Source organism: Streptomyces gossypii (assembly GCF_025165795.1).
GTDB lineage: Bacteria > Actinomycetota > Actinomycetes > Streptomycetales > Streptomycetaceae > Streptomyces > Streptomyces gossypii.
Genome location: NZ_JAJAGO010000021.1, coordinates 1 through 56243, shown reverse-complemented (window position 1 = coordinate 56243; position 56243 = coordinate 1). Strand labels below are relative to the sequence as shown.

Sequence of the window (56243 nt, the reverse complement as noted above, 5' to 3'; positions counted from 1 at the left end):
GCCGCCGCGGCGGACTCGGCGGCGGCGTCACCGGACGTGGCCTCCGGCAGCGGGCCGGGGTTCGGCGACGGGAGGCTCGGCCGCGCCTGAGGCGGAGCGCTCACCGGCGCGCACCGCGCTTGATCGCCCGCGCCCGGCGCGCCACCCGGCGTACCACGGGGTTGCGCGGCAGGAATGCCAGTTGCGAGGGCACGGCACCCGGCAGCGCCAGCGCCGTCAGCCTGCGCCGCTTGAAGTAGCGCCAGGTGTGGTCCGTGAGCTTGCCCGACAGATAGCGCTCGGCGTCCGCCCGCAGCGCCGGATAGATCTGCGCCTGCATGCAGAAGCCCACCGTCCGTACGAGCTCGGTGATCTCCTCGGTGACCCGCCCGGCCTCCGCGGGGCTCCAGGACTCGACGGCCGCCGGGTCCCCGATGTCCGGCAGCAGCGCGTCGATGAGGGTGACCGGAATCCGGTTGCTGTTCTGGTACGGGGTCAGCCGCTCCAGCAGCTGGCCGGTGCCGCTGCGGGCCACGGGCAGGCCGTACAGGGCGGCGGCGGTCATCAGCGCGGTGGAGAAGCAGCCGACGACGAGCGCCGGGCGCAGCTGTCCGTACAGCACCTCCGCGAGGACCGGGGTGTCCAGCACCGTCAGCTCGACACCCAGCTCACCCGCCTCCTTTTCCAGCGCCCGCGAGAAGCGGGCGGGGGCGACAGGGTGCGGCTTGAAAACCACCCGGCGGTGGCCGAGTGCGGCGGCGCCGCGCAGCATCCGTACGTGCAGCTGCTCCTCCTCCTCGCCGGTGAGGATGTTCAGCGCGGAGAGGTACTGGCCCAGCAGCAGCACCGGGCGGGCGCCCACCGTGGCGGTCAGGGCGGGCGGCGCGTCCTTCGCCAGTTCGGCCAGCACGGCGGTGAACGCCTCGGTGGGCACCACCTCCGCCGCCACATTGAACTCGGTGAGCAGCAGCGGGCGCAGCCCCGGCAGCAGGTCCAGGTGCAGCACCCGCCGCACCCGGGTGCCGACCAGCGGGTCGAGTTTGTTGCGGGTCGGGCCGTAGCTCATCAGGCCGTCGGCGTAGACGTCGACGGGGGATTCGGGGAACAGCTGGGTCAGCGCCAGCGCCGGGTTGACCTGGAGGGACTCGACGACCAGCTCCACCGTGTCCTGGTGCGGCTCACCCAGCCCCCACAGCAGCCGCAGATGCCGCTCCCACAGCGGCACGTCGTCCGCGCGTGGAGACCAGCCGGCGGGGTGGAAGGGGCGGATCGCGTCGTTCCAGGACAGCACCCGGTCGAAGCGTCCGCGCAGCCGCTCGAAGCCCGCCATGCGGTCCAGCGGCGTTGTCGTCTCGGGGGTGGCCGCGTTGTTGGTCACCAGCAGCAGACGCCGGTCGGCTGGCTCGAAGGAGCCCGCGTCCAGCGCGGCGGCCAGCGTGGCGGCGCCGTACAGGGTGGAGGCGAGGAAGATCTGTGTACGCATCAGGCAGCGGTCTCCCCGGCTGACGTGGGGCGTCGGCGCAGCCGCCGGAGCTTGGACGCACGCTGTACGTCCATCGAGTCCAGCGCCGCGGTCAGCACGTCGGAGGGCATCCTCCGCAGCGCGCCGGCGCTCATGGCGCGCAGTCTGCGTGCCACTTGCGGTTCGAACCTTCCGCTGTTCAGGTGATGGGAGATGATCGCGCAGTAGGTGCGTACGGCCTTCGGCAGCAGCACGTCGGCCGCCCGGTCCCGCGAGGTCTCCTCGATCACCTGGTCGAACGCCCGGATGAAGTCCAGTTGCCGCACGTCGCCGATCTGGGTCAGCGACGAGGCGACACCGCGCCGGTAGAAGACGCCCAGCAGGCCGACGACCGCGAAGGACTTCGCCTCCCGGTGCAGCCGCCAGATCCACGGCCGGTCCTCCGCTGTGCGCAGTCCGTCGGTGAAGTGCAGCAGCCCCTCGTCCAGCAGCCTGCGGTGGTAGATGCCCGCCCAGGCGTAGGCGTAGTCGACGGAGGTGGTGCGGTCGGGGGGCAGGATCGCGTCGCGCGGGTCGAGGGAGACGCCGCGGCGGCCGTGCGGGACGCGGGCGAGCGTGCGGGCCCGGGAGGTGCACTGCACGTGGTCCGTGCGCACGAAATCGCAGCCCAGCGACTCGATGCTGTCCACCAGTTCACGGTAGTAGCCGGGCGCCAGCCAGTCGTCTCCGTCGAGAAAGGTGAGGAATTCGCCGCCGGCCGCGTCAAGACCCGTGTTGCGGGCCGTCGCGAGTCCGGCGTTCTTCTCGTGCCGCACGAACACGGCTCCGGGGATTTCGCGTTCCGCGCGCTCCAGAATCTCCGGGGTTCCGTCTGTCGAACAGTCGTCGACGAGGATGAATTCGAAATCCGCCCGGGTGTTGAGCCGGAGACTTCTCAGAGTGTCCGGGGCGTACGACTGCACGTTGTAGAACGGCACGATGACGGAGAGCTTGACCACCCGCGTGACATTAGGCCGCCGCCCGGCATTCGTCTTGACCTGCGGTGTACCCAGAGGTGAACGACGGATGGCGGAATGGTGAACCAGCGTCTTTCCAGGGCGGGTTGGCCGTACGTCGATCCGCTGTTAACCGTCTGTTGTAGTGCCGTTGGGCCGAGAAACGAAATGCCTTCCTAGCGTCTGGGACGTGCCCCCTCGTACCTCTCATTCCTCTCCCCCTTCCGCCGTGCGGATCGCCGTACTCGCCGATTCCGACACCCGGTGGAAATGGGGCGCGCTCACCGCGCGCCGCCTCGTACCCGAAGCCCGGATCGACGGCCTGCTGCTGCGCGGACGCGCCACACCGACCCCCCGGCAGCTCGCGGAGGTCGGAGTCGAGGTCGACGCGGTGCGCGAGGTCACGGGAGCGCAGTTCGTCCGCGCGACGGGCGACCGCACCTCGTACGACGTGGTGGTGCTCGCCTGTGTCGGCGGAGCCGTACAGGCGATGCTGCACGGCCTGGCCGCCCACGCCAGGTCCGTACAGGCAGGGCCCGCGCAGGAGGCGGGCGAGGTGGCTGCCGGGGTCTCCCGGCCGGTGTTCGTCACCGGATACGTGGGGATCGTCTACGAGAAGCTGGCCGACGGCCTGCTGCTGCGGCACGGCGCCGACCTGGTCCTCGCCAACTCCCGCCACGACGCGGAGCGGTTCCGCGAGGTCTACCAGGGTGTGGGCACGACGGCCGACAGCGTCATCGAATGCGCCCTGCCCTTCCTCGACGGGTCGGCTGCCGCCGGGGCGAGCACCCACGCGCCACCACCCCGGACCAGCCCTCGTCCGGTCGGGGGGCCGGACGAAGCCCCGCCGGGCACGGTGGGCGCCGCCGCCCCGGCGGAGGCTGTCGCGGACTCGGCGGAGCCGGGCCCCGACGCCGCGTCAGCGGATGGCCCGGTGCCGGGCGCCGACGGGGCCGTCCCGTCCGGCCGGGCGGACGCCGCGCCGCCGGGCCGCGCGGGCGCGCCGGCGTCGGAGCCCCCCGCCGCCCACGCCGGTTCAGGGGCGGGCGGGCGTGCGTTCACCGTCGTGTTCGCCGTGCAGCCCTCCGTGCCGGACAACCGCACCGACCGCGCCTACCTGCTGCGCCGCGCCGTCGAGCACGCCCGCCTGCACCCCGCCCGTGAGGTGCTGATCAAGCTGCGCAGCAGGCCGGGCGAGCACACCACGCACATCGAGGAGGAGCCGTACCAGAAGCTCGCCTCCCGGCTGCCCGGCGGGCTGCCGCCCAACTGCCGCCTCGTCTATGGCCATATGGGTGAGGTCCTGGACCGCAGCGACCTGCTCGTGACGGTCAGCTCCACCGCCGCGCTCGAATCCCTGCACCGCTCCGTGCCGACCGCCGTGCTCACCGACCTCGGAGTGCGCGAGGCGCTCGGGAACCACCACTTCCTCGGCTCCGGCTGCCTCGTCTCCTGGGACGAGCTGGACGCCGGGCTGCTGCCCAGCGCCGACCCGGAGTGGACGGCCCGCCAGGGCGTCTGCCCCGCCGACAGCCCCGCCGGCGCCGACGGCCGCACCGCGTACGAATCCGCGTTCGACGCCGCCCGCGACCGGGTCGCCGAACTCGTCACCCGCGCCGAACGGGACGGCCTGCCGCTGCCGAGCCCGTACTACACGCCCACCACCGCGCCGGGCTATCTGCCGCGCGTACTCGCCCGGTACGGCCTGCAGCGCGACGGCACCCCGCTCCCCGGCACGGCGGAGCTGGACGAGGAGGACTCCGGGGTCCGCAGGGCCGTACGCAACGCCGTCCGCGAGGCCGCGCGCGGCGCGTACCGCCACGGCGTGCAGCGCGTCGCCCCGGTCATCCGCCGGATGGGGGAGCTGTGAGCACCCCCGGGCACGGGCCCGCCCCCACCGCCGCCGTCACCGCAGCCGTCACCGCAGCCGTGACCGCAGCCGCAGAGCAGCAGGCCGAACCGGCCACGAAGGGAATCACGATGGCCAACCCGGAGCACCCGGAGCAGACGGCCCCGTCCGGCACCGTGCCCGCACCCGTCCCCGCCGGAGCGCGGGAGGGCACGGTCGGTGCGCCGCGGCGCGTACTCGCCGTGATCCCGGCGCGCGGCGGCTCCAAGGGCGTGCCCGCGAAGAACCTCGCCGAGGTCGGCGGGGCACCCCTGGTCGCCCGCGCGGTGGCCGCCGCCCTGGCCGCACCGCTCGTCACCCATGTGGCCGTCTCCACCGACGACGCCCGGATCGCCCAGGTGGCTCGCGGCGCGGGCGCCGAGGTCATCGAACGGCCGGACGACATCGCCGGCGACCTGGCCACCAGCGAGGCGGCCGTACTGCACGCGATGGACACGCACGAGGCACGCCACGGGCACTCGATCGACGTGGTGCTGCTGGTGCAGTGCACCAGCCCGTTCCTCGGCGCGGACGACATCGAGGGGGTCACCTCGGCCGTCGTGACGGACGGCGCGGACAGCGCGCTCACCGTCGCCCCCTTCCACGGCTTCGTCTGGCGCGACGGCGAGCCGACGAGCCAGCCGGGCGACGGCATAGGCACCGGTGCGGGCAGCGAGGCCGCGGGCGGCGACGGCGTCAACCACGACAAGTCCTTCCGCCCGCGCCGCCAGGACCGCCCGCAGGACTACCTGGAGACCGGCGCCGCCTACGCGATGGACGCGTCCGGATTCCGCAAGGCCGGGCACCGCTTCTTCGGCCGCACCGAGCTGGTCCGTACGGACCCGGCGCGGGTGCTGGAGATCGACGACCCGCACGACCTCGCCCGCGCCCGCGCCCTCGCACCGCTGTTGGGGCCGGTCCCGGGCTTCGCGCCGGGCCCGCGGCGTCTGGCGCGCCCCGCCCGTCCCTCGCGGGACGAGATCGACGCGGTCGTACTCGACTTCGACGGCACCCAGACCGACGACAGGGTGCTCGTCGACTCCGAAGGACGGGAACTCGTCGCCGTGCACCGCGGCGACGGCCTCGGCATCGCCGCGCTGCGCCGCGACGAGCTGAAGCTCCTGATCCTGTCCTCGGAGAAGAACCCGGTCGTCGCCGCACGGGCCGACAAGCTCAAAGTCCCCGTGCTGCATGGCATCGACCGGAAAGACCTCGCGCTGAAGCAGTGGTGCGAGGAGCAGGGCATCGCGCCGGAGCGCGTGCTCTACGTCGGCAACGACGTGAACGACCTGCCGTGCTTCGGCCTGGTCGGCTGGCCCGTCGCGGTCGCCAACGCGCATGACGTCGTACGTGACGCAGCCCGCGCGGTCACCTCCGCACCTGGTGGTGCGGGAGCGATCCGCGAGATCGCCTCGTGGATTCTCGGCCCCTCCCTCTAGCAGAAAGAACCCCTCTCCTCATGACTTCCAGCCACCGCCTCCGGACCCTGGGCGACAAGACAGCAGGTCCCGGCCAGCCCGTATACGTCACCGGTGAGATCGGCATCAACCACAACGGCGAGCTCGACAACGCCTTCGCGCTGATCGACTCCGCCGTGGAAGCCGGCTGCGACGCCGTCAAGTTCCAGAAGCGCACCCCGGAGATCTGCACCCCGCGCGACCAGTGGGACATCGAGCGCGACACCCCCTGGGGCCGGATGACCTACATCGACTACCGCCACCGCGTGGAGTTCGACGAGGACGACTACCGCAAGATCGACGAGTACTGCCGCGAGCGCGGCATCCACTGGTTCGCCTCCCCGTGGGACACCGAGGCCGTCGCCTTCCTGGAGAAGTTCGACCTCCCCGCCCACAAGGTGGCCTCCGCCTCGCTCACCGACGACGAGCTGCTCCGCGCCATGCGGGGGACCGGCCGTACCGTGATCCTCTCCACCGGCATGTCCACCCCGAAGCAGATCCGCCACGCGGTCGAGGTGCTCGGCAGCGAGAACATCCTGCTCTGCCACGCCACTTCGACCTACCCGGCCAAGGCCGAGGAGCTCAACCTGCGGATGATCCACACCCTGCAGGCCGAGTTCCCGAACGTGCCGATCGGCTACAGCGGCCACGAGACCGGTCTCCAGACCACCCTCGCCGCCGTCGCCCTGGGCGCCGCCTTCGTCGAACGGCACATCACCCTCGACCGCGCCATGTGGGGCTCCGACCAGGCCGCCTCCGTCGAGCCGCAGGGTCTGCAGCGCCTCGTCCGCGACATCCGCACCATCGAGGAGTCGCTCGGCGACGGCGTCAAGAAGGTCTACGACAGCGAGCTGTCGCCCATGAAGAAGCTGCGCCGGGTCAAGGGCGTCGTCGCCGAGGCGGCGGAGGCCGGCGCGGAGTCGGTCTCCGAGCGCGAGCCCGCAGCGGTCTGAGCGGACCGGCAGAGTTGAGCCATCCCAGACCCCCGGAGCCGGACCCGGATTCGGCCACACCGCGCCCTGGTGCGCGCGGTGCGCGCCGTGCCGGGTCCGCCCGGGGGGCCGCCGGTGCGGCCGGTACCGCCGCAGCACCTGCGGCAGGGGCGGGGGCGGCGGCGCGCACCCTCGCCTTCGTCGAGAGCCCCGTACAGCTGCTGAACCTGCTGGAATGGGCGTACGTGGACGCGGCCCGCTCGGGGGCGCCGCGCAGGCCCGTACGGCCCGGCGGCGGCACCGCGCCCGGCTGGCGGAGCGGGCCGCCGTCCGTACCCGAGTGCGAGTCCCCACCCGAACCACCGGTACGGGCCGGGGACATGGCCCAGGGACCGTCCGCCGGTCCCGCCCGGCCGGGGGAGGGGACCTCCGCGCTCACCATCGTCGTGCTGCCCCCGCACGACCCGATGACGCGCGGACAGCTTCGGCGGATGGCCGAACTCGCCCGCGACGACGGGCACACCGTCCAGTGGTCCGAGGCGCGCGGAGGTGCGTCCGCGCCGGTCAAGACCATCGCCGGACTCACCCGCCCGCTGCGCCGCGCCGACCGGATCGTGATCGGCGATCCCTTCTCCCGCTATGTGCAGTTGCTGCTCAACCTCACCCCCGCACCCGATGTCGTCGTCGTCGACGACGGCACCGCCACCATGGAGTTCGTCTCCCAGCTGGCAAGCGGCGAACGCCTCACCCGCTGGCACCGCAAGGGCGCGGGCGGCCCGCGCGCCGCGCTGTTCGCCCCCGTGTCCAAGCGGGCGCGCACCCGCCTCACCCCCGCCGAGGGGCGCCGGGTCGAGATCTTCAGCTCGATGCCCGTGGACGAGGCGGTCGCCGGACTCGGCGTCACCGTCACGGCGAACGACTTCGCCTGGACCCGCTCCCGCTTCGGCCCGCCCCGCCTCACCAAGGGCACCGACCTCGTCGGCACCTCGCTGGTGGAGACCGGCGTCGTCGACACCGAGCGCTACCTCGAAGCGGTGGGCCAACTCGCCCGTACGCACGGCGCGGTCCGCTACTTCGCCCACCGGCGGGAGAGCGCCGAGAAGCTGCACCGCGTCTCCACGGAGGCCGGGCTGGAGGTCGTCCGGCCGGACCTCCCGCTGGAACTCGTCGCCCGGCGCGGCCCCATCGGCCGTACGATCCTCAGCTTCCCCTCCACCGTCGTCCACACCCTGCCGCTGGCGCTGCGCGGCACCGGCGTGCGCGTCGTCGTCTGCGACGTGGACCCGGCCTGGCTCACCGAGGGCGCCTCCCCTCGCGCCCAGGGCTTCCTCTCCGGCGTCACCGGCACCGCCCGCTCCGCCCACCGCCTCTGAGCCGCCCCGGCCCATCGGGTTGATCTTCATCGGTCGACGTTCCGGCCATCCAACCGGTCCGATGGTGGGGAAGGCGTCGACCGATGAAGATCAGCTACTGGAATCCGCCCACGGCGGCCTTGGAGGAGTTCGACGCCCCGTCAGCTGACGGGCTCGGTGCGCTGTCTACGGCGGAGCTTGTCGCAGGCGGCACAGACTGGCCTACCGCCCAGGTCATCACCGCTGCCCGGCCCAGCCTGGAGTTCCCCCAGGGCCTCACCATCGTCACGAGCGGCCCCGCACGTCACGACGGGGCGGGCGTGCGCGTCTTCGCCCTGGGAGCGGACAGACCCTAGCCGGGCTTGCGGGAGAGCCGCTGCCGTACGGCGCGCAGCAGGGTCGTGGCCGGGCCTGGGCGGGTGGGTGGCGGTGGGGGAGAGGGTAGCGGCAGTGTCCAGGCGCGGTCGGCGATCGTCAGGCGCAGCGAGACCCGCCAGGGTCCGGCGCCCCGGTCGGGGAGGGGGAGGCGTGCGGTGAAACGGCCGTCGTCCCGGACCTCCACGGGCCCCTGACGCGCGCCCGCGCTTTCGGCGTCCGGCGACGCGTGCAGGGTCAACGCGCCGGGTGGGAACCAGGCGAGCGTGCAGTGGCCCGTCACGGCGAGCACCGGGCTGCGCTCGCCGGGTGCCCAGCCGGTCTCGTCCACCTGAAGCTGGGACGGCACTTGGTGCTTGCCTTCCCCGACGTCCAGGCTGAGATTGCCGTGCGGTGTGGTGAAGTACGCCGTGACCGCCAGGCCGTGCGCGGGGGTCCGTACGAGCTGGGTGAGCGGCTGTCCGTCCCCGGCCTCCGGCCCGCGCTCGGCGCCGAACCGGACGCGTTTGACGACGCCTTGGGCGCCCACGTCCAGATACAGATCCCACAGCCCGTCCGGCAGCGGCTTCCCCTCGGCTGCCCGCACCGGGTCGAGCGTGACCTCGAAGCCCGCCTCCGCGTCCGCTTCCACCGGCGTGACCGGCGTGACCGGCGTGACTGGCAGCCGGTACTCCGTGGTGCCGCCCCGCTCGCGCAGCACCAGTGCCGTGTCCACACCGTCGGTGCTGAGCCGCCGCAGGGACGCGTGCCCGGTGATGCGGTAGGTACCGTCCACCGCCGTGCAGGAGTCGAGGCGGTGGTGGGCGCGTAACTCGCGGGTGATGTCGTAGAGATGGTCCGGCAGTGCGCGGGCGGGGTCGCGGAAGTAGGGGTAGCGGGCGTAGACCCGGCCGTCCTCGGTCACCGTGGTCAGCCGTTCCGTCGGCCCCGCCTCCGTCGGCTCCGCCAGCTCCGTGGCCGCACCGGCGCCGGCATCCGCGCTCAACGCGCGCCCGTACCGCAGGACTTCGAGCAGTTCATCGGCCATCCCGCGCAGCACCAGGCCGCACTGCAGCCGGTCGAGGGCGGGCATCCGTGCGGCCACACCTTCGCCATACCAGGGGGCGAGCACCTCCCGCAGCGCTTCCACCGCCCGTACCTGGTCGGCCCGTCGGGGCTCCAGCGCCAGTTGGGCGAGGGCGTTGCGCAGGTCGATGGTGAAGTGCCGGAGGAGTAGCAGGTCACGGCCCGGTCCGGGCTCGGTCTCCTCGGCGATCAGCGCGAACATCGCCGCCAGCACGCGCAGTCGGTACTCCGTACCGCGCGCCAGCCGGGTGATGTTGCCCCCGTCGTCCCGGGCAACCCAGTAGAGGCAGTCGTAGTCCGCGACGACGGATATCGCCTCGGCCCGCAAGTAGGCGGTCGCCGTGAAGGGCTGGTCCTCGCCGATGACGAGATCCGTACGGAAGCGGAGCCCGTGCCGCTCGATCAGCTCTCGCCGGAAGAGTTTCATCGGGTTGAGCGACCAGTAGACCCGGGAGTCGAAGACGCTGGTACGGCTCTCGCTCCGCTTGAACATCGAGCGCGGCGCGTGTCGGCCCCCGACACCGACGACCCGGCCCAGCACCACGTCCGAACGGTTGGTGTCGGCGGTCCCGGCCAGCCGCTCCAGGGCCTCGGCGCCGAGATGGTCGTCGGCGTCCAGGAAGAACACGTAGCGGCCGGTGGCCAGTTCCAGCCCGGCGTTGCGCGGCGCCGACGGGCCGCCGGAGTTCTCCTGGTGGACGACGCGCACCAGCCCGGCGTACGCCTCGGCGAACCGGTCGAGTTCGGCGCCGCTGCCGTCGGTGGAACCGTCGTCCACCGCGATGATCTCCATCCGCGCGTGCCCGATGCTCTGACCGACGGCGGAGTCGAGGCAACGGGTCAGATACGGCATCGCGTTGTACGCGCCGACGATGACGCTGACGTCCGGGGGCGGCGGTCCAGGCAAGTGGCGGTGCTCCGATCCGGTGCGGGCAACCGGTGTGCCGGTCGCCCCTCATTTCCGTTCTTCCCGTTATTCCGGACCGACCCTAGCCGCAACGGAAAGTGACCATGCCACCCGCCTGCGGAGTCATGAGGTGAGGGGCGGCGAAGAGCTATACCCAACCTCGGTCCCGCACAACCGCCGAGCAGTGTATTTGCCGGTCCCCTGTGGGGCTGAACTTTCGGTGATCCCTTGTCAGCTGCCGTCCCGCTGCGCCTAGGCTCCGAGACATGAACCAACTCCTGTCGCCGGAGTCGCAGGCCGCGCCCGCCGGCGAACCCCCCCTTCCGGGCGCACTGCCGGAGTCCCTGCGTGCCGAGTTGACCGCGTTCCGGCGGGACCTCCACATGCACCCCGAGCTGGGCAACCAGGAGTTCCGCACGACCGCGGCGATCAAGGAGAGACTGGAGCGGGCGGGGCTGGAGCCGCGGGTGCTGAAACTGGGCACCGGGCTGGTGTGCGACATCGGCGGCCCCGTCGGCGCGGGGGACGCGCTGGCGCTGCGTGCGGACATCGACGCCCTGCCCATCCCCGACACCAAGAACGTCTCCTACCGTTCCACCGTCGCCGACCGTGCACACGCCTGCGGTCACGACATGCACACGGTGATGGTCCTCGGCGCCGGCGTGGTCCTCGCCGATCTGGCCCGCAAGGGGCTGCTGCCGCGCCCCGTGCGGCTGATCTTCCAGCCCGCCGAGGAGGTGCTGCCCGGCGGCTCCCCCGACGTGATCGAGTGCGGGGTGCTGGAGGGGGTCGGCCGGATCCTCGCCGTCCACTGCGACCCACGGGTGGACGCGGGCCGGATCGGCCTGCGGCCGGGGCCGATCACCGCCGCCTGCGACCGGCTCGACGTCGCCCTCACCGGTGCGGGCGGCCACACCGCGCGCCCGCACCTCACCACCGACCTGGTCGGTGCGGCGGCCCAACTGGTCACCGAGGTGCCCGCGCTGCTGTCGCGGCGGGTCGACGCGCGCTCCGGACTCTCGCTGACCTGGGGACGGATCGTCTCCGGTCACGCCTGCAACGTCATCCCGCAGCGGGCCGAGCTGTCGGGCACGCTCCGCTGCCTGGACCTCGCCGCGTGGCGGGCGGCGCCCGATCTGGTGCATGCGGCGATCGACGAGATCGCGGGGCTGCACCGTGCGAAGTCGGAGATCAACTACGTGCGCGGGGTCCCGCCGGTCGTCAACGAGGCCGGCGCCACCCAGCTGCTGCACGACGCGATGGTGGCGCGCCGCAGCCCGTACGCGATCGAGACCACCGAGCAGAGCCTCGGTGGCGAGGACTTCTCCTGGTATCTGGAGCATGTTCCGGGTGCGATGGCCCGCCTCGGCGTCCGCAGGCCGGGCGATCCGACGCTGTGCGACCTGCACCAGGGGGACTTCGACGCGGACGAGAGTGCCATCAAGGTGGGCGTCGAGCTGTTCACGGCGGCGGCCTTGCTCGACGCGGGGCGTTGGTAGCGCGGCGGAGAGTGACGTAACGAGGCCCGGGGCGCTGCCCTGCGGACGTGTGGGTGACACGCCTGGTTAACACCGATCCGGTAACGGCGTCGGTGTGCGCCTTTACCTGGAATCTACGCGCGTTAATCTGAAGCGGAAACCAGCGCCGGAAGAGGCGCTTCCGGGAGTCGAAGGGAACGTCCTCTTGCGTCGGGTATCCAAGCTTGCAGCCGCGGTCAGCGCCACCGCGGCCCTCGCACTTACGGCCACGGCCTGCGGTGAGAGCTCCACCGAGTCGAGCGACAAGAAGGACAAGGGCGTCGGCCTGGCCTTCGATGTCGGCGGGCGTGACGACCACTCCTTCAACGAATCGGCCGCCCGTGGCGCCGACAAGGCGAAGAAGGAGCTGGGCGTCGACGTCAAGATGATGACGGCGGCCAATAACGAGACCGAGCAGGACCGCGAGCAGCGGCTCACCTCGCTTGCCGAGGCGGGTTACAACCCGGTCGTCGGCGTCGGCTTCAGCTACGGCAAGTCGATCACCAAGATCGCCAAGGAGTTCCCCGACACCACGTTCGCGGTCGTCGACTCCGTGGCCAAGGGCAAGAACATCGACAGCATCGTCTTCTCCGAGCACGAGGGCTCCTACCTCGCCGGGGTGGCCGCGGCGCTGAAGACGAAGAGCGACAAGGTCGGCTTCATCGGGGGTGTGAACAACGCGCTCATCCAGAAGTTCGAGGCGGGCTTCGCCCAGGGTGTCAAGGACACCAACCCGAAGATCAAGCTGACCTCGCAGTACCTCTACCCCAACAACGACAAGGGCTTCAACGACCCCGCCGCCGCGAAGGAGAAGGCGAAGGGGATGCTCGACCGGGGTATCGACGTGGTGTACACCGCCGCCGGTCAGTCCGGTGCGGGGTCGATCGAGGCCATCAGCCAGAAGAAGGGCGCCTGGGCGATCGGAGTCGACTCCGACCAGTACAAGCAGCCCGGTCTGGCGAAGTACAAGGACGCGATCCTGACCTCCGTCGTCAAGAACGTGGACGTCGCGGTCTTCGACCTGATCAAGAGCGTGGAGGACGGCAAGCCGCTCACCGGCACCAACGCCTACACGCTCAAGGAGGACGGCGTCTCCCTGTCGACGTCCGGCGGCTTCATCGACGACATCATGGCGGAGATCGAGAAGGCCAAGAAGAAGATCGCCGACGGCCAGGTCAAGGTCAGCGAGACTCCGAAGGGCTAGGGCCTGTCCGTCCAGGACCGGATCGCCGGGCCCGGTGCGGAGGGTGCACGTACTCCCCTCGCACCGGGCCCACCTCACGTCCGAACAAAAGAAACTACGCGCGTAGCGCGACCGTCACCCCTCGTGTGGCGCGATAGCGTCGCCTTCGCCCCAGGTCCCAGGCCACCCCGCTCCTTAGCCCCGAGGAGAGTGCGTCATCAAAGCGTCCAGCAGCAGCCCGCCGGAAGACAGCGCCGCCGGTGCGCCGCCCGGCGCAGCAGGCGGTCTCCCCGCCGTCGAGCTGCACGGCATCACCAAGCGGTTTCCGGGAGTCGTGGCCAACCACGACATCGACATCACCGTGCGACGCGGCAGCGTGCACGCCCTCGTCGGGGAGAACGGGGCCGGGAAGTCGACCCTGATGAAGATCCTCTACGGCATGCAGCAGCCGGACGAGGGCACCATCACCGTGGACGGCGAGCAGGTGACGTTCGGCAGCCCCGCCGCCGCCATCGCCCGCGGCATCGGCATGGTGCACCAGCACTTCATGCTCGCCGACAACCTCACCGTGCAGGAGAACGTCGCCCTGGGTGCCGAGCGGCTGTACGGCATCGGCGGCCGTGCCCGTCAACGGATCATGGAGCTGTCGGACGCGTACGGGCTGGCCATCCGCCCGGACGTGCTCGTCGAGGACCTCGGGGTCGCCGACCGGCAGCGGGTCGAGATCCTCAAAGTCCTCTACCGGGGCGCCCGTACGCTGATCCTGGACGAGCCGACGGCCGTGCTGGTGCCGCAGGAGGTCGACGCGCTCTTCGACAACCTCCGCGAGCTGAAGGCCGAGGGCCTGACCGTCCTGTTCATCTCGCACAAGCTGGGCGAAGTGCTCTCGGTCGCCGACGACATCACCGTCATACGGCGCGGCACCACCGTCGCCTCGGTGCATCCGGCCGACACCACGCCCAAGCAGCTCGCCGAACTCATGGTGGGCAGCGAGCTGCCCTCGCCGGAGACCCGAGAATCGACGGTCACCGACACCGCGATGCTCACCGTCGAGGGCCTGCACCTGTCGGCCACCGACCCGGACGGCGCCGTACGCACGGTGCTGGACGGCATCTCGTTCGTCATCCGCAAGGGTGAGGTGCTCGGCGTGGCCGGGGTGGAGGGCAACGGCCAGGCCGAACTCGTCGAGACCGTCATGGGAATGCGGGACCCGGACGGCGGCTCCGTCACCCTCGACGGCCAGGACATCTCGCACACCCCCACGCGCAGGCGCCGCGAGGACGGCATCGGCTACATCCCGGAGGACCGCCACCGGCACGGGCTGCTGCTGGAGGCCCCGCTGTGGGAGAACCGGATGCTCGGGCACGTCACCGAGGAACCGAACAGCCGCGGCCAAATCCTCGACCTCAAGTCCGCGCGCCGGGACACCGAGCGGATCGTCGCCGACTACGACGTCCGCACTCCCGGCATCGAGGTCACCGCGGCCAGCCTGTCGGGCGGCAACCAGCAGAAGCTGATCGTCGGCCGGGAGATGAGCCACCACCCCAAGCTGCTGATCGCCGCGCACCCCACGCGGGGCGTGGACGTCGGCGCCCAGGCAGAGATCTGGGACCAGATCCGCGAAGCACGCCGGGAAGGGCTCGCGGTGCTGCTGATCTCCGCCGACCTGGACGAGCTGATCGGGCTGTCGGACACCCTGCGGGTCATGTACCGGGGCAGCCTTGTCGCGGACGCGGACCCCGCAACCATCACCCCGGAGGAGTTGGGCTCGGCCATGACCGGCGCCGCCAGCGGCCACCTCGAACACGAGGAAGCGCAGGGCCGGCAGGCCCCCGAGGACGGGGACGGAGGCGGTCCGCGATGAAGAAGATCGACAAGAACAAGCTCATCCTCGCCGTCGCGGCCCCGCTCCTCGCCATCGTCGCCGCGATCGTGATCACCTCGGCGATCATCCTGTCCACCGGCGAGGACCCGATCCGCGCCTACACGGTGATGATCGAGTTCGGCTCGAAGAGCGACAGCCAGGTCTGGATCGTCGACAAGTCGGTCCCGTACTACCTCTCCGCGCTCGCCGTCGCCATCGGCTTCCGGATGAACCTCTTCAACATCGGTGTCGACGGGCAGTACCGCGTCGCGGCGTTCTTCGCCGCAGTCGTCGGCGGCGCGCTGACCCTGCCGGGCTTCCTCCAGATCCCGGTGATCATCATCGTGGCGATGGCCGTCGGCGCCCTGTGGTCCGGCATCGCCGGTGTCCTGAAGGCGACCCGAGGGGTCAGCGAGGTCATCACCACGATCATGCTGAACTTCATCGCGGGCTCGCTGATCGGCTACTTCCTCCAGGAAGGCCGCCTCGCGGAGAAGGACGGCAACCTCTTCCACACGCCGAACATCCCGGACTCCAGCCACTTCTTCACCCTCCCGACCAATCCCGAGCCGATCGGCGGCTTCGTCGTCATCGCGGCACTGGCCGGAGTCGTCTACTGGTTCGTGATCAACCGGACGCGGTTCGGCTTCGACCTGCGTGCCGTCGGCCACTCCGAGTCCGCGGCCGAGGCCAGCGGCGTCAGCGTCAAGCGCATGGTGGTCACCTCCATGCTGCTCTCCGGGGCCGCCGCCGGGCTGGTCGGCATGCCCACCCTGCTGGGCAGCTCGTACAACTACGGCACCGACTTCCCCGTCGGCATCGGCTTCACCGGCATCGCCCTCGCGCTGCTCGGCCGCAACCACCCGCTGGGCATGGCCCTCGCCGCACTGCTGTGGGGCTTCCTCGACCGCACCGGCATCCAGCTCGAATTCGAGGGATACGCCCAGGAGATCGTCGAGGTGATGAAGGGCGTCATCGTGCTGTGCGTCGTCATCGCCTACGAACTCGTACGGCGCTACGGGCTGCGCCTCCAGCAGCGCAAGGTCGGCGAGGAACTCGCCGCCCTGGCCCGTGACAAGGGCAACGGCACGAACGACAAGGCGGGGGTGTCCGCATGAGCACGAACATCTCGGCCAGGATCCAGGGCGCGCTGAGCAGCGGCAGGGATTCCGGAGACAGGGGCGGAAAGCCCGGCGGACGCCGCAGGCTCACCTACCCGATGGTGCTGCTGCTGATCGCGGGCGGGCTGATCTTCCTCTCCCTCCTGCGCGCCATCACCGACGTCAACAACCTCACCAGCTCCGGCCAGTACTCGGCCGCCCTCGGCTGGGCCGTGCCCATCGGGCTCGCCGGACTCGGCGGCCTCTGGGCGGAACGCGCGGGCGTCATCAACATCGGCCTCGAAGGCATGATGATGTTCGGCACCTTCGCGGCGGGCTGGATCGGCTGGCAGTACGGCCCCTGGGCGGCGGTGGCCGCGGGCATCCTCGGCGGCGCCCTCGGCGGCCTCATCCACGCGATCGCCACCGTCACCTTCGGCGTCGACCACATCGTCTCCGGCGTCGCGATCAACATCCTCGCGCTGGGCCTTGTGAGGTTCTTCGCCAAGCTGTGGTTCGGGGCGGAGGGCAGCGAGGCCGCGGCGGCGGGCGGCAACGACAAACAGTCGCCGCCCATCGACGACATGCCGACGTTCACGGTGCCCTGGCTCGGCGACTGGCTGGGCGACGTCGAGAAGCACGACTGGTTCCTCATCTCGGACACCGCGGGCATCCTGCGCGCCGGGGTCGCCAACGTCTCCTGGGTGACGCTGCTGGCGGTGGCGCTGTTCGTCGCCACGTTCTTCGTGCTCTGGCGCTCCGCCTTCGGCCTGCGGCTGCGCTCCTGCGGCGAGAACCCCACCGCGGCCGAGTCGCTGGGCGTCAACGTCTACAAGTACAAGTACGTGGCCGTCCTCACCTCGGGCGCGCTCGCGGGTCTCGGCGGTGCCTTCCTCGCCATCTACGTGCACCACTACCAGGAGAACCAGACCGGCGGGCGCGGCTACATCGGTCTCGCCACGATGATCTTCGGCAACTGGCGGCCGGGCGGTGTGGCCATGGGCGCCGGGGTGTTCGGCTTCATGGACGCCTCCCAGCTGCGCGGCGGCGGACCGACGATCCACGCGCTGCTGCTGGTCGGCGCGCTGCTGCTGGTCGGCTACGGGCTGTGGAAGCTCCGCGCCGGCGCACGGCTCCCGGCCACGGTGGCGCTCGCCACCGCCGTACTGGTCACGATCTGGTACGCGCTGACCGACACGGTGCCGCTGGAGCTCGTCGAGGCCAGCCCGTACCTCACCACCCTGCTGGTGCTGTGTCTCGCGGCCCAGCGACTACGCACGCCGAAAGCGATCGGCAAGCCCTATCGAAGAGGCCAGAACACATGACGGACGAGGGCGGGGTCGACTGGGAGGCACTGCGGGAGCGTGCCCGGGACGAGATGTCCCGGGCGTACGCCCCCTACTCGGGCTTCCCCGTGGGCGCGGCGGCGCTCGTCGACGACGGGCGTACGGTCGGCGGCTGCAACGTGGAGAACGCGGCGTACGGTGTCGCGCTGTGCGCCGAATGCGGCCTGGTCTCCGCCCTCTTCGCCACCGGCGGAGGCACGCTCACCGCGTTCACCTGCTGCGACCGGCACGGCGAGCGGCTGATGCCGTGCGGACGCTGCCGCCAGCTCTTGTGGGAGCACGGCGGGCCGGAGCTGCAGATGGACACGGCACGCGGCGTCCGCCCGCTGTCCGAACTGCTCCCGGACGCGTTCGGCCCGGCGGATCTCCACCGCTGACCTGCGCGCGCCCCGCCCCTCCCCGTACGCAACCCGCCACCCCACCCGGAGGAACCCCTTGGACGTCATCTCCGTCATCCGTGCCAAGCGCGACGGAAAGGCACTCACCGACGAGCAGATCGACTGGGTGATCGACGCCTACACCCACGGTGCGGTCGCCGACGAACAGATGTCCGCCCTTGCGATGGCGATCCTGCTCAACGGGATGACCCGCGCCGAGATCGCCCGCTGGACCGCCGCGATGATCGCCTCCGGCGAGCGGATGGACTTCTCCACGCTCACCCGCCCCACCGCCGACAAGCACTCCACCGGCGGCGTCGGCGACAAGATCACCCTGCCGCTGGCACCGCTGGTCGCCGCCTGCGGCGCCGCCGTACCGCAGCTGTCCGGGCGGGGTCTCGGCCACACCGGCGGCACGCTCGACAAACTGGAGGCGATTCCCGGCTGGCGCGCCACCCTGACCAACTCGGAGCTGCTCGCCACCCTGGAGTCCGCCGGAGCGGTGATCTGCGCGGCGGGTGACGGCCTCGCCCCCGCCGACAAGAAGCTCTACGCGCTCCGCGACGTGACCGGCACCGTCGAGTCGGTGCCGCTGATCGCCAGCTCGATCATGAGCAAGAAGATCGCCGAGGGCACCGGTTCGCTGGTGCTCGACGTCAAGGTCGGCTCCGGCGCCTTCATGAAGACCCTGGACGACGCCCGCGAACTGGCGGCCACCATGGTCGGCCTCGGCAACGACAACGGCGTACGGACCGTCGCGCTGCTCACCGACATGTCGACTCCGCTCGGCCGCACGGCGGGCAACGCGCTGGAGGTGCGCGAGTCGCTGGACGTGCTCGCGGGCGGCGGCCCCGCCGACGTCGTCGAGCTCACCCTCGCCCTGGCCCGGGAGATGCTGACCGCCGCCGGACTCCCCGACGCCGACCCGGCCAAGGCGCTCGCCGACGGCTCCGCGATGGACCACTGGCGCCGCATGATCACCGCCCAGGGCGGCGACCCGGACGCACCGCTGCCGCAGGCGCGCGAACGGCACACCGTGCACGCCGCCGCGTCCGGCACGCTCGCCCGCATGGACGCGTACGACGTCGGTCTCGCGGCCTGGCGGCTCGGCGCGGGCCGCGCGCACAAGGAGGACCCGGTGCAGGCGGGCGCGGGCGTCGAGATGCACGCCAAGCCGGGCGACCCGGTGACCGAGGGCCAGCCGCTGCTGACCCTGCACACGGACACCCCCGAGAAGTTCCCCTACGCCCTGGCCGCCCTCACCGGCGCGTACGCCATCGGCGGCGAAGCGGCACCCCAACGCTGCATCGTCCTGGACCGCATCGCGTAAAGCGGTCACTCAGTATGCGGTTGTGTACACTTCCGCACATGAGTGACAGCTATGCCATGACCGAGGCGCGTGCCCGTTTCGGCACGCTCGTCCGCCGGACTTCGCACTCGCGCGAGCGCATCACCATCACGGATCACGGCCACGCAGCGGCCGTGCTGATAAACCCGCAGGAGCTTGAGGACTTGGAGGACGCGCTGGCGGTGGCGGAGTATCGCGCTCGTGTCGCCGACGGGACGGCCGTGTTCGTACCGCATGACGAAGTGCGTCGTCGGCTCGGGCTGGAGACTGGGTGAACTATCAGATCATCTGGGAGGAGCCTGCCACCAACGCAGCGGCACGCTTTCTCAAGGACGATCCCGAAGGGCTCCGGGAGCTCCTCGCCGCAGTCGATCGATTGGCGGAGGAACCTCGCCCGCCGGACAGCGTCCCCTACGGGTCGCCGAATCTGCGACGTCTGCGTGCGGAGAGGTATCGAGTGGTCTACGAAGTGGCCGACGCAACCGTCACCGTGGCCGTCCTGCATGCGGGCCGCACCGAGTGAACGCGTGGCGCGTGAGCCGGTTCACGCCTGGCCCAGCAGAGCCAGGCCGAGGGGCGTGCGGGCGTACAGCACCTGGTGGCCATGGCGGCGGGCGGTGAGCAGGCCCGCGTCGCGCAGGGTGCGCAGATGGGCCGAGACCGACGACAGCGCCAGTCCGTGACGACGGGCGAGCGCCGTCGTCGACGCCGGTTCGTCCAGCCCGCCGAGGAGCGCGGCGCGGTTGGGGCCCAGCAGCCGGATGAGGGTGTCCGGTGCCCCGGGGGCGGGCTGCTGCCACAGCCCGGCCATGCCGCGTGCCGGATAGACCACCGTCGGCTGCCACGGCGGGGCGAACCCGCTGATCACATCCGGCCATGCGAAGACACTCGGCATCAGCAGCACGCCCCGGCCCCCCACGTCCTGCCGCAGCAGGAAGTCGCCGCGGTTGCGGATGGTGAGGGTGCGGTCCGCCCAACTCAGGCCCGGATGCAGATCGGTGAACATCTCCTCCAGGCCGCCCTGCGCCAACCGCCGGGTGCGGTAGCCGATATCGGCCTCCAGCACGGCCCGCAGCGCCGGCCAGTCGGGCTCGATCAGCGCATGCCAGACCCGCTCGGTCAGATCGGCCAGCTGCTGTACGGCGGCGGCCGGATCGGCCAGCATCGCCCGGCCCGCCGGGGACTCGGCCGCCCCCGGAGTGCAGGCCAGCGAACGCGCCAGCTCCTCGCGGGCGATGGCGGTGCTGGTGGCCCGTACGCGCGCCAGCTCCTCCTCGAACCCCCAGGACGCGTTGAACGGCGCCTCCGGCGGCGGGCCCAGGAAGTCCGGCGTGTAGCCGCCACGCAGCGGCATCAGCAGCTGGATCGGCGCGAGGTCCAGAGCCGCCACGGCCGCACGCATCCGGCGCAGCCACGGCAGGTGGTAGCCGTGCCGCTCGCGGCGGGTCACCGTGCGTACGGCCTCATGGGTCTCGCAGAGCGGCGAGACGGTGAAACGGCAGCGCACCAGATCCTCGGCACCCAGCCGCAGATACACCGGCACCGGCCCCCACCCCCTCGGCAAGCACTCCGCGACGTGCGGCTTCCGCCCTCAGCGCAAGCGTAGGCCGTGCCCAGGCGGCACTAGACACTCGTTCGGGTGAACACCGCCGCTGGACCGGCCAGCGAGACATTGGGCATGATGGAGTCGGTGACGCACCGATAGAGGAGACCGCCATGACCGCACTCTCCGTCGACCACGTGCCGGACAACGGCTACGACTGGGACGACGTCGTCCGTCTCTGGGGAGAGACGGATGCGCCCGAGGGCAGCAAGGTGGAGATCATCGAGGGGATCGTCACCGTGGCGCCACCGCCTGCCAACGCTCACAACATCACAGCCGACGCGGTTCAAGAGCTGCTGTATCAGGCGAAGCCTGCGGACTGTGGCGTTTTTCAGACGCAGGGGGTGACCATCCCCGGGAAGGCCGGTCTGTATATCCCTGACCTCTTGGTGATGCCCCGGGTCGTGCTCGCAGCCTCGCACAACACAGCCCCCGCTGAGGAAGCCCTTCTCGTCGTCGAGATCACCTCGCCGAGCAACGCCAACCACGACCGGATCAGCAAGGCGCACGGCTACGCCCGCGCCGGGGTCCCGCTCTATCTGCTGCTGGATCCGTGGCACACCGGTAAGCCGACCGCCACGCTCTTCGGGGAGCCGGAGGGCGGTACTTACCGGGTGCTCCAGTCGGTGGAGTACGGCGGGGTGCTGACGCTGCCCGAGCCGTTCGAGCTGAAGATCGACACCGGGACTCTCCCCGACGGCCGCTGACCGGAGCGGGTGCCACGGTCGGCGCCCGCCCGTCGGTCAGTTCCCCGCCGCCACCACCCGTGCCGCCGCCCCCGTCGCGCGCTGTGCGCGGACCGCGCGCCGGGTGGCGTACAGCGTCACGCAGCCCGCCAGCGCCAGTGCGGCCAGCGCGAACGCCGCCGTCGCGCCCCAGCCCGCCGCCCGGTAGGCGAGGGCGCCCACCGCGCCACCCAGCGAACTGCCCAGGTAGTACGCCATCTGGTAAAGCGCCGCGGCCTGCGCCCGCCCGGTCGTCGCCGTATGACTCACCGCGCCGGATGCGACCGCGTGCCCGGCGAAGAACCCGGCGGTGATCAGCACCAGTCCGGCGCTCACCATCGCGAGGCTGTCCGCGAGGGACAGCAGCAGCCCGGCGGCCGTCGTGACGATCGCCAGATAGAGCGCACCGCGCCGGCCCAGCCGGGCGTTCAGCCGCCCGGCCTGCGAGGACGAGACCGTGCCCACCAGATAGATCACGAAGATCGATCCGGCCAGCCCCTGGGACAGCCCGAACGTGTCACCGACGAGCCGGTAGCCGATCACCGTGTAGACCGCGCCGAAGACGGTCATGAACAGCAGCCCGATCGCGTACAGCCGCAGCAGCAGCGCGTTGGCGAGATGCAGGCGTACGGTGCGGGCGAGCGCGCGGGGGCCGCCCGCCGACGGCGTGAAGTTGCGTGCCCTGGGAGCCAGCAGGCAGAACGCCACCGCGCACAGCAGCGAGGTCAGGGCCACCGAGCCGAGGGCCGCGCGCCAGCCCCAGCCCTGGGACACCCAGCCGGTGAGGATGCGGCCACTCATGCCCCCGATGCTGTTTCCCGCGACGAACAGGCCGACCGCACCCACCAGCGACCTGGCCCGTACCTCCTCGGACAGATAGGCCATCGCGGATGCCGGGATGCCCGCCAGTGCGGCTCCCTGGAGGACGCGGAGTGTGATGAGCCAGCCCAGCGAGGGCGCGAAGGGGAGCAGCAGCGCCAGGCCGACGGCGACCGACAGCGAGACGGTCATCATCCGGCGGCGCCCGAAGCGCTCGGACAGCGCGCTCAGCGGCAGCACCGCCAGAGCCAGCCCGAGGGTGGCTCCGGAGACCGTCCAGCTGGCCTGATCGGCGGTCGCGCCCAGGTCGTCGGAGAGGGCGGGGAGCAGCGCCTGCGTGGCGTACAGCAGGCCGAAGCCGGCCAGCCCGGCGGCGAAGAGGGCCAGGCTCATCCGGCGGTAGCCGGGGTCTCCCGGACGCAGCTTGCCCGATTCGGGGTCGTGATCGGGATCGGAGTCGACAGGAACGGCGCCCACTCGCACGGTGGACGCCTTGATATCAGCGGATGGCATGCACCGAACGTATGACGGACGGCTTCATGCGTCCAATGCAGGAAACTGCGAGAATCGATCCAGCTGTGCATTAGCCCAGTTGAGGGGCGTCCGTGTCATCTTGCCGTCATGTGAAGTAGTCAGGAGGAGGACAGAACCGTGACATCCGACTGGGGCATCGCCCTCACCCCGCGGCTTGCCCACTTCGTGGCCGTCGCCCGCCACGAGCACGTGACCCGGGCCGCCCACGAACTGGGCGTCCCGCAGTCCACGTTGAGCCGTGCCGTCACCCGGCTCGAGGACGATCTCGGTGTGGCCCTCTTCGCGCGCCACGGCCGTACGGTCTCGCTCACCCCGGCCGGGCGCACGTTCCTCGCCTCGGCGGAACGCGCGCTCGCCGCGGTGGAGCAGGCCGCCGAGTCCGTGCGCTCCGACGCCGACCCGGCCACCGGCAAGGTCGCCTTCGGCTTCCTCCACACGCTCGGCTGGGAGACCGTGCCCGGCCTCATCCGCGCCTTCCGTGCCGAGCATCCACGCGTGCGGTTCGCCCTGGTGCAGACGTACGGCGAGGCGATGCTGGAACGCCTTCGAGCGGGCGAACTGGACCTCTGCCTCACCTCGCCGATGCCCGACGCGCCCGACCTGGTCGCCCGACGTCTGGACGAACAGCGCCTCCGGCTTGTCGTACCGGAAGATCATCCCCTCGCCGCACGCAGACGCATCCGCCTCGCCGAGGCCGCCGAGGAGCCGTTCGTGACCCTGGAGCCGGGCTACGGGATGCGGCGGATCCTGGAGGCGATGTGCGCGGAGGCCGGGTTCCGGCCGCGGATCGCCTTCGAGGGCGAGGAGGCGGAGACCATCCGCGGGCTGGTCGCGGCGGGGCTGGGCGTGGCGCTGCTGCCGCCCCCGGCGTTCGCGCGCCCCGGCGTGCACGAACTCACCGTCACGGCGCCGCGCGCGGTCCGCGAGATCGGTCTGGCCTGGGCGGAGGGCCGCCCGGACACGCCACCGGTGGCGGCCTTCAAACGCTTCCTGCTGAGCCGGCGGGGGCATCTGCTGGACCAGCAGGTGGGGGCGGCATAGGCCGTGGCCGCGGGTGCCCGCAGCTCGCCGCGGCGGTGTCACCGCAGCGGCAAGCGGCTCAGCGGCTCAGTGTGCGGCCGAAGCCGGCGGCCAGGGGCATGCGCAGGCCCAGTGGCGGCGGGGCCGCCATCGCGTCCGCCAGCGGGCGGGCGAAGTCGCGTCCGCCCAGCGTGCCCAGCACGAAGTCAGCCGCCAGCGCGGCGACTTCGTCGCGGTGCTGGCGCAGCCGGTGCCCGTCGGAGTGGACCTCGAAGCGGCAGACCCGCGGGTTGATCTTCTTGGCCCGCTCGGCGAGCCGGAAGGAGAGCTCCGGATCGCTGTACTCGTCATCCGTGCCGTGCACGATCAGCACCTGCCGTCCGGCCAGCTGCCGTACGGGTTCCACCACTGGGCGCACGCCCGCTTCCGCGCCGCCCGCCTCCGCGCGGTCCGAGTCCGCGCCGTCCGCGCCCGCGCCCGGTCGCACGTGCGGCAGCGGCAGCCAGGGGGCGAGGGCCAGGACCGCGGTGACCGCCGGGTGCCCGGCCGCGCGCAGGGCCGCGCGGGCGCCCACGTCGGTGCCGATCAGGCACACGGGCACGTCGCCGTAGCGCCGCAGCACCTCTTCCACCGCCCATCTGGTGTCCGCGACGGGGTGCTCGGCGTCGCCGTTCCAGCCCTGGAAGCGGTAGTGCAGCAGGTGGGTCACCAGCGACTCGTCCTGTCCCGCCCGCGCCAGCTGCCGGGCGAGCCGCAGCGCAGCCATCGCGGCCAGCGGTGAGCGGCGGCGCACGCTGTGCTCCGCACCGCCGGGGAGCAGCAGTACGACCCCCTGGACCGAACGGCTGTCCCCCAGGGGTCTGCCCAACTTGGCTTCCCGGTCCGGAAGTCGATCCGGCAACGCTTGCTGAGCCATGACGACACGATGGCAGAGAGCGTGGCGCGGGGAATCTGCCGTGCGATCACCATTGCGTATCGAAGCGGCGCGCGTGCGCGCTGTGCGCGCGCCGTGGCTGTCTACGCGCGTAGGCGTTACAGTACGAAAATGACGAGCGAGACCCCGAACACCTCCCCGAGCCCGGAGCAGATCCGTCGCGCGCCCAAGGCGCTGCTGCACGACCACCTCGACGGCGGCCTCCGTCCGGGCACGATCATCGAACTCGCCCGGGAGTCCGGGTACGACGGCCTTCCCGACGCCGCCGCGGAGGGCGCCGACCGGCTCGACGCCTGGTTCCGTTCGGCTGCCGACTCCGGCTCGCTGGAGCGCTATCTGGAGACCTTCGCGCACACCTGCGCCGTGATGCAGACACGGGAGGCGCTCATCCGGGTCGCCGCCGAGTGTGCGGAGGATCTGGCGGCCGACGGCGTGGTCTACGCCGAGGTGCGCTTTGCGCCGGAGCAGCACCTGGAGAAGGGCCTCAGCCTGGAGGAGGTCGTCGAGGCGGTCAACGAGGGCTTCCGCGAGGGCGAGCGCCGGGCCCGCGCCGACGGCAACCGCATCCGGGTCGGCTCCCTGCTCACCGCGATGCGGCACGCGGCCCGCGCGCTGGAGATCGCCGAGCTGGCCAACCGTTACCGCGATCTCGGCGTCGTCGGCTTCGACATCGCCGGCGCGGAGGCGGGCTTCCCGCCCACCCGTCACCTGGACGCGTTCGAGTTCCTCAAGCGCGAGAACAACCACTTCACGATCCACGCGGGCGAGGGCTTCGGGCTGCCGTCCATCTGGCAGGCCCTCCAGTGGTGCGGTGCCGACCGCCTCGGCCACGGCGTCCGCATCATCGACGACATCCAGGTCGCCGACGACCACTCGGGCGAGGTCACGCTCGGGCGGCTCGCCTCGTACGTACGGGACAAGCGGATTCCGCTGGAGCTCTGCCCCTCCTCGAACCTGCAGACCGGCGCCGCCGCCTCCTACGCGGAGCACCCGATCGGGCTGCTGCGCAAGCTCCATTTCCGGGCGACGGTGAACACCGACAACCGGCTGATGAGCGGCACCAGCATGAGCAACGAGTTCGAGCATCTGGTGAAGACCTTCCGGTACACCCTGGACGACATGCAGTGGTTCACCGTCAATGCCATGAAATCCGCGTTCATCCCTTTCGATGAACGTCTGGCCATGATCAATGAGGTGATCAAGCCCGGATACGCGGAGCTGAAGGCTGAGTGGCTCTTCCAAGCATCACCTTCGGAACGGCGCTGACCAGCGGTTCTCCCCTGCGCTGAGGTGGGCGCGGCCGGGCGGGCCGCGGCCGGGGCCGGGCGCCGAAAGGCGTTTACGCCCGTTTCAGCCTGCTTGTGACGGGCCGATATCTCTCGCTACGTTCGCCGGGCTGCCCAACCCCCACGACTGAGGACGTAGCACTCATGAAAAAGGGAACGATCAAAACCCTCGGCATCACCGCCCTCGGCGCCGTGTTCGCGGTCGCCGGTTCGGGCGCCGCCTCGGCGGCCGGCCTCACGGACACCGTGCAGGGTGCCTCCGGGAGCGGCGCTCTCGGCCAGCTGGCCGGGGGGCCCGCCAGCCTCCTCCCGGAAGGTGCACCGGCTGCCGGTCAGCAGGGATCAGGCATGTCGGGCAACCTGTCCAGCGACAACGCGACTGCGCTGCTGGGCGGCATGCCGGCCATGGGCCAGCAGACCGGTTCCGGCGGCGGCACGGCCCCCAGCGGCGGGATGAACTTCGGCGGGATGGATCTCGGCGGGATGACCCCCGGTGGTGGCGGGGTGGCTCCGGGCGGCATGCCGATCGGCTGAGTTCTTCGGCAGCGCCTGCTCGGCCGGATTCAGCAGTGCTGCGCAGGCCTTGCCGTCACCGCGGCATCCCCCGGTGGCCGACGCCGCCGCCGGGGGCGTCGGTGCGCCTCTTCACCCTCACCAGGAGGTGCGCTCGTCGCCGTTCGGCAGGAAGATCCACAGGCCCAGGTAGAGCAGGAACTGCGGCCCCGGCAGCAGGCATGAGACGAGGAAGATCACCCGCATCGTTGTCGGCTTGGTGCCGAAGCGGCGCGCCAGCGCAGCGCACACACCGCCGATCATGCGGCCGTCGCGGGGGCGTACGAGTGCAGTGGACATGACGGTGACTCCTTCGCTCGTGATGCTGTGTTCGGATGCCTCCACCGTAGGCTCGCCGCCGCCGCCCGGGCGTCGGGCTACGGTGCGATACCGACCCTGGAAGGTCTCGGGGTCGCACCCTTCTGGCTCTCCTCCCGCAGGCCGACTTGCTGCTGCTCCCCGCTGCCGGCGCCTTTCCGGTCCCCGCCCTTCCGGCCGGTCTTCTGTGCGGCGGCCCTCCCGGCGTTCTTCCCCGGCTCTGCGCCCGCCTTGCCGGTACCCGCCGCGGTCCGGCGCAGACAGCTCCGAAGGGCGGGATAGAGGAGCACATGGGCGAGCGCCACCCCGGCCGCGTTGAGTATCACCGTGTCCACGTTCACGACGTGCCCGGGGACCCCGGTCTGCAGCAGCGCGAGGACGAGCGAGATCAGCGTGCCCGCCAGGGTCATCTGCATGCTGGTACGCAGCAGCCCTCGTTGCAGCCGCCAGGCGATCAGCGGCAGCAGCAGGCCGAGCGGTGCCAGCAGGAGCAGTTCGCCCCCGATGCCCTCCAGGGCTGCACCCGGCCCGGCTTCCAGGTCCGCCCGGATGCTGGCGAACGGGTGCAGGTTGCCGGGCGAGACCCAGGCCACCGAACGGGGGCGCAGCGTCAGGAGTCCGACGACCAGGAGGTGCCCGAGGAGCAGGACGACACCTGCTGTGCGGATACCGGATACGAGGACGGCGCTGTGGCCATGACGCTGCACGAGGTGAAGGACGTCAGGCAAGGGGGCCGTGGTTCCGCCTCCCGGCGTGAGCCCCTGCGGCCTGTCGGGTAAGGGGGATTTGTCAGACAGCGCCCGGACAGGGCCTGGTGCTGCGCCGCGCTAGACCGGGGTTCCGGCGGTCGCTGCGGCTTCCGGGCTGCCCCGCAGTGCCGTCCCGCAGGCGAAACGCTGCAGCGGTTTCGCCTCGGGCCCGGCGGGGCCGCCGATGATCACTGAGCCGTCGTCGCCGGACGCGCCGCTCTCCGTGTAGGAGCAGACCAGCTGGGCCAGTGCGAAGGAAGGCAGGTCGTCCAGCGGTGTGTTCAGCCGGAGCGTGCCCTCGGGGTCGTCGTCCTCGCCCGGTGCGACCTCCAGATCGCGGGGCACCGCGCTCTCGAAACCCGCCGACTCCTCGTCGCCTCCGGGGTGCTCCTGGAGTTCGTCGAGCAGTGCGCGGGCGAACGCCATCCGGTTCTCCGGCAGCTGGACGGTGCGCTCCACCGGGGCGACTCGCGAGCCGCACACCAGGTAGACGCGCACGGTGGCGCCGTCCGGCACCGCCACCGTGTCACTGCCCGGTACGACACAGGCGACGCGGGAGGGCGCGGCCCCGGCGTCCACCGGGACGGGCGTCGAGCGGATACCGCAGCCGGATATCGCGGTGCCGACGGTGATCGCGCCTACGGCCAGCGCCGTGAGGCGCCTGCGGCGCGCACTCATCGTTCTTCCTCCCTGCCCTTCTCGTCTTCGCCCCTGCCGCGCTTCCGGCGGCGGCCCCATCGGCCGACCCCTCCGCCGCGCGCGCCGCCCGAGGCGGTTTTCTGACCGCGTCTGCCGCCGTCGCTGTCCGTGCCTCCGTCCGTGCCTCCGTCCGTGCCTCCGTCCGTGCCTCCGACTGCGCCGCCGTCCGGGCCGTCGTCCGGGTCCCGGTGCAGCCCGGAGTCCTGGTCCCGGTTCGTGCCCGCTGCGGCGAGCCCGCTGGCGTCGCGCGGCAGCCGCAGTGTGAACACCGCTCCGTTGGAGGCATCCGCGCTGTTGTGTGCGGTGATCTCGCCGCCGTGGATGTGCGCGTTCTCCAGGGCGATGGACAGCCCCAGTCCGCTGCCTTCCGAACGCGGTCGGGACGCACTCGCCTTGTAGAAGCGGTCGAAGACGTGCGGCAGCACGTCCTCAGGGATGCCTGGCCCGTGGTCAGCGACCTCGATCAGCAGTGCGTCGGTGCCGTCCGCCGCCCGCTCCGTCCGTACGGAGACCCGGACGGGAGACCCGCCGTGCTTCAGCGCGTTCCCGATCAGGTTCGCCAGGATCACGTCCAGGCGGCGGGGGTCGAGAGTCGCCACGATGCCCCGGTCCGCGTTCAGTTCCACCGCGTCGAGCCAGGCCCGCGCGTCTATGCAGGCCGTCACCTGGTCCGCGACGTCCACCGCGTCGACGACCAGCCGCGCCGTCCCCGCGTCGAAGCGGGTGACCTCCATCAGGTTCTCCACCAGGTCGCCCAGCCGCCGAGTCTCGCTCACCACCAGACCGACCGCGGGAGCGATCATCGGATCGAGGTTCTCCTGCTCCTCCTCCAGCACCTCGGTCACCGCGGAGATCGCGGTGAGCGGCGTGCGCAGTTCGTGCGACATGTCCGCGACGAACCGCCGCGAGGAGGACTCGCGCGCACTCAGCTCCGCGACCCGGCCCTCCAGCGATTCGGCGGTCCGGTTGAACGTACGGGAGAGCTCCGCCAGTTCGTCCGTGCCGGAGACCTTCAGGCGGGTGTCCAGCTTCCCCTCACCCAGTCGCCGGGCGGCGTCCGCGAGCCGCCGCACCGGCCGCAGCACGGTCGTCGCGGCGGCCTGCGCCAGCAGCATGGCGCCGATGAGCGCCAGCCCCGTCGCGATGCTCAGCGACCAGGCAAGAGAGTTGAGGTCGTCCCGCTCGGGGGACAGCGACTTGAGCATGTAGCCGGTGGGCGTGGGCTGCTCGCCGATGAGTTTGCCGCCGCCGACCAGCAGCGGCTCCTCGCCTCGGGTGATCCGCTGCCAGTAGAGGTGGTACGGGTGCTTGTTCCCCTTGCCGATCGCCCGCCGCTTGTCGACAACGTCGCGCAGCGCCTGCGGCACGTCCTCCATCGTGAAGGTGTGCGCGTTCGAGGCGACCGCGCAGCGTCCGCCGTCCCGGCCCTCGCCCAGCAGCACCACCTCATATCTCTGGGTGGTGTTGGCCATCCGCACCGCGGCCTCGCGCAGCTGGTCGCAGTCGAACCTGCGCGGCAGCTGACCGGCGTTGTCCTCCATGGACTTGCGGAAGTCGGCGAGCGCGGCGTTCTGCGTCCTGGTCAGTACGGCGTCGCGGTTGAGCCAGTAGGCGATGCCGGACGCCGACACCGCCGCCGTCAGCGCCACCAGTGCGAAGACGACGACGAGCCGAAGCCGCAGCGTGGGCAGTATGCCCGCCACCCGGTCACGTACCCGGCCGGGCGGGGCCTCGCTCACTGTGTGGTCCCGTTCACTTCTCCGGGTGCGTCACTCACGAGGGCGCGTCCAGCCGGTAGCCGACCCCGCGCACCGTACGGATCAGCGTCGGTGACGACGGCACGTCCTCGACCTTCGCCCGCAGCCGCTGCACACACGCGTCGACAAGCCGTGAGTCGCCGAGATAGTCGTGCTCCCAGACCAGCCGCAGCAACTGCTGCCGGGACAGCGCCTGGCCCGGCCGCCTGCTCAGCTCCAGCAGCAGCCGCAGCTCGGTGGGGGTCAGTTGCAGGTCGTCGCCGTTCTTGGTCACCGTCATCGCGGAACGGTCGATGACCAGCGAACCGAAGGACGCGGAATCGTTTGCCTCCCGCTCGCCGCGCCGCATCACCGCGCGGATGCGGGCGTCCAGCACCCTGCCCTGCACGGGCTTGACGACATAGTCGTCGGCGCCCGACTCCAGACCCACGACCACGTCGATGTCATCGCTGCGCGCGGTCAGCAGGATGATCGGCAACTGGTCGGTGCGCCGGATGCGTCGGCACACCTCGAATCCGTCGATGCCGGGCAGCATCACGTCCAGCACGATCAGGTCCGGACGCTGTTCGCGCAGCAGTTTGAGACCGTCCTCACCGGACGCGGCAGTCACCACGCGATGGCCCTGGCGGGTCAGGCTCATCTCCAGGGCGGTACGGACAGCGTCGTCATCCTCGATCAGCAACAGGAAAGCCACGCGCGCCATTCTGTCTTATGCCCCCCTCCGACTTCGACCGCCAGGGCGAGTCAGCCCTCACGCCGGGGCTGGAAGCGGGCTCCCCGGCCTGTGACAGCCCTGTGACAGATGGGGAACCCGGTGATGAAACTGGCCCGGCAACGTATTCATCAGCAAGCGGACGACGGGCAGGGTCCACGAGGGGGGCGCGAGATGAACACGCTGCACAGCACCACCACCAGCGCAGTTATTCACACGCGTCTGCACACCCCGGCGGTTCCCGCTCCACGGGTACCGTCCTGGGGAGAGCCCGCCGCCCGTGTTGCGGAGAAGTCCGGTGTTGTGGGCGGGCGGGGGTGCGCTCGCGGCACCGGGCGTAAAAGGCCATCGCATATTGCCGCGGTGGAGGGCCTCGCGGGGGAGGCCCAGGGGGGTTCCGGGGGGACGGGCGAGTACAGGGAGGACTCGGGGGAGGTACGCGACGACGCGGCGGAGGCGGAATTCACCGCCTATGTCCGCGACCGTCGCGCCTCCCTGTACGCCACCGCCTACCATCTGACCGGGGACCGCTTCGAGGCGGAGGATCTGCTCCAGAGCGCGCTGTTCTCCACATACCGCGCCTGGCACCGGATCACCGACAAGGCAGCAGTCGGGGGATACCTCCGGCGCACCATGACAAACCTGCACATCAGTGCCTGGCGTCGGCGCAAGCTGAACGAGTACCCGACGGAGGAACTGCCGGAGACGGCCTCCGCCGACCACGACGCCATGCGCGGCACCGAACTGCGCGCGGTCCTGTGGCAGGCACTCGCACGGCTCCCGGAGACGCAGCGCACGATGCTGGTGCTGCGCTACTACGAGGGCCGTACGGACCCGGAGATCGCAGACATACTGGACATCAGCGTCGGCACGGTCAAGAGCAGTATCTGGCGCTCGCTGCGCCGGCTGCGCGACGACGACGTACTCAGCTTCGGCGAGGACCGGCAGGAGTCCTTCGGCGAATTGGTCGCCTGAGCCCAGCGCCCCGCCGGGGAAACCGGCGGGGAGGGGCACAGGTTCGGGGGAGAGAACACGGGGGGAACGGGGAAACGGGGGAGCACGGGGGAAACGGGGAGCGGGGGAGCACGGGGGAGAGAGCAGCGGGTCCGGCCGACCGGGGGGTTCGGCGGGGCCCGCGTTCTCATGTCCTGCTGCGGCTCATGTCCTGCTGTGCAGCCGGGTGATCCGCCCCATCGCCTCGTCCCGCGCGCACGGGTGCGCGCCGAGCGCCCGGTGCCGCGCCACGATCGCGCCTTCCGCGCGCATCAGCCCCCAGCCCCGGCGTACGAGGAACGGCACGGGCTTCCGCCTCTCCCGTACGTCCCGCAGGAGGCGCCGCCGGAACGTCGTGAACGGCCGCCGCCCCCGCAGGCAGATCGTGTCCGCCAGCAGGCCCAGCTCCGCGCAGCGCGCGGCGATGTCCGCCGCGAAGACCCCTTCGGCGACGAACAGCGGCGCCCCGCCGAGCGCCAGTTCCACCTCGCCGGTACGGGCGCTGGTCCCGATGTCGTAGACCGGCACCGATGCCCGCCCGTACGCGCACAGCGTCCGTACGGCGGCAACGGCGGCCTCCGCGTCCCAGGAGCCCGGGGCGTCCCAGTCCGTGGCGCCGCCGGGGAGCACGGGAAGCGTCGGATCGCCGCCCTCCTTGTAGAAGTCGTCCATCCGCAGCACGGGCAGCCCGGAGCGGGCGGCGAGCCGGGACTTGCCGGAGCCGGAGGGCCCCGTGAGGAGGACGACGCGGGCCGGGCCGCCGGGTGCGGTGTCGGCGGCCGGCGGGGCCGTGGTGGCGGTCTGGTCGCTGTGGGGGCGGGCGGCGCTTGGGTTCACGGGACACCATTCTTGCGCATCCGGTCGGCAATGCGCCCGCCCCGGTCAGCGGAGGACTACTGCCCGGAGAGCGGCTTGCCGCCCTCCAGCATGGTCTTGAGGGAGGAGAGGATCATGACCCAGCCGCCGCTGACGCCTTCCAGCATCTTGCTGTCCGCACTGTCGAACCCGTCGTGCGTGAGGGTCAGCTTGACGCCCAGCTCCGGCACCTCGGCCTCCTCGATGTCGAAGGTGACCCGCGACCGCTCCTTGCGCGCCTCCGCGAACTCCTCGTCCGTGAGCCCGAACATCTCCTGGTGCATCGGCTGGAGGGTGTGCCAGGTGTACGACAGCCGCTTGCCGGGCTCGGCCTCCAGCACCCGCTGGCCCAGCTCCTCGAACTCGCCGGCCGGATCGGACTTCCAGCGGACCGGCGTGCCCACCTCCCAGGTCGATTCGGGGCCGGTGTCCCCGAAGTAGATCCTGGTGAACCCGGGGTCGGTCAGGGCCTGGTAGAGCTTCGCGGCCGTGGTCTGGATGTAGGTGACGTAGACGAACTCGGGCTTGCTCATGGTCGTTCCTTCCAGTGAATGCTTCAGGGCGGCGAGCGCGTCCAGCCGTCCTCGCTCGTACTGGCCGATCCAGCGGTCCGCGATCTCATGAAGGGGCACGGGGTTGAGGTAGTGGAGCTTCCGGCGGCCGTGTCGCACGGAACTGACCAGATTGGCCCCCGCAAGCACCGCGAGGTGCTTGCTCACCGCCTGCCTGCTCATCTCCAGGCCCTCGCACAGCTCCCGCAGGCTCTGTCCGTTGCGCGCGTTGAGTCTGTCGAGCAGCCGCCTGCGGCTCGCATCGCCGAGTGCCTTGAACACCGCGTCCATGCTCCACCTCTCCTCTGCCAGATTGGCAACCAAGTGGTTGCCTGTCAAACGCCCCACCCGGACAGGGCCCGGGCCGTGGCCTTTGCTTGCGGTCAACAGCCGCCTCCTGCAAGCTCGTTCACGCCAGGTGACCAGCAATGTACGGGGGTGCCGTTACGGTGCGGATACAGATCGGCGTTCCGGGCGACGCGCTCGCCTCGTCCCAGCTCCACGCACACCTGCGACGCCACCCGGACACCCGCCGGCTGCCCCTGGAGCACCAGCTGCCCGCAGGCGGCACCAGCGAGATGGGAGCGCTCGACACGATCACCGCCGTACTCGACAGCGGGGTGGGCGTCGGCGGTCTGGCGGTGGCCCTCGCCGCCTGGCGCACCCAGCGCCGTGGCACCCGCGCCGAACGCACGCTCCGACTGGAGCGGGACGGCCAGGTGGTGACCCTCACCGGCTACACCCCGGAGGAGGCCGAACGTGTACTGCGCACCCTCGCCGCAGACCCGGCCCCGGCCCCGGCCCCCGAGCCCGACGGGGACGGACCCCGCCCGTGACCCTCCCCGACCCTGCCGCCTCCCGCGCCCTGCTCATCGGCGTCCACGAGTTCGCCCGGCTCGGCGACCTGCCCGCCGTACGGAACAACGCCCCGGCTCTGGAACGGCTGCTGACCACCCCCGCGGTCTCCGGCCTGCCGCCCGGCCACTGCCACGTCGTACAGCAGCCCACCGACCCCGGGGCGCTCGGCGACAACCTCTACGAGGTGGCCGAGGCCGCCACCGACACCCTGATCGTCTACTACTCGGGCCACGGCCTCGTCGGCGACGACGGCACCCTCCACCTCGCACTCCCCGACTCCTGGCCGGGCGGACGCTGGCACCGCTCGCTCCGCTACGACGTGGTCCGCGACGCCGTGGTCACCTCACCGGCCCGCCGCAAGGTCGTGATCATCGACTGCTGCTACAGCGGCCGGGCCCTGAACGCCTGGATGAGCGAGGGCACCACCGCCGCGCGCGTCGACATCGACAGCACCTTCGTGCTCACCGCCACTGCCGAGGACGTACAGGCGCTGTGCCCGGCCGACGAGGAGTACAGCGCGCTGACCGGCGAGCTGATCCGCGTCCTGGAGGGCGGTATCCCCGGCGGCCCGGCCGAACTGACGATGGAGGCCGTGCACGACCAGCTCTACACGGCGCTGCGCGACAAGGGCCGCCCGCTGCCGCAGCACGGCCCGCGCAACCGGGGCGCCAAGATCGTGCTGGCCGCCAACCCCGCACACAGGGGCCCGCCGCCTCCCGCGCCCCCGGCCCGGCGGGACACCCTGATCGCCGTCCCGGACGAACTGGTCGGCCGCGAGGCCGAGATCGACGCACTCACCCGGCAGACGACCGGGGAGCCTACGGGCGCCGGTGACGTCCCTGCCCGTATCTGCCTCGTGCACGGCATGGGCGGCGTCGGCAAGACCGCCCTGCTGCGCGAGACCGCCTCCCGCCTCGCCGAACGCTACCCCGACGCCCGCTTCGAGGTCGACCTCCAGGGCTGGACCCCCGGCAGCACGCCCCGCGACCCGCACCAGGTGCTCGGCGAGCTGCTCCAGCAGTGCGGCTACGAGCAGCTGCCCGCCGAACCGGCCGCCCGCGCCGAGGAGTGGCGCGGCTGGCTCTCGGGACGCAGCGTCCTGCTGATCCTCGACAACGCGCGCGACGCCGCCCAGGTCCGTCCGCTGCTCCCCGGCGCACGGGCCCACTGCCTCACCCTCATCGCCAGCCGAGATCGCCTCACCGGCCTCACCCGCCACGCGACGCATCTGCGAGAGCTCTCGGAGGAGGCGGCCGTGCAGCTGCTCTGGGAAGCCGGCGACAGGGGCCACGACCCGGCCACCCTGCGCCGGATCGCCCGGCTCTGCGGCTGCCTCCCGCTGGCCCTCCGCCCGGTCGGCGCCCTGCTGCGCGACACCCCGGCCGAAGTCCTGCTCTCCGCGATGAGCTCTCCGGACCCCCTGCGCCACATACCGGACGTGGGCGAGTCGGTACGGCTGGCCTTCGCCACCTCCTACGAACAGCTCCCCGAGGACCTGCGCAGCCTGCTGCGGCACTGCGCCTGGCACCCCGGCCCCGACTTCGGCCGGGGCTCCCTGGAGGCGATGACGGGCCTCCCGGAGGGTGTCGCGGGCATCGGCCTGGGCCAGCTCGTCCGCCGCAGCATGCTGCTGGCCGAGGACGACCGGCTGGCCTTCCACGACCTCTTCCTCGAACAGGCGCTGACCGCAGCCGCAGGCCAGCAGGCGCAGCTGCGTACGGCCGCCCGGTACCGCCTGTACGAACACCTGCTGACGCGGCTGGACTCCGCCCTGGACCTGCTCAGCGGCGGCGGTACGGCCGCGCGGGCCCGGCCGGGTGAGGCCCGGTTCGCCACCACGGAAGAGGCCATCCGCTGGCTGCGCCCGCACACCGCCGAACTCGAGGCCGCCGCGAAAGCCGCAGGCGCCGAACGCTGGGGGCGGGCCGCACAGTTCGCCGGGCAGGTGAACTGGTGGCTGCTGTACGAGGGGCAGACCTCGCGGGCCGAGTCGGTCTCCGAGGCCGCCCGGCTGTCAGCCGTCGCCCAGGGCAGCCTGCGGGGTGAGGCCCGCGCCCTGCGGAGCCTGGGCGAGGTGGCCCGCAGACAGTCGGACACCGACCTGGCCCAGCACCGGTACGCCGCCTCGCTGGACCTCTTCCGTCAGCTGGCAGACCCGGTGGGGCAGGGCGGCTGCCTCTGGGCCCTCAGCCAAGTGGCCTCCGTCCAGGGCTGGTACGAGGAAGCGTCGGAGCAGCTCGTCGAGGCACTGGCCCTGTACCGGGACATCGGCGACCGGACGGGGCAGGCGGACTCGCTGCGGGCGCTCGGCGGGCTGGCGCTGGCGGATGGTGCCCTGGTGCAGGCCGCCTGCCAGCTCGACGAGGCGCTCGACCTCTACGGCCGGATCGGCAACTCCTCCGGACAGGCCGACTGCCTCCTGTTGCTGGGCCATCTCGCCTCCGCACAGGAGGACGTCGACGCGGCGCTGCGCCACGGGCAGAAGTCCCTCGCCCTCTACCGCCAGCTGGCCAACCGCCTGGGCCAGGCGACCGCGTTGACGGGACTGGGCAGGCTGGCGCAGGAGGCGGGTGACCCTGACCGGGCCCGTGCCTTCCTGACCGAGGCGCACACCCTGGCGAAGGATTTCTTCCCGCCCGCCCACCCGACCCTGACCGACCTCCAGACCCAACTCGCCGCGCTGCCCTGACGCGGTGCGGTGCAGCGCCGCTCAGGCCCGCACCCGCGTCTCGTCCACCGGCCGCAGCTCGCACCGTCCGTCCACGCAGGTGCGCTCCAGCCGCCCGCGCGACAGGGTCTCCCGCAGCCCGAGAGCCCAGCAGGCCGGGCACCCGCGCAGCGCGACGAGACCGGCGGGGGCGAGCAGCAGGCTCCACGGACCGATCACCCCGAGCAGCACGACCGAACCGATCAGCGCCCCGAACCCCAGCGCACCGCGTACGAGATGCCGGGGCAGTGAGCTGCTCGCGAAGCTCTGTCCCTCACTCATCGTCTCCTGCCCTCCTCGTGCTCCTCGTGCTCCTCGCTCAGCGCCTGCTGGACGGACGCGCGTGCGCGGTGCAGCCGCGACTTCATCGCGGGCATGCTGAGGCCGAGCGCGTCGGCGGCCATCCGCCCGCTGCAGCCCTGCACGTCCCGCATGATCAGTACGCGCCGCTGTTCGGCGGGCAGCGCGGCGATCGCCCGCGCCACCCGTTCTGCTTCCAGCCGCAGCAGCGCCTCCTCCTCGGCCGACGGCACGGCGGTCCGCGCGGCGTCGGGCGCGGTGTCCGGCACCGGCGTGCGGTGGCGCAGGGCCACCCGGGAGCGCCGCAGACACTCGTTGCGCACGATCCGGAACATCCAGGAGGCGAGCGCCGCCGAGGCCCGCAGCGTCCCGATCTTCCGGTAGAGGATGATCAGCGCCTCCTGCGCCGCGTCCTCGGCGTCCTCCGGCGAGGCACACAGCGAGTACGCGAACCCTCGCACCTGCCGGTGCGAACCGGACACCAGCGCGGCGATCGACTCGACGTCGCCGCCCCGCGCCGCGACGACCAGCTCCTCACCGGGCCACAGCTTCTCAGCCACGGGCACGGGCCCGCCTCCGCAGCACCGCGACACTGCACATGCACACCAGCAACGCTCCGACGATGACGAGGGCACCTACGACCATGACAACCTCCCTTTTTGTCCCGGCGGTGTTGCCGGTATGGATATGAGAGGCCCGCACCCCGCCAAAGGATTCAGGACCGCTCGGGGGGATTCTGGCCGGCCCGCCAAGGTCACCGGCCGTCACTGATCCCGACGGCGCAGGAGGAGCAGGGCGATGTCATCGAGTGCGTGGCGGCTGGCGGGTGCCATCAGGGCGTCGGCGAGGGGAGCCAGGGCTGAGGTGTGGGGGTGGCGCTCGTCGGTCAGCCGGTAGAAGCGGCGGGAGAGGGCGTGTACCGCGTCCCCGATGTCCTCGCCCGGACGCTCCACGAGGCCGTCGGTGTAGAGGAGCAGCGTGGCACCCGGGGCCAACCGGTGCTCCGCGACGGGGTAGTTGTCCGCGAAACTGCCCAGCGGCAGCCCGCCGGGGATCTGGAGTTCGCGCACGCCGCCGCCCGGCTCGCGCAGCAGCGGCGGGAAGTGTCCGGCGCGGCCCGCGCGCAGCAGGCCGGTGGACAGGGTGACTTCGATGACCAGGCAGGTCGCGAAACGCTCTGTGTCCAGGTCGGCGAGGATCCGGCCGGCCCGGTGGAGCAGCGCGCCCGGTCCGACCCCTTCGGCCGCGTACGCCTGCATCGCGACCCGCAGGTGCCCCATGACCGCCGCCGCCTTCGCACTGTGCCCCTGCACGTCGCCGATGACCAGCATCACCCGGCCATGCGGCGCGGGCACCACGTCGTACCAGTCGCCGCCGACCTCCAAACCCTCGGAGCTGGGCAGATAGCGTACGGCGATGTCGACTTCCGGCAGTTCGGGAACGCGCCGGGGGAGCATCATCCGCTGAAGCTCCGTCAACTGCCGCCGTCGCTGGTCCAGTACGCGGGCCCTGCCCAGCGCCTGCGCCAGCACACCGGCTGCCGCGACGCACAGTGTCTTGTCGTCCTCGGTGAACACGTGCGGCTCGGAGAAGCTGATGGCGCAGACGCCGAGCCTGCCCTCGCCGGAGTCCAGCGGCAGGATCGCCCAGGCGTGCTGGCCGGGCAGCGGGGGGAACGCGTCACCCAGGTATTCCCGGTACGCCTGCCGGGTGGGGAGGAAGACCGGTTTCGTGAGGATCGCGTCCCAGAGCCGCTGGTCTTCGTGTGCCAGCTGGGCGCCCTCCTCGAGTGCCGCCAGCGCCTCGGCCGAGTAGCCGTGCGCGGCGGCGAACTCCAGCCATCGGCCCTCCCGCACGTACAGGATCAGGCGCCGGGCGCCGAGCGCCGGCAGGACTGCCTCCGCTGCCGTGTCCACCACCTCCTGGGTGGACAGCGCGCCCATGATGCCCCGCGTCACGGCGCGGATGAAGTCGCGGCGGGCGGCCTCCCGGGATTCGCGCAGGTGCTCCTGTGTATGGTCCTGGACGACGCCCACGATGCCGCTCGGCTCGCCCCGGTGGTTGGTGAAGACCCGCCCCTTGGCGCGTACCCACACCACGTGGTCCGGGTGCGCGATCCGGTAGGAGACGTCGAAGTCCCCGGATCGGATGCCGGCTTCCACCGCCTTCTCGACGCGCTCGCGGTCGTCCGGGCTCAGCGCTGCGAAGAACGACTCGATCTGCTCGTCGTAGAGCTGCGGGTCGAACCCGAACATCTGGCACAGCTTCTCGTCGCAGACCACCCGGCCGGAGGCGAAGTCCCAGTCGAAGAAGCCGATGTCCGCACCGGCGATGGCGAGCTGGAGCCGGGCGGCGCGGGAGCGGTCCTCGATCATCCGGACCGTCTGCCCCAGCTGCGGGTTCGTTGCGCCGCTGACCGGCTCGCCGTGTGCCAGCAGGTGTTCGAGCCGGTGGGCGCCGACACCGGTGAGCAGGTCCAGCAGGGACCGCTCGGCGTCGTCGGGCGCCCGGGGCCCGGTGCGGATCAGCACGGTGCCCAGGCAGCTGCCGTCGATCATCAGGGGCCAGCCCGCGAAGCCGACGTCGGGACGGAACGCCTCGATCTCCGGATAGCCGCCGTCGTACTGATCCGCTGTACCGAAGACGGGCCGTCGCTCCCGGAAGGGGCAGGCGGTCGGCAGCTCGGCCTCGGCGCTGATGGAGCGCATCTGTTCGAACTGCTCTTCGCTGTACCCCCGGCCGGTCGCCAGTCGCAGCCTGCCGTCGTCCTGGACCAGGTAGATCGCTCCGTGGGTGCTGCGGAGGGTGGCGAGGCAGTCGTCCAGCAACTCGTTGAGCAGTGCGGAGGTCTCCGTGTATGCCAGCAGTCGCACCGCCGCCCCGGCCCCGGCCGTCTCCCGGCCCACGCCCGACAGGGCATCGTCGGGAAGGGGACCGCTGGTGGCGGGCGGCTTGGCGACAGGAAGATCCATGAGCATCTCAAAGGTGGCGTCGTGGAACCAGCATAGTCACGTAATCAGGGCCTATCTGCATAAAGCATCACATACTGGAAGAGGCGTCAATGTCCGGGAGAAGCCACCGGACAGGCCCCTACGCGCGCTGCCCTACGCGCGCTGCCCTACGCGCGCTGCCCTACGCGCGCTGCCCTACGCGCGCTGCCCTACGCGCGCTGCCCGTACGGGTACGCCGCCAGGTACTCTGCGGCCGGGCCCGCATCCCGCACGGGCAGAGCGGGGTCGGCCTGCGCCGTCCGGGCGACGTCCCCGCAGCGGGCGAAGCGCACATCGCCCCGGCCCTGCGCGTACGCGACGAGGCGCCGCAGGGCGACGGCAGCTCCACGATCCGGCCCGCCGGGGTCTCCAGCGAGTACGGACGGTCGTGGCCCATGAGCGAGGAGTCGCAGCGCGGCCCGTGTGCGGCGACCGGCGGGTGCGTGGCGTACTACGGCCATCTGAAGGCCGCACTACGCCACGATCCGCCACCCACGGGCCTCACATCCCCATCGGGTGCCAGACCGTCTTCGTCTCCAGGAAGGGCATCAGCCGCCCGGTGCCCGGATCGGCCGCCCAGTCCGGGGCGGACGAGGGGCGCAGCGTGCGCTTGAGGTTGTCCGCCGCCGCGATCTCCAGCTCCTTGGCCAGCGCCTCGCCCGCACCCGCGAGGTCGATCGCGTTGACGTCCTGGTGCGCGGCCAGCGGCGCCGCGATCTCCGCCGTACGGCCCGACAGCACGTTGACAACGCCACCCGGCAGATCGGAGGTCGCCAGCACCTCGGCGAGCGAGAGCGCGGGCAGCGGGCGGTCCTCGGAGGCCACCAGCACGGCCGTGTTGCCCATGACGATCACCGGGGCGAGGACGGAGACGAGGCCGAGGAATGACGACTCCTGCGGTGCCAGCACGGCCACCACGCCGGTCGGTTCGGGGGAGGAGAGGTTGAAGAAGGGGCCCGCGACCGGGTTCGCGCCGCCCGCGATCTGAGCGACCTTGTCCGACCAGCCCGCGTACCAGACCCAGCGGTCGACGGCCGCGTCCACCTGGGCCGCCGACTTCGACCTGGAAAGGCCCTCGGAGGCGGCGACCTCGGCCGCGAACTGATCCCGGCGGCCCTCCAGCATCTCCGCGATCCGGTAGAGGATCTGGCCCCTGTTGTACGCCGTGGCGCCCGACCAGCCGCCGAACGCCTTGCGCGCCGCCACCACCGCGTCCCGCGCGTCCTTGCGGGAGGCCAGCGGGGCGTTGGCGAGCCACTTTTCCTTGGAGCCGGTCACCTCGTACACCCGTCCGCTCTCGGAGCGGGGGAACTTGCCCCCGACGTAGAGCTTGTAGGTCTTCATGACGCTCAGCCGCGCCGCGCTGTCAGACATCGAGGTATGCCTCCAGACCGTGCCGACCGCCCTCACGGCCGAAGCCCGACTCCTGGTAGCCGCCGAACGGCGAGGTCGGGTCGAACTTGTTGAACGTGTTGGACCAGACGACGCCTGCGCGCAGCTGCTGTGCGACCTGCAGAATGCGCGAGCCCTTCTCCGTCCAGATCCCGGCGGAGAGGCCGTAGGGCGTGTTGTTCGCCTTCGCCACCGCCTCGTCGGGGGTGCGGAAGGAGAGGACGGAGAGCACCGGGCCGAAGATCTCCTCACGCGCGATCCGGTGCGCCTGCGTGACGTTCGTGAACACGGTGGGTGCGAACCAGTAGCCGGCGGTGGGCAGTTCACAGGACGGGGACCAGCGCTCGGCGCCCTCCGCCTCACCCGCCTCCGTCAGCTCGGTGATCCGGGCCAGCTGCGCGGCGGAGTTGATGGCGCCGACGTCGGTGTTCTTGTCCAGCGGATCGCCGACGCGCAGCGTGGTCAGCCGCCGCTTGAGCGCGTCCAGGACCTCCTCCTGCACCGACTCCTGCACCAGCAGGCGCGAGCCCGCGCAGCACACCTGGCCCTGGTTGAAGTAGATGCCGTTGACGATGCCCTCGACCGCCTGGTCCACCGGCGCGTCGTCGAACACGATGTTCGCGCCCTTGCCGCCCAGCTCCAGTGTGAGCTTCTTGCGGGTGCCCGCGACCGTACGGGCGATCATCTTGCCGACGGCGGTGGAGCCGGTGAACGCGACCTTGTCCACACCCTCGTGCTCCACCAGCGCCGCGCCGGACGAGCCGTCCCCGGTGATGATGTTGACGACGCCCTTGGGCAGGCCGGCTTGACGGCAGATGTCCGCGAAGAAGAGGGCGGACAGCGGGGTGGTCTCGGCCGGTTTGAGGACGACGGTGTTGCCGGTGGCCAGAGCGGGCGCGATCTTCCAGGCCAGCATCATCAGCGGGAAGTTCCACGGGATGACCTGGCCCGCGACGCCGAGCGGCCGGGGATCGGCGCCGTAGCCCGCGTACGGGAGCTTGTCGGCCCAGCCGGCGTAGTAGAAGAAGTGCGCGGCGACCAGCGGCAGGTCCGCGTCGCGGGTCTCCCGGATGGGCTTGCCGTTGTCCAGGGTCTCCAGCACCGCCAGCTCGCGCGAACGCTCCTGGATGATCCGGGCGATACGGAAGAGGTACTTGGCGCGCTCGGAGCCGGGCAGGGCGGCCCAGCCCGTGAACGCCTTGCGGGCGGCCCGCACTGCCGCGTCCACGTCCTCTGTGCTCGCCTGGGCGACCTCGGAGAGCACCTCCTCTGAGGCGGGGGCGATGGTCTTGAAGACCCTGCCGTCGGACGCCTCGCGGAACTCGCCGTCGATGAAGTGGCCGTAGCTCGGCGCGATGTCGACGATCGCCCGGGACTCCGGGGCGGGGGCGTACGCGAAGGGGCTGAACGGGTCGGGTTCGGGTGCGGGGTGCGGGTGGGGGTGCGGCTGCGTGGTGTCGGATGCCATGGTGATCAGTCCACCGTCACATAGTCGGGACCGGAGTAGCGCCCGGTGCTCAGCTTATGGCGCTGCATCAGCAGGTCGTTGAGGAGGCTGGAGGCGCCGAAGCGGAACCACTCGGGGCTCAGCCAGTCGGCGCCCAGCGTCTCGTTCACCATCACCAGGTATTTGATCGCGTCCTTGGAGGTGCGGATGCCGCCCGCGGGCTTCACCCCGACCTGGGTGCCCGTCGCGGCGCGGTAGTCACGCACCGCCTCCAGCATCAGCAGGGTGTTCGGAAGGGTCGCGTTGACGGCGACCTTGCCGGTGGAGGTCTTGATGAAGTCCGCGCCCGCGAGCATCGCCAGCCAGGACGCGCGGCGGATGTTGTCGTACGTCGACAGCTCGCCGTTCTCGAAGATCACCTTGAGGTGGGCGGGGGCGGCGGTCGAGCCCTCGGGGCGTACGCACGCCTCCCGTACCGCACGGATCTCCTCGTAGACCTGGAGGTAGCGGCCGGACAGGAAGGCGCCACGGTCGATCACCATGTCCACCTCGTCGGCACCGGCGGCCACCGCGTCACGGGTGTCGGCGAGCTTGACCGGCAGCGCGGAGCGGCCCGCGGGGAAGGCCGTCGCCACGGAGGCGACACGCACCCCGGAGCAGGCGAGCGCGGCTCTGGCGGTGGCCGCCATGTCCGGATAGACGCAGATGGCCGCGACTTGGGGAGCTGTGCGGTCGGTCGGGTCGGGGCTGAGGCCCTTGGCACACAGCGACCGGACCTTGCCGGGGGTGTCCGCGCCCTCCAGCGTCGTCAGGTCGATCATCGAGATGGCCAGATCGATGGCGTACGCCTTGGCCGTCGTCTTGACCGAACGGGTGCCGAGCATCGCGGCGCGGGCTTCGAGCCCCACGGCGTCGACACCGGGCAGACCGTGCAGAAAACGGCGCAGTGAGGCGTCGGACGCGGTCACGTCCGCCAAGGGGGGAACAGTGGGCGCAGAAGACATGGTCACCACCCGAGCATATCTACACGCGTAGCGTCCTCTGTAGTGCACTCCTGGGGATCGATGCCGGACCGCAATGTCCGGCAAACGGACGGTCGGGCACAATCACCCTCATGACGAGCGAGCAGAAAGCGCAGCGGGGCGCTGTGCGCGGCAAGGACGACGACGGCGCGGTGCGCGCTGCGCGCGGAGGCCCGGCGACCCGCGGCGAGGGCTCGCCGGATGCGGCTCGCGCGTCCCGCGCGGAGGGCGGCGCGGAACGCCGCTCGGGTGCCGACGGCGGGGCAGACGGGCGCTCCGGTGAGGCCGGGCGCACGGCTCGCCGTGAAGCCGGGGCCGGAGCTGCGGGCAACGGTGCGGAGGGTGCCGACGGCGACGGAGGCTCCGGCCGGAGCGGTGAGGCCGGGCGGAAGCCCGGTGGCGCGCGGAAGGGCGCGGCCGCACAGGACGAGGGCTCGGCTCGCGCCGCCGGCAAGTCCGCAGGCAAGTCCGCAGGCAAGAAGGATGGCCGGGGCTCCGGCGGGTCCGGTCGTGAGGCCGGGGCTGCGCAGAGAGGCGCGGGAGATGCGGCCGCCGCGAAGCGCACATCGCGTGGCAAGGGCGGCGGGGGCGAGCAGGAGCCGACGTACGCCGATCGCTGCTTCCGGTCGCCGTCGGCAGTGGCCAGCGGCGTCGCGCTGCTCGCGCTCGCCGGGTGGCTCGGCTTCGATGCCGTCCTGAACGGCAGTGGCCGCACCCCCTGGGTCACCCTCTGCGGGCTGTTGTTCTTCGCTCCGGCCGTGACGGCGTACACGCTGCGGCCCGCCGTGTTCGCGGGGAAGGAGCGGTTGCGTGTCCGCAACCCGATGCGGACCATCACCGTGCCGTGGACCTCGGTCGAGTCGCTCCAGGCCGGGTACACCAGCGAGGTGATCGCGGACGGGACCAAGTACCAGCTGTGGTCCATCCCGGTCTCGCTGCGTGCCCGCAAGGGCGTGCACCGGCACAACGAGCGCGTGCAGGCCGGGCAGCCGCCGCGCAACGGCTTCATGGGCTTCGGTAAGCAGGCCGTCGTCAGCGAGGCGGACATGAGCGAGCAGCGTGCCGCCTCCGACCAGGCGATCGACGAGCTGCGTGAGCTGGCTCTCCGCCACGGTGAGGACGGCGAGGCCCCCTGCACCCCGGGCCCGGTCGCGGTCCGCTGGGCATACGAGCTGATGATCCCGACCCTCCTGGGAGCGATCGGACTGCTGGTCCTGTACCTGACGCGCTGATCGGTGGTGGCCCGTCACACGGCCAGAATCTCCACGGCGTCTTCCATCCCCTTGAAGTCGTCGGCGTTCCGTGTGAAAAGGGCGAGCCCGTTTGCGGCAGCCGTGGCAGCGATCATCAAGTCCGTCCGGCGCGGGCGCGGATCACGACCAGCCCTGATCGTGAGCGCCACCATGGTGCCGAACCGTCGTGCCGCTTCCCGGTCGAAGGGAATGCTCGCGAATTCCGTTTCGGCGTCCGAAAGCCGCTGCGCACGGGCGAGCACTTCCACCGGATCCTTGGCCATGGCCACGCCTTGGGACAGTTCAGCGAGTACCAGCGTCGGGATGGCGGCGTTCATCGGGAGCAGGATCGGATCGATGCTCGGGAGATCGATGATGACGCAGGTATCGAGCAAACCATGCTCGCGCTGTGTGGTCACCGACGCCGCCACGGATCAGCGTCATCATCCACTCGGTCCTCAGTGCCGTAGAACTCGTCGGCCTCGGCGCGCATCCGGGTCGCGTCGACCTGTGGTGCGTGCTGCCATTTGCGCTGGAGCTCGGCCACGGGGACGAAGCGTCGCCGTGGCTCTATGGGCCGCACCTCGGCGATCTCGTTCCCGTTGCGCGTGACGCGATAAACCGTGCCCGCTTCGACGTCGTCGAGCACGGCCTTGGACTGAGCGGCCAGCTCGCGCTGCGTGATGGTTTTCATGTGTGTCAGTGTATCGCGTCGTGTTGCGCTGTCATGCGAGCGATCATGGTCAGACGCCCGCTGCCGCGCTCACGTCTGTGCTCAGGGCGTCCAGGACGCGCCGGGCCGCGGTGCGGGCGTCGGGGAGGGCCGTGGCGTCGGCGACCGGGACGAACGCCTCCAGATAGCACTTCAGCTTGGGCTCGGTGCCGCTCGGCCGGACGACGACGCGGGCCGCGCCGTCCGCCAGCCGGTAGCGGAGCCCGTCCGTGGGGGGCAGCGTGGGGGAGCCCTTGCTGAGGTCGTCGACCGAGGTGACCGGGAGCCCCGCCAGGGTGGTCGGCGGGGTGGCGCGCAGCCGGTCCATCGCCTTGCCGATCAGCGAGAGGTCCTCGACCCGCACCGAGAGCTGGTCGGTGGCGTGCACGCCGTACTCGACGGCGAGGTCGTCGAGCAGGTCGGTCAGGGTGCGGCCCGCGAGCCGCAGCTCTGCGGTGAGTTCGGCGATCAGCAGCGCGGCGGTGATGCCGTCCTTGTCGCGTACGCCCTCGGGGTCGACGCAGTAGCCCAGCGCCTCTTCGTAGGCGTACCGCAGGCCGTCGGCGCGGGCGAGCCATTTGAAGCCCGTCAGCGTCTCCTCGTACGGCAGCTGCGCCGCCTCGGCGATGCGGGCGAGCAGTGAGGAGGAGACGATCGTCGTCGCGAAGGTGCCCCGGGCGTGCTTGTGCACCAGGTGGGTGGCGAGCAGTGCGCCCACTTCGTCGCCGCTGAGCATGCGCCACTCCGCCTCGTTGGCGGGGTCGGGGACGGCGATCGCGCAGCGGTCCGCGTCCGGATCGTTGGCGATGATCAGGTCGGTGCCGGTGGCGCGGGCCGTCGCGAAGGCGAGGTCCATCGCGCCCGGCTCCTCCGGGTTGGGGAAGGCGACGGTGGGGAAGTCCGGATCGGGTTCGGCCTGCTCGGGGACGGAGACGGGTGCCGGGAATCCCGCCCGTACGAAGGCGTCGCGCAGGGTGCGGGTGCCGACGCCGTGCAGCGCGGTGTGGACGACGCGCACCTCGCGCGGCGCGCCCTCGGTGAGCACCGCATCCGTACGGGCGAGGTAGGAGTCGACGATCTCCTCTCCCAGCGTCTCCCAGCCCTCGGTGGGGCGCGGCACCTCGGACAGCGGGCCGATCGCGGCGATCTGGGCGGCGATCTCGGCGTCCGCGGGGGCGACGATCTGGGAGCCGTCGCCGAGGAAGACCTTGTAGCCGTTGTCGCGCGGAGGGTTGTGGCTGGCGGTGACGGTGACACCCGCGACGGCGCCCAGCCTGCGTACGGCGAACGCCAGTACGGGTGTGGGCAGCGGGCGGGGGAGCACCGCCGCGCGCAGCCCGGCGCCGGTCAGGACGGCGGCGGTGTCGCGGGCGAAGTCGGCACTCTTGTGGCGGGCGTCGTAGCCGATGACGACAAGCCCGCCCGGCTGGTCGCCGGGGTGCTCGCGGGTGTGCCCGCCCGCCCGCAGGTATCCGGCCAGCCCGGCGGCGGCCCGGATGACGACCGCGCGGTTCATCCGCATCGGCCCTGCGCCCAGCTCGCCGCGCAGCCCGGCCGTACCGAACTGGAGCGTGCCCGAGAAGCGGTCCGCCAGCTCGTCCGGGTCGGCGGTCTCGATCAGCTTGGCGAGCTCCTCCCGGGTCTCCGGATCGGGATCCTCGGCCAGCCAGGCGCGGGCCCGGCCGACCAGCTCGCCGGGGATGGGGGTGCTCGCGGTGGGCTGAGTGGGCACGGTTCCTGCCTCTCGGATGGCTGGCACGGGCGGGGCTGCGGCGGGGGCTGCGGTGGGGACGGGGGGAACGGGCGGGACAGGTGAGACGACTGGGTGAGACGTCTCGGGCGGTAGGGCGGGCGGTAGGGCGGGTGGCATGGACGGGGTGGTACGGAGCGGGCCGTACGGGTTGCCGGGCCTTCGGCCGGCAACCGGCCGACACGGCGGACCGGCCTCACGCCCCGATTGCGGCGCTCTCCACACGAGTGCCCGCCGACAGGGCAGTCGATGCGCCTGCCGTGTGAGGGTTCCCGTCAGAAGCCGTTGCCTCACGACCTGATCCACTGGCTGCCGTGCACCAGGCCATGCACCAGGCCGTGCACCAGGCAGTCACCCCGGCCGGGCACTCGGCACCCGACGGGGGGCAGCCACGACAGCTTCTCAGATCCTGCGCAGTACCTGGGCGAGCAGAGAACCCATGCGGCTGGCCGAATCCCGACCCGCCTGCAGGACCTCCTCATGGCTGAGCGGTTCACCGGTCATGCCGGCCGCCAGGTTGGTGACCAGGGAGATGCCGAGCACCTCGGCACCCGCCTCGCGCGCGGCGATGGCCTCCAGCACGGTGGACATGCCGACCAGGTCGCCGCCCAGCGTGCGGATCATGCCGATCTCGGCGGGCGTCTCGTAGTGCGGCCCGGTGAGCTGGACGTACACGCCCTCCTCCAGCGAGCCGTCGATCTCCTGGCACAGGGCGCGCAGCCGGGGGGAGTAGAGATCGGTCAGGTCGACGAAGTGGGAGCCCTCGATGGGGGAGGCGGCCGTCAGATTGATGTGGTCCTGGATCAGTACGGGCTGGCCGGGGCGCATGCCCGGGCGGAGACCGCCGCAGCCGTTGGTGAGCACGATGGTCTTGCAGCCCGCCGCGACGGCCGTACGGATGCCGTGGGCGACGGCGGCGACGCCCCGGCCCTCGTAGTAGTGCGTGCGGCCGAGGAAGACCAGCGCGCGTTTCTCGCCGATCTGGTACGAGCGCACCGTGCCCGCGTGTCCGGCCACGGTCGGTGCGGGGAAGCCGGGCAGTTCGGTGACGGGGAACTCCCGCTCGGGCGCCCCGAGTGCCTCGGCGGCGGGGACCCAGCCGGAGCCCATGACGAGTGCGACGTCGTGGCTGTCCACCCCGGTCAGCTCGCGCAGCCGCGCGGCTGCGCCCGCTGCGGCCTCGGCCGTCTCGGCGGGGCGTGCGGGCTGCGACTCCTCGGAGGAGCGGGAGACCGGGGTCTCGCCCGGGGTGCGGGAAGGGTATTCGTCGGCGTTGTCCGAAGTGGGAGATGCGTTCACGCGTTGAGCCTAGCGCGATTGTGCCTACGCGCGTAGAAGGAGTGGCGGAGTACGTCGGAAACCACAGGTTCCCGCTACGTTCCCGGTGCATTTCCCTCACGGGGCGGCGGACCCCTCACGGGGCGGCGGATCGGCCGGTGAACGTTCCCGTTCACAGCACTAGCAGGGCCGCTTGCGCAGTTCCATCACGTAGTCGTGCGGTGCTCCGGCCGACTCCGCCGCGTCCGCGATCTCGCCGAGGTAGCGGGCGGAGGGGAGGCCGCCCTCGTAGCCGTTCAGCACGTAGCACCACGCGGGCTCGTCGCCGTCCAGGGTGTGCACCCGCATCCGCATGCGCCGGTAGATGTCGAGTCCGACGCCCTCCCAGCGGTCCATCGCGTCCTCGTCCATGGGCGCGATGTCGTAGAGCCCCACGAAGACCTGTGAACGTGGTGCCTCGACCAAGGTCGCCAGCGCGCCCTCCCAGCCCATGTGCTCGCCGCCGAAGGTGAGGCGCCAGCCGTCCAGCCAGCCGGTGCCGCGCAGCGGCGAGTGCGGTGCGCGGCGTGACATCAGCCGCGCGTCGAGGGAGCCAGCGTAGGCGGCGTAGAGCGACATGGGTCGAGGGTACGGGAGCGGCGCGCGGGCGTCCGTGCACCGCGAGGGGGTGCGGGGGCGGTCCGGGCGCCGTGCGTGGAGGGCGCGGGCGCGGCGCGCGGAGGGGGCGCGGTGGGCGCCCCGTACTCCTCCGACGCGGCACCTCGGTACCGGTCCCCGCCTCGCCGGGCGGGGGCGCCCGTACGATCGCCGCCTGGGTGCGAGACACTGGAGCATGTGACTCGGATCGTGATCATCGGTGGTGGGCCCGGCGGCTATGAGGCGGCGCTGGTGGCCGCGCAGCTCCAGGCGGAGGTGACCGTCGTCGACTGCGACGGTCTGGGTGGTGCGTCGGTGCTCACCGACTGCGTGCCCTCCAAGACGCTGATCGCGACCGCCGAGGTGATGACCAACTTCGACTCCTCGCACGAGGAGCTCGGTATCAAGATCGAGGACGACACGGCGCCGCTCGAGCAAGGCGCCCGCGTCGTCGGTGTCGATCTGGGCAAGGTCAACCGCCGGGTCAAGCGGCTCGCGCTGGCGCAGTCGCACGACATCACGGCCTCCGTCACCCGTGCGGGTGCGCGCGTCATGCGCGGCCGGGGCCGGGTGGAGCCGAACCAGGCGCCGGACGGCTCGCGTGAGGTCGTCGTGCGGGCGGCGGACGGCAGCGAGGAGCGGCTGACGGCCGACGCCGTGCTGGTGGCCACCGGCGGTCACCCGCGCGAGATCCCGGACGCCCGTCCGGACGGCGAGCGCATCCTGAACTGGACGCAGGTCTACGACCTGGAGGAGTTGCCGGAGGAGCTGATCGTCGTCGGTTCCGGGGTCACCGGCGCCGAGTTCGCGGGCGCGTACCAGGCGCTCGGCTCGCAGGTCACCCTCGTCTCCTCGCGTGACCGGGTGCTCCCGGGCGAGGACCCGGACGCGGCGGCCGTGCTGGAGGACGTCTTCCGGCGCCGCGGGATGAACGTGATGGCGCGCTCCCGCGCCGCCTCCGCGAAGCGGGTCGGCGACCGGGTGGAGGTCACGCTCAACGACGGCCGGACGATAAACGGGTCGCACTGCCTGGTCGCGGTCGGCGCGGTGCCCAACACGACGGACATGGGTTTGCTGGAGGCCGGGGTCCGGCTGCGGGATTCGGGCCACATCTGGACGGACAAGGTCTCCCGTACGTCCGCACCCGGAGTGTACGCGGCGGGGGACTGCACCGGCATCTTCGCGCTGGCCTCGGTCGCGGCGATGCAGGGCCGGATCGCGATGTACCACTTCCTGGGTGAGACGGTCGCGCCGCTGAACCTCAAGACCGTCTCCTCGAACATCTTCACCGACCCCGAGATCGCGACCGTCGGCTACTCGCAGTCGGACGTCGACGAGGGCAAGATCGACGCCCGGGTCGTCAAGCTGCCGCTGCTGCGCAATCCGCGCGCGAAGATGCAGGGCATCCGGGACGGCTTCGTGAAGCTGCTCTGCCGCCCGGGCACCGGCATCGTGGTGGGTGGCGTGATCGTCGCCCCGCGCGCGAGTGAACTGATCCATCCCATCTCGATCGCCGTGGACAACAACCTGACGGTGGAGCAGATCGCCAAGGCGTTCACGGTGTACCCGTCGCTGACAGGCTCGATCGCCGAGGTGGCGCGGCAGTTGCACAGCCGCAAGGAAGCCGACGGGCGATAGGTCCGTGCCGCTCATTTCCTCCGCGGCGGCTTATACCACCCGCGCCACTTTCACATGAACAGTTTCCGGTAATTGGCGCAAGCACGTGAAAGCAGACGGTCGGCGGGGTTACTGTCAGTTCCGTGTTCGCTGCAGAACGTCGCCAATTGATCCTTGAAATGGTCCGGGCCACTGGAGCCGTGTCGCTCCGGGAGCTCGCCCGAGTCGTCCAGACCTCCGAAGTGACCGTCAGACGCGACGTGCGGGCGCTTGAGGCCGAGGGGCTGCTCGACCGCCGGCATGGCGGAGCCGTACTGCCGGGGGGATTCACCCGGGAATCCGGCTTCCCGCAGAAGTCCCTGGCCGCCACCGCCGAGAAGACCGCGATCGCTGATCTGGCCGCGGGCCTGGTCAGGGAGGGCGAGGCCGTCGTCGTGGGCGCCGGTACGACAACGCAGGAGCTGGCGCGCAGACTTGCCCGGGTGCCGGGTCTGACCGTTGTCACCAACTCGCTGCTGGTCGCGCAGGCGCTCGCTCATGCGAACCGGGTCGAAGTGGTGATGACCGGCGGCACCCTGCGCGGCTCCAACTACGCACTGGTCGGCAGCGGGGCGGAGCAGTCCCTCCAGGGCCTGCGGGTCTCCCGGGCCTTCCTCTCCGGAAGCGGGCTCACCGCCGAACGCGGGCTCTCCACCTCCAACATGCTCTCCGCGAGCGTGGACCGAGCACTCGTGCAGTCCGCCGCCGAGGTCGTCGTCCTCGCCGACCACACGAAGCTGGGCACCGACACGATGTTCCAGACCGTGCCGTCCGAGGTGATGTCGCGGCTGGTCACCGACGAGCCGCCGCCCCAGGACGCCCGCGCGACGACGGAGTTGCAGGCCCTGGCGGACCAGGGGGTGCACATCAACCTCGCGGTGCCGGGCACGGCGGGCGGTGGCGGCGGGCCGAACGGTCCGGGCGGTCCCGGGCCCGGCAGCCCCGGCGGCCCCAGCAGTCCCGGCAGCCATGGCGCCCATGCCCGGCGGGACGGGCCGCTGCCGGGGCAGCGGCGGCTCCGTCCGCCGCGCGGAATCGGCGGCACCTCCGGACCGTCCCCGCTGCGCAGCGCACCGCCGCCGTCGTCGGCGCTGCCGGAGGCGTTCCGCTGACACCTTTGGGGCGGCGGCCGTCAGCGGCGCTCGGTGGCGGTCAGTCGGTGCGTGTCGCCGCTGTCGAGGTCGATGACGGCGAGGTCGATGACGGCGAGGCCGTTCCAGAATCCGTCCCGGGTGAATCCGCCGGTGACATGGGCGGTGCGGCCGTTCCGGGAGACGGCGGCGTCCTCGTGCGGGCCGTCGAGCGGGTAGTGCCGTTCCGCGCCGTCCCGCTGTCGCACGGTCAGTGACGGGCCCTCGTCCTCGGCCGGGTCGGGGGCTTGACCGGACAGCGGGACGGCCGGACGGCCGGACGGCCGGACGGGCGGCGGGTGAAGTGGCCGCCGCCCGTCTCGTGCGTTTCCGGGGCGCCCCGTTCAGGCGTGCCCTGGTGCTCAGTCCTTGTCGGAGCTCAGTCCTTGATCTCGCAGATGACGGACCCCGCCGACAGCGAGCCTCCCACCTCCGCCGCGAGGCTCTTCACCGTCCCCGAACGGTGGGCGTTCAGAGGCTGCTCCATCTTCATCGCCTCCAGGACGACGACGAGTTCGCCCTCCTCCACCCGCTGGCCCTCCTCCACCGCGATCTTGACGATGGTGCCCTGCATGGGCGACGCCAGCGCGTCACCGGACGCCGCGCTGCCGCCCTTCTTGGCGGCCTTGCGCTTGGGCTTCTTGCCCCCTGCGGCCGCGGGCGCGCTGGAGACACCGAGCGACGAGGGCAGCGAGACCTCGAGCCGCTTGCCGCCGACCTCGACGACGACCACCTCGCGGGCACCCTCGGCCTCGTCCTCCTCCACCCCGGGGGCGGCGAAGGGCTTGATCTCGTTGACGAACTCGGTCTCGATCCATCGGGTGTGCACGGTGAACGGATCGCTGGTGAAGGCCGGGTCGACAACGACCGCCTGGTGGAAGGGGATTGCCGTCGCCATCCCCTCGACCGTGAACTCGCCCAGCGCACGGGCGGCCCGCTGCAACGCCTGCTCGCGCGTGGCGCCGGTGATGATCAGTTTTGCAAGCAGCGAGTCCCAGGCCGGGCCGATGACCGAGCCCGTCTCGACGCCCGCGTCCAGTCGTACGCCGGGCCCGGTCGGTGCGGTGAAGGTGGTGACGGTGCCGGGGGCGGGCAGGAAGTTGCGCCCCGGGTCCTCGCCGTTGATGCGGAACTCGATGGAGTGGCCGCGCAGTACCGGGTCCGGGTAGCCGAGCGTCTCGCCGTCGGCGATCCGGAACATCTCGCGGACCAGGTCGATGCCGGTGACCTCCTCGGTGACCGGATGCTCGACCTGGAGCCGGGTGTTGACCTCCAGGAAGGAGATGGTGCCGTCCTGCCCGACGAGGAACTCGCAGGTGCCCGCGCCGACATAGCCCGCCTCGCGGAGGATGGCCTTGGACGCGCGGTACAGCTCGGCGTTCTGCTCCTCGCTCAGGAAGGGCGCCGGTGCCTCCTCGACGAGCTTCTGGTGCCGCCGCTGGAGCGAGCAGTCCCGGGTCGAGACGACCACGACGTTGCCGTGCTGGTCGGCCAGGCACTGGGTCTCGACATGCCGGGGGCGGTCCAGATAGCGCTCCACGAAGCACTCGCCGCGCCCGAAGGCGGCGATCGCCTCGCGCACCGCCGAGTCGTACAGCTCCGGCACCTCCGCCAGTTCGCGGGCCACCTTCAGGCCGCGGCCGCCGCCGCCGAAGGCGGCCTTGATGGCGATGGGAAGCCCGTTCTCCTTGGCGAAGGCGACGACCTCGTCGGCGCCCTTCACCGGGTCCTTGGTGCCCGCGACGAGCGGGGCTCCGGCGCGCTGCGCGATGTGACGGGCCGCCACCTTGTCGCCCAGATCGCGGATCGCCTGCGGCGGCGGGCCGATCCATGTGAGCCCGGCGTCCATCACGGCCTGGGCGAACTCGGCGTTCTCCGAGAGGAATCCATAGCCCGGGTGCAGGGCGTCCGCTCCGGAATCGGCGGCCGCGGCCAGCACCTTGGTGACATCCAGATAGCTCGCGGCCGGAGTGTCACCGCCCAGTGCGTATGCCTCATCCGCGACCCGGACATGCAGTGCGTCCCGGTCCGGTTCGGCGTAGACCGCCACGCTCGCGATCCCGGCGTCCCTGCAGGCACGGGCAACCCGGACAGCGATCTCGCCGCGGTTGGCGATGAGCACCTTGCGCACGATGACTCCCTCCTCGAAACAAGGTGAGTTTAGGTAGTGGTGACACCACACGCCGAGCCGCTCACGGGCGTGAGCTTGCCCACTCGGAGTGTGCTCCGGGGGCAGCCGCGCCCCGTTATCCCTTGTCACTCCACGGTACGCCGGGTTTTGTGAGCTGCCCGCCGATCGCAGATGTGGTTAACGTCTCTGTACAACTCATGACGGTCAATTCACCGTTATTTGTGGAGACCCTACGAATGGCAGTCAATAATTTTGCATTCCCGTCTTCCTCTTGCCCCGGTTCTTACCCGTGAGTAGCCTGCGGACTGCCGCAGACGCCCGAAACGGCACCCTACGGCGGCGCCGTGAGGGTGGTGCGGTGAGAATAATGCCGTGAGGACCGAGGGGTGGGAGCGGGATGGCCCGGAGATCCGTTGCCGGGATCACAGCGGTGGTACTGGCCCTTGAAGCGATCGGGATCGTACTCCTCCATATCTTCCTCGGCATGGTCGTCGACGACCAGCAGATGTCCCTCGCCGGGCTCCAGCCGCGCGCCATGACGCTCGGCGCGGTCGTCGCGGGCTCGCTCCTCGGCTGCTACCTCCTGCTGTGCGCCGGTGCGTTGACGAGGATGGCCATCAGTGACCGGGCGCCCGGCAGTTTGCCGAGAATCCTGCTCATCGGCGCCGCCGTGCTGCACGGCGTGCTCGGTGCGCTCACCGTCGGGCTGGTGGGCTGGGCGGCGTTCGCCCTGATGACCCTGGTCCTCGCGCTGATCGTCGGTTCGCTGGTCTCCTACGGCGAGCGGCTGCCGCCCACCCGGCAGGTGCTCAGGCCCACAGGTCGGTGATGCCGATGCCCAGCTCGCCCAGCAGCCCGCGCAGCAGCGGCAGCGACAGGCCGAGCACATTGCCGTGGTCCCCGTCGATGCCGTCGACGAAGGGCCCGGAGAGCCCGTCGAGGGTGAACGCTCCCGCGACCTGCAGCGGTTCGCCGGAAGCGACATAGGCCGCGATCTCGGCGTCCGTCGGCTCACCGAAGCGCACGGTGGTCTTCGCGGTCGCGGAGGTACGGGCGCCGCCGGCCGTGTCGATCACGCAGTGGCCGCTGCACAGCACCCCGGTGCGGCCGCGCATCGCCTTCCAGCGTGCCGTGGCGTCCTCCGCGTCGGCGGGCTTGCCCAGCGCCTGACCGTCCAGCTCCAGCACCGAATCGCAGCCGACGACCAGCGCACCGGCGGCCTCCGGACGCAGCGACACGGCCTCCGCCTTGGCCTCCGCCAGCACCCGGGCCAACTCACCGGGCGTGGGGGCGTCCAGCGCGTCCTCGTCCACGCCGCTGACGATCACCTCGGGCGCGAACCCCGCCTGCCGCAGCAGCGCGAGCCGGGCGGGCGACCGCGAGGCGAGGACGAGCCGCCGCACGGGACGCACGGGACGCACGGGCTGTGCGGACGGCTGTGCGGCGGGCTGTACTGCGGGCTGTACTGCGGGCTGTACTGCGGGCTGTACGGGGCGGCTGTCGGGGCTCATGGGGCCATCGTAAGCAGCCCCGGACAGGCGCTGCCGGACAGGCACCGGCAGTCAGCGGGCACGGGAGAGGACGAGGGCGGCGAGGACGGCGACGGCGAGCACCCGGAAGAGGCGTGCCAGCATCGCCTGCGTCGCGCGCAGTTCCTCGGGCGGTTCGTCGTCGGGATCGGACCAGAGCATGCGCCCGATCCTCCACCGCACCTGGCTGTGGCGCCTGAGTACGCGTACTCAGGCGCC

Annotated in this window: 55 protein-coding genes (1 of these 55 running past the window's edge); 25 read left to right on the top strand and 30 right to left on the bottom strand. The window is 71.6% G+C overall.

Going from position 1 to position 56243, the window contains the following annotated elements; translation table 11 throughout:
* The 3 genes in view from LHJ74_RS32095 to LHJ74_RS32085 are tightly spaced (each overlapping or abutting the next) and all read right to left on the bottom strand, a layout consistent with a single transcriptional unit that may run on beyond the window.
* Nucleotides 1–104, bottom strand: the 5' portion of a protein-coding gene (locus LHJ74_RS32095) for an acyltransferase family protein (RefSeq protein ID WP_260221820.1). It extends 1057 nt beyond the left edge of the window; only the first 104 of its 1161 coding nucleotides appear in the window; the start codon lies at nucleotides 102–104; the stop codon falls past the left edge of the window.
* Nucleotides 101–1462, bottom strand: a complete 1362-nt coding sequence (locus tag LHJ74_RS32090; protein WP_260221819.1) for a polysialyltransferase family glycosyltransferase — start codon at nucleotides 1460–1462, stop codon at nucleotides 101–103. The genes LHJ74_RS32095 and LHJ74_RS32090 overlap by 4 nt, the downstream gene beginning before the upstream one ends.
* The gene (locus LHJ74_RS32085; RefSeq protein ID WP_260221818.1) at nucleotides 1462–2439 is read right to left on the bottom strand and encodes a glycosyltransferase family 2 protein; all 978 of its coding nucleotides are present in this window, start codon (nucleotides 2437–2439) and stop codon (nucleotides 1462–1464) included. The genes LHJ74_RS32090 and LHJ74_RS32085 overlap by 1 nt, the downstream gene beginning before the upstream one ends.
* 187 nt (nucleotides 2440–2626) lie before the next feature.
* Between LHJ74_RS32085 and LHJ74_RS32080 the strand changes: the two genes are divergently transcribed.
* From LHJ74_RS32080 to LHJ74_RS32060, 5 genes are all read left to right on the top strand, one after another.
* Nucleotides 2627–4306: a DUF6716 putative glycosyltransferase gene (locus tag LHJ74_RS32080; RefSeq protein ID WP_260221817.1), complete on the top strand. Its 1680-nt coding sequence runs from the start codon at nucleotides 2627–2629 to the stop codon at nucleotides 4304–4306.
* Nucleotides 4307–4416: 110 nt separating this feature from the next.
* Nucleotides 4417–5763 (top strand): cytidylyltransferase domain-containing protein, encoded by a 1347-nt coding sequence (locus tag LHJ74_RS32075; RefSeq protein ID WP_375546885.1) that lies wholly within the window; start codon nucleotides 4417–4419, stop codon nucleotides 5761–5763.
* A gap of 20 nt (nucleotides 5764–5783) precedes the next feature.
* Nucleotides 5784–6734, top strand: coding sequence for an N-acetylneuraminate synthase family protein (locus tag LHJ74_RS32070; protein ID WP_260221815.1), 951 nt, complete (start codon nucleotides 5784–5786; stop codon nucleotides 6732–6734).
* Nucleotides 6735–6748: 14 nt separating this feature from the next.
* Complete coding sequence (locus LHJ74_RS32065) at nucleotides 6749–8086, top strand: hypothetical protein (RefSeq protein WP_446033495.1); 1338 nt, start codon at nucleotides 6749–6751, stop codon at nucleotides 8084–8086.
* An 83-nt stretch (nucleotides 8087–8169) separates the two neighbouring features.
* A complete protein-coding gene (locus LHJ74_RS32060; protein WP_260221814.1) occupies nucleotides 8170–8421 on the top strand; it encodes a hypothetical protein in 252 nt (83 codons plus the stop codon).
* On the opposite strand, the gene LHJ74_RS32055 is transcribed toward LHJ74_RS32060, so the two are convergent.
* Nucleotides 8418–10412 carry a glycosyltransferase family 2 protein gene (locus LHJ74_RS32055; RefSeq protein WP_260221813.1) on the bottom strand — a complete coding sequence of 665 codons (1995 nt, stop codon included), beginning with the start codon at nucleotides 10410–10412 and terminating at the stop codon, nucleotides 8418–8420. The genes LHJ74_RS32060 and LHJ74_RS32055 overlap by 4 nt on opposite strands.
* Nucleotides 10413–10678: 266 nt before the next feature.
* Between LHJ74_RS32055 and LHJ74_RS32050 the strand changes: the two genes are divergently transcribed.
* The 9 genes from LHJ74_RS32050 (at nucleotide 10679) to LHJ74_RS32010 (ending at nucleotide 19670) form a co-directional block, all read left to right on the top strand.
* Nucleotides 10679–11911, top strand: coding sequence for an amidohydrolase (locus LHJ74_RS32050; protein WP_260221812.1), 1233 nt, complete (start codon nucleotides 10679–10681; stop codon nucleotides 11909–11911).
* Between the two features lie 184 nt (nucleotides 11912–12095).
* On the top strand, nucleotides 12096–13133 hold the full coding sequence (locus LHJ74_RS32045; RefSeq protein WP_260221811.1) for a BMP family lipoprotein: 1038 nt from the start codon (nucleotides 12096–12098) through the stop codon (nucleotides 13131–13133).
* A gap of 196 nt (nucleotides 13134–13329) precedes the next feature.
* Nucleotides 13330–14976 (top strand): ABC transporter ATP-binding protein, encoded by a 1647-nt coding sequence (locus LHJ74_RS32040; protein ID WP_375546884.1) that lies wholly within the window; start codon nucleotides 13330–13332, stop codon nucleotides 14974–14976.
* Complete coding sequence (locus LHJ74_RS32035) at nucleotides 14973–16094, top strand: ABC transporter permease (protein WP_260221810.1); 1122 nt, start codon at nucleotides 14973–14975, stop codon at nucleotides 16092–16094. The genes LHJ74_RS32040 and LHJ74_RS32035 overlap by 4 nt, the downstream gene beginning before the upstream one ends.
* A complete protein-coding gene (locus LHJ74_RS32030; RefSeq protein ID WP_260221809.1) occupies nucleotides 16091–17401 on the top strand; it encodes an ABC transporter permease in 1311 nt (436 codons plus the stop codon). The genes LHJ74_RS32035 and LHJ74_RS32030 overlap by 4 nt, the downstream gene beginning before the upstream one ends.
* Entirely contained in the window at nucleotides 17398–17799 is a 402-nt protein-coding gene (locus tag LHJ74_RS32025; protein ID WP_260221808.1) for a cytidine deaminase, read from the top strand. Before LHJ74_RS32030 ends, LHJ74_RS32025 begins: the two co-directional genes overlap by 4 nt.
* A gap of 58 nt (nucleotides 17800–17857) precedes the next feature.
* A complete protein-coding gene (locus LHJ74_RS32020; protein ID WP_260221807.1) occupies nucleotides 17858–19129 on the top strand; it encodes a thymidine phosphorylase in 1272 nt (423 codons plus the stop codon).
* 38 nt (nucleotides 19130–19167) lie between these two features.
* The gene (locus LHJ74_RS32015) at nucleotides 19168–19422 is read left to right on the top strand and encodes a type II toxin-antitoxin system Phd/YefM family antitoxin (RefSeq protein ID WP_260221806.1); all 255 of its coding nucleotides are present in this window, start codon (nucleotides 19168–19170) and stop codon (nucleotides 19420–19422) included.
* Nucleotides 19419–19670, top strand: coding sequence for a type II toxin-antitoxin system RelE family toxin (locus LHJ74_RS32010; protein ID WP_260221805.1), 252 nt, complete (start codon nucleotides 19419–19421; stop codon nucleotides 19668–19670). Before LHJ74_RS32015 ends, LHJ74_RS32010 begins: the two co-directional genes overlap by 4 nt.
* A gap of 21 nt (nucleotides 19671–19691) precedes the next feature.
* Here LHJ74_RS32010 and LHJ74_RS32005 read toward each other — a convergent pair whose 3' ends face one another.
* Nucleotides 19692–20690 carry an ArsR/SmtB family transcription factor gene (locus LHJ74_RS32005; protein WP_260221804.1) on the bottom strand — a complete coding sequence of 333 codons (999 nt, stop codon included), beginning with the start codon at nucleotides 20688–20690 and terminating at the stop codon, nucleotides 19692–19694.
* Nucleotides 20691–20863: 173 nt separating this feature from the next.
* Here LHJ74_RS32005 and LHJ74_RS32000 point away from each other — a divergent pair, with 173 nt between their 5' ends.
* The gene (locus tag LHJ74_RS32000) at nucleotides 20864–21457 is read left to right on the top strand and encodes a Uma2 family endonuclease (RefSeq protein ID WP_260221803.1); all 594 of its coding nucleotides are present in this window, start codon (nucleotides 20864–20866) and stop codon (nucleotides 21455–21457) included.
* A gap of 36 nt (nucleotides 21458–21493) precedes the next feature.
* Here the strand turns inward: LHJ74_RS32000 and LHJ74_RS31995 are convergent, their stop codons facing one another.
* Nucleotides 21494–22807, bottom strand: a complete 1314-nt coding sequence (locus LHJ74_RS31995; protein ID WP_260221802.1) for an MFS transporter — start codon at nucleotides 22805–22807, stop codon at nucleotides 21494–21496.
* 138 nt (nucleotides 22808–22945) lie between these two features.
* Between LHJ74_RS31995 and LHJ74_RS31990 the strand changes: the two genes are divergently transcribed.
* Nucleotides 22946–23869, top strand: coding sequence for a LysR family transcriptional regulator (locus LHJ74_RS31990; RefSeq protein WP_260221801.1), 924 nt, complete (start codon nucleotides 22946–22948; stop codon nucleotides 23867–23869).
* A gap of 58 nt (nucleotides 23870–23927) precedes the next feature.
* On the opposite strand, the gene LHJ74_RS31985 is transcribed toward LHJ74_RS31990, so the two are convergent.
* Nucleotides 23928–24764 (bottom strand): alpha/beta hydrolase, encoded by an 837-nt coding sequence (locus LHJ74_RS31985; protein ID WP_260221800.1) that lies wholly within the window; start codon nucleotides 24762–24764, stop codon nucleotides 23928–23930.
* A gap of 129 nt (nucleotides 24765–24893) precedes the next feature.
* On the opposite strand from LHJ74_RS31985, the gene LHJ74_RS31980 reads away from it, so the two are divergent.
* Entirely contained in the window at nucleotides 24894–26048 is a 1155-nt protein-coding gene (locus LHJ74_RS31980; protein ID WP_260221799.1) for an adenosine deaminase, read from the top strand.
* A gap of 164 nt (nucleotides 26049–26212) precedes the next feature.
* Nucleotides 26213–26602, top strand: a complete 390-nt coding sequence (locus LHJ74_RS31975; protein WP_260221798.1) for a hypothetical protein — start codon at nucleotides 26213–26215, stop codon at nucleotides 26600–26602.
* A 117-nt stretch (nucleotides 26603–26719) separates the two neighbouring features.
* Here the strand turns inward: LHJ74_RS31975 and LHJ74_RS31970 are convergent, their stop codons facing one another.
* The 5 genes from LHJ74_RS31970 to afsQ1 form a co-directional block, all read right to left on the bottom strand.
* Nucleotides 26720–26920: a PspC domain-containing protein gene (locus LHJ74_RS31970; RefSeq protein ID WP_260221797.1), complete on the bottom strand. Its 201-nt coding sequence runs from the start codon at nucleotides 26918–26920 to the stop codon at nucleotides 26720–26722.
* Between the two features lie 77 nt (nucleotides 26921–26997).
* Nucleotides 26998–27666: a VanZ family protein gene (locus LHJ74_RS31965; protein ID WP_260221796.1), complete on the bottom strand. Its 669-nt coding sequence runs from the start codon at nucleotides 27664–27666 to the stop codon at nucleotides 26998–27000.
* 99 nt (nucleotides 27667–27765) lie between these two features.
* A complete protein-coding gene (locus LHJ74_RS31960; RefSeq protein ID WP_260221795.1) occupies nucleotides 27766–28365 on the bottom strand; it encodes a hypothetical protein in 600 nt (199 codons plus the stop codon).
* Nucleotides 28362–30125: an ATP-binding protein gene (locus LHJ74_RS31955; RefSeq protein WP_260221794.1), complete on the bottom strand. Its 1764-nt coding sequence runs from the start codon at nucleotides 30123–30125 to the stop codon at nucleotides 28362–28364. Before LHJ74_RS31955 ends, LHJ74_RS31960 begins: the two co-directional genes overlap by 4 nt.
* Nucleotides 30126–30159: 34 nt before the next feature.
* Nucleotides 30160–30837 (bottom strand): two-component system response regulator AfsQ1, encoded by a 678-nt coding sequence (gene afsQ1 / locus LHJ74_RS31950; protein ID WP_260221793.1) that lies wholly within the window; start codon nucleotides 30835–30837, stop codon nucleotides 30160–30162.
* 192 nt (nucleotides 30838–31029) lie between these two features.
* Here afsQ1 and LHJ74_RS31945 point away from each other — a divergent pair, with 192 nt between their 5' ends.
* Complete coding sequence (locus LHJ74_RS31945; RefSeq protein WP_260221792.1) at nucleotides 31030–31830, top strand: SigE family RNA polymerase sigma factor; 801 nt, start codon at nucleotides 31030–31032, stop codon at nucleotides 31828–31830.
* Between the two features lie 183 nt (nucleotides 31831–32013).
* On the opposite strand, the gene LHJ74_RS31940 is transcribed toward LHJ74_RS31945, so the two are convergent.
* Nucleotides 32014–32685, bottom strand: a complete 672-nt coding sequence (locus tag LHJ74_RS31940) for a uridine kinase family protein (RefSeq protein ID WP_260221791.1) — start codon at nucleotides 32683–32685, stop codon at nucleotides 32014–32016.
* Nucleotides 32686–32741: 56 nt separating this feature from the next.
* Nucleotides 32742–33545 carry an ArsR/SmtB family transcription factor gene (locus LHJ74_RS31935; protein ID WP_260221790.1) on the bottom strand — a complete coding sequence of 268 codons (804 nt, stop codon included), beginning with the start codon at nucleotides 33543–33545 and terminating at the stop codon, nucleotides 32742–32744.
* Between the two features lie 158 nt (nucleotides 33546–33703).
* Here LHJ74_RS31935 and LHJ74_RS31930 point away from each other — a divergent pair, with 158 nt between their 5' ends.
* Nucleotides 33704–34090: an effector-associated constant component EACC1 gene (locus LHJ74_RS31930; protein ID WP_260221789.1), complete on the top strand. Its 387-nt coding sequence runs from the start codon at nucleotides 33704–33706 to the stop codon at nucleotides 34088–34090.
* A complete protein-coding gene (locus LHJ74_RS31925; protein ID WP_260221788.1) occupies nucleotides 34087–36801 on the top strand; it encodes a caspase, EACC1-associated type in 2715 nt (904 codons plus the stop codon). Before LHJ74_RS31930 ends, LHJ74_RS31925 begins: the two co-directional genes overlap by 4 nt.
* A 21-nt stretch (nucleotides 36802–36822) precedes the next feature.
* Here LHJ74_RS31925 and LHJ74_RS31920 read toward each other — a convergent pair whose 3' ends face one another.
* The 7 genes from LHJ74_RS31920 to deoC all read right to left on the bottom strand — a co-directional run bounded on the left by LHJ74_RS31920 (nucleotide 36823) and on the right by deoC (nucleotide 43952).
* Nucleotides 36823–37101 carry a hypothetical protein gene (locus LHJ74_RS31920; protein ID WP_260221787.1) on the bottom strand — a complete coding sequence of 93 codons (279 nt, stop codon included), beginning with the start codon at nucleotides 37099–37101 and terminating at the stop codon, nucleotides 36823–36825.
* On the bottom strand, nucleotides 37098–37679 hold the full coding sequence (locus LHJ74_RS31915; protein WP_260221786.1) for an RNA polymerase sigma factor: 582 nt from the start codon (nucleotides 37677–37679) through the stop codon (nucleotides 37098–37100). Before LHJ74_RS31915 ends, LHJ74_RS31920 begins: the two co-directional genes overlap by 4 nt.
* 204 nt (nucleotides 37680–37883) lie before the next feature.
* Nucleotides 37884–40091, bottom strand: a complete 2208-nt coding sequence (locus tag LHJ74_RS31910; RefSeq protein ID WP_260221785.1) for a SpoIIE family protein phosphatase — start codon at nucleotides 40089–40091, stop codon at nucleotides 37884–37886.
* A gap of 188 nt (nucleotides 40092–40279) precedes the next feature.
* Entirely contained in the window at nucleotides 40280–40570 is a 291-nt protein-coding gene (locus LHJ74_RS31905; RefSeq protein ID WP_260221784.1) for a hypothetical protein, read from the bottom strand.
* Nucleotides 40571–40610: 40 nt separating this feature from the next.
* Entirely contained in the window at nucleotides 40611–41483 is an 873-nt protein-coding gene (locus LHJ74_RS31900) for an aldehyde dehydrogenase family protein (RefSeq protein WP_260221783.1), read from the bottom strand.
* Nucleotides 41476–42969, bottom strand: coding sequence for an aldehyde dehydrogenase family protein (locus LHJ74_RS31895; RefSeq protein ID WP_260221782.1), 1494 nt, complete (start codon nucleotides 42967–42969; stop codon nucleotides 41476–41478). Before LHJ74_RS31895 ends, LHJ74_RS31900 begins: the two co-directional genes overlap by 8 nt.
* A 5-nt stretch (nucleotides 42970–42974) precedes the next feature.
* Nucleotides 42975–43952, bottom strand: coding sequence for a deoxyribose-phosphate aldolase (deoC, locus tag LHJ74_RS31890; RefSeq protein WP_260221874.1), 978 nt, complete (start codon nucleotides 43950–43952; stop codon nucleotides 42975–42977).
* A gap of 110 nt (nucleotides 43953–44062) precedes the next feature.
* Between deoC and LHJ74_RS31885 the strand changes: the two genes are divergently transcribed.
* On the top strand, nucleotides 44063–45202 hold the full coding sequence (locus LHJ74_RS31885) for a PH domain-containing protein (protein ID WP_260221781.1): 1140 nt from the start codon (nucleotides 44063–44065) through the stop codon (nucleotides 45200–45202).
* A 14-nt stretch (nucleotides 45203–45216) separates the two neighbouring features.
* On the opposite strand, the gene LHJ74_RS31880 is transcribed toward LHJ74_RS31885, so the two are convergent.
* The 5 genes from LHJ74_RS31880 to LHJ74_RS31860 all read right to left on the bottom strand — a co-directional run bounded on the left by LHJ74_RS31880 (nucleotide 45217) and on the right by LHJ74_RS31860 (nucleotide 49560).
* Nucleotides 45217–45621, bottom strand: a complete 405-nt coding sequence (locus LHJ74_RS31880; RefSeq protein ID WP_260221780.1) for a PIN domain-containing protein — start codon at nucleotides 45619–45621, stop codon at nucleotides 45217–45219.
* Nucleotides 45618–45896, bottom strand: coding sequence for a type II toxin-antitoxin system Phd/YefM family antitoxin (locus tag LHJ74_RS31875; protein WP_260221779.1), 279 nt, complete (start codon nucleotides 45894–45896; stop codon nucleotides 45618–45620). The genes LHJ74_RS31880 and LHJ74_RS31875 overlap by 4 nt, the downstream gene beginning before the upstream one ends.
* Nucleotides 45897–45945: 49 nt before the next feature.
* Nucleotides 45946–47646 carry a phospho-sugar mutase gene (locus LHJ74_RS31870; RefSeq protein WP_446033494.1) on the bottom strand — a complete coding sequence of 567 codons (1701 nt, stop codon included), beginning with the start codon at nucleotides 47644–47646 and terminating at the stop codon, nucleotides 45946–45948.
* Nucleotides 47647–48066: 420 nt separating this feature from the next.
* Nucleotides 48067–48819, bottom strand: coding sequence for a purine-nucleoside phosphorylase (locus LHJ74_RS31865; protein ID WP_375546883.1), 753 nt, complete (start codon nucleotides 48817–48819; stop codon nucleotides 48067–48069).
* A 303-nt stretch (nucleotides 48820–49122) separates the two neighbouring features.
* Nucleotides 49123–49560, bottom strand: a complete 438-nt coding sequence (locus LHJ74_RS31860) for a gamma-glutamylcyclotransferase family protein (RefSeq protein ID WP_260221777.1) — start codon at nucleotides 49558–49560, stop codon at nucleotides 49123–49125.
* Between the two features lie 207 nt (nucleotides 49561–49767).
* Between LHJ74_RS31860 and LHJ74_RS31855 the strand changes: the two genes are divergently transcribed.
* Nucleotides 49768–51216 (top strand): NAD(P)H-quinone dehydrogenase, encoded by a 1449-nt coding sequence (locus LHJ74_RS31855; protein ID WP_260221872.1) that lies wholly within the window; start codon nucleotides 49768–49770, stop codon nucleotides 51214–51216.
* A 158-nt stretch (nucleotides 51217–51374) separates the two neighbouring features.
* Nucleotides 51375–52346: a DeoR/GlpR family DNA-binding transcription regulator gene (locus LHJ74_RS31850; protein WP_260221871.1), complete on the top strand. Its 972-nt coding sequence runs from the start codon at nucleotides 51375–51377 to the stop codon at nucleotides 52344–52346.
* 20 nt (nucleotides 52347–52366) lie between these two features.
* Here LHJ74_RS31850 and LHJ74_RS31845 read toward each other — a convergent pair whose 3' ends face one another.
* Entirely contained in the window at nucleotides 52367–52573 is a 207-nt protein-coding gene (locus LHJ74_RS31845) for a hypothetical protein (protein WP_375546882.1), read from the bottom strand.
* A gap of 170 nt (nucleotides 52574–52743) precedes the next feature.
* Nucleotides 52744–54495 carry an acetyl/propionyl/methylcrotonyl-CoA carboxylase subunit alpha gene (locus LHJ74_RS31840; RefSeq protein ID WP_260221776.1) on the bottom strand — a complete coding sequence of 584 codons (1752 nt, stop codon included), beginning with the start codon at nucleotides 54493–54495 and terminating at the stop codon, nucleotides 52744–52746.
* A 397-nt stretch (nucleotides 54496–54892) separates the two neighbouring features.
* Here LHJ74_RS31840 and LHJ74_RS31835 point away from each other — a divergent pair, with 397 nt between their 5' ends.
* The gene (locus LHJ74_RS31835) at nucleotides 54893–55324 is read left to right on the top strand and encodes a hypothetical protein (protein ID WP_260221775.1); all 432 of its coding nucleotides are present in this window, start codon (nucleotides 54893–54895) and stop codon (nucleotides 55322–55324) included.
* Here the strand turns inward: LHJ74_RS31835 and LHJ74_RS31830 are convergent.
* Together LHJ74_RS31830 and mmpB are read right to left on the bottom strand one after the other, a co-directional pair.
* Nucleotides 55305–56006 carry a Maf family nucleotide pyrophosphatase gene (locus tag LHJ74_RS31830; protein WP_260221774.1) on the bottom strand — a complete coding sequence of 234 codons (702 nt, stop codon included), beginning with the start codon at nucleotides 56004–56006 and terminating at the stop codon, nucleotides 55305–55307. The two genes, LHJ74_RS31835 and LHJ74_RS31830, sit on opposite strands and share 20 nt — an antisense overlap.
* A 51-nt stretch (nucleotides 56007–56057) precedes the next feature.
* A complete protein-coding gene (gene mmpB / locus LHJ74_RS31825; RefSeq protein ID WP_260221773.1) occupies nucleotides 56058–56186 on the bottom strand; it encodes a morphogenic membrane protein MmpB in 129 nt (42 codons plus the stop codon).
* Between the last annotated feature and the right edge of the window lie 57 nt (nucleotides 56187–56243).

Excerpts from the sequence above, each read along its gene's own strand:
- LHJ74_RS32090 (WP_260221819.1), bottom strand. The coding sequence starts at position 1,462 with ATGCGTACACAGATCTTCCTCGCCTCCACCCTGTACGGCGCCGCCACG.
- LHJ74_RS32075 (WP_375546885.1), top strand. The coding sequence starts at position 4,417 with ATGGCCAACCCGGAGCACCCGGAGCAGACGGCCCCGTCCGGCACCGTG.
- LHJ74_RS32070 (WP_260221815.1), top strand. The coding sequence starts at position 5,784 with ATGACTTCCAGCCACCGCCTCCGGACCCTGGGCGACAAGACAGCAGGT.
- LHJ74_RS32060 (WP_260221814.1), top strand. The coding sequence starts at position 8,170 with ATGAAGATCAGCTACTGGAATCCGCCCACGGCGGCCTTGGAGGAGTTC.
- LHJ74_RS32050 (WP_260221812.1), top strand. The coding sequence starts at position 10,679 with ATGAACCAACTCCTGTCGCCGGAGTCGCAGGCCGCGCCCGCCGGCGAA.
- LHJ74_RS32035 (WP_260221810.1), top strand. The coding sequence starts at position 14,973 with ATGAAGAAGATCGACAAGAACAAGCTCATCCTCGCCGTCGCGGCCCCG.
- LHJ74_RS32030 (WP_260221809.1), top strand. The coding sequence starts at position 16,091 with ATGAGCACGAACATCTCGGCCAGGATCCAGGGCGCGCTGAGCAGCGGC.
- LHJ74_RS32025 (WP_260221808.1), top strand. The coding sequence starts at position 17,398 with ATGACGGACGAGGGCGGGGTCGACTGGGAGGCACTGCGGGAGCGTGCC.
- LHJ74_RS32015 (WP_260221806.1), top strand. The coding sequence starts at position 19,168 with ATGAGTGACAGCTATGCCATGACCGAGGCGCGTGCCCGTTTCGGCACG.
- LHJ74_RS32000 (WP_260221803.1), top strand. The coding sequence starts at position 20,864 with ATGACCGCACTCTCCGTCGACCACGTGCCGGACAACGGCTACGACTGG.
- LHJ74_RS31995 (WP_260221802.1), bottom strand. The coding sequence starts at position 22,807 with ATGCCATCCGCTGATATCAAGGCGTCCACCGTGCGAGTGGGCGCCGTT.
- LHJ74_RS31985 (WP_260221800.1), bottom strand. The coding sequence starts at position 24,764 with ATGGCTCAGCAAGCGTTGCCGGATCGACTTCCGGACCGGGAAGCCAAG.
- LHJ74_RS31980 (WP_260221799.1), top strand. The coding sequence starts at position 24,894 with ATGACGAGCGAGACCCCGAACACCTCCCCGAGCCCGGAGCAGATCCGT.
- LHJ74_RS31975 (WP_260221798.1), top strand. The coding sequence starts at position 26,213 with ATGAAAAAGGGAACGATCAAAACCCTCGGCATCACCGCCCTCGGCGCC.
- LHJ74_RS31970 (WP_260221797.1), bottom strand. The coding sequence starts at position 26,920 with ATGTCCACTGCACTCGTACGCCCCCGCGACGGCCGCATGATCGGCGGT.
- LHJ74_RS31960 (WP_260221795.1), bottom strand. The coding sequence starts at position 28,365 with ATGAGTGCGCGCCGCAGGCGCCTCACGGCGCTGGCCGTAGGCGCGATC.
- LHJ74_RS31945 (WP_260221792.1), top strand. The coding sequence starts at position 31,030 with ATGAACACGCTGCACAGCACCACCACCAGCGCAGTTATTCACACGCGT.
- LHJ74_RS31935 (WP_260221790.1), bottom strand. The coding sequence starts at position 33,545 with ATGGACGCGGTGTTCAAGGCACTCGGCGATGCGAGCCGCAGGCGGCTG.
- LHJ74_RS31920 (WP_260221787.1), bottom strand. The coding sequence starts at position 37,101 with ATGAGTGAGGGACAGAGCTTCGCGAGCAGCTCACTGCCCCGGCATCTC.
- LHJ74_RS31910 (WP_260221785.1), bottom strand. The coding sequence starts at position 40,091 with ATGGATCTTCCTGTCGCCAAGCCGCCCGCCACCAGCGGTCCCCTTCCC.
- LHJ74_RS31905 (WP_260221784.1), bottom strand. The coding sequence starts at position 40,570 with ATGGCCGTAGTACGCCACGCACCCGCCGGTCGCCGCACACGGGCCGCG.
- LHJ74_RS31900 (WP_260221783.1), bottom strand. The coding sequence starts at position 41,483 with ATGTCTGACAGCGCGGCGCGGCTGAGCGTCATGAAGACCTACAAGCTC.
- LHJ74_RS31895 (WP_260221782.1), bottom strand. The coding sequence starts at position 42,969 with ATGGCATCCGACACCACGCAGCCGCACCCCCACCCGCACCCCGCACCC.
- deoC (WP_260221874.1), bottom strand. The coding sequence starts at position 43,952 with ATGTCTTCTGCGCCCACTGTTCCCCCCTTGGCGGACGTGACCGCGTCC.
- LHJ74_RS31885 (WP_260221781.1), top strand. The coding sequence starts at position 44,063 with ATGACGAGCGAGCAGAAAGCGCAGCGGGGCGCTGTGCGCGGCAAGGAC.
- LHJ74_RS31875 (WP_260221779.1), bottom strand. The coding sequence starts at position 45,896 with ATGAAAACCATCACGCAGCGCGAGCTGGCCGCTCAGTCCAAGGCCGTG.
- LHJ74_RS31860 (WP_260221777.1), bottom strand. The coding sequence starts at position 49,560 with ATGTCGCTCTACGCCGCCTACGCTGGCTCCCTCGACGCGCGGCTGATG.
- LHJ74_RS31850 (WP_260221871.1), top strand. The coding sequence starts at position 51,375 with ATGGTCCGGGCCACTGGAGCCGTGTCGCTCCGGGAGCTCGCCCGAGTC.
- LHJ74_RS31835 (WP_260221775.1), top strand. The coding sequence starts at position 54,893 with ATGGCCCGGAGATCCGTTGCCGGGATCACAGCGGTGGTACTGGCCCTT.
- LHJ74_RS31830 (WP_260221774.1), bottom strand. The coding sequence starts at position 56,006 with ATGAGCCCCGACAGCCGCCCCGTACAGCCCGCAGTACAGCCCGCAGTA.
- mmpB (WP_260221773.1), bottom strand. The coding sequence starts at position 56,186 with ATGCTCTGGTCCGATCCCGACGACGAACCGCCCGAGGAACTGCGCGCG.